The sequence below is a fragment of the Mesorhizobium captivum genome (assembly GCF_033977165.1).
In the GTDB taxonomy this organism is placed as follows: domain Bacteria; phylum Pseudomonadota; class Alphaproteobacteria; order Rhizobiales; family Rhizobiaceae; genus Mesorhizobium; species Mesorhizobium captivum.
Genome location: NZ_JAVIJB010000004.1, coordinates 1 through 54,521 on the forward strand (window position 1 = coordinate 1; position 54,521 = coordinate 54,521).

At 63.7% G+C, this 54,521-nt stretch carries 53 protein-coding genes, 1 tRNA gene and 2 pseudogenes; 23 read left to right on the top strand and 33 right to left on the bottom strand.

Annotated elements, in window-relative coordinates; all coding sequences use genetic code 11:
- Positions 1-74: 74 nt before the first annotated feature.
- From phnN to RFM40_RS05225, 9 genes are all read right to left on the bottom strand, one after another.
- Entirely contained in the window at positions 75-701 is a 627-nt protein-coding gene (gene phnN / locus RFM40_RS05185; RefSeq protein ID WP_320225150.1) for a phosphonate metabolism protein/1,5-bisphosphokinase (PRPP-forming) PhnN, read from the bottom strand.
- Positions 698-1,837, bottom strand: coding sequence for an alpha-D-ribose 1-methylphosphonate 5-triphosphate diphosphatase (locus RFM40_RS05190; protein WP_320277258.1), 1,140 nt, complete (start codon positions 1,835-1,837; stop codon positions 698-700). Before RFM40_RS05190 ends, phnN begins: the two co-directional genes overlap by 4 nt.
- Positions 1,838-1,893: 56 nt before the next feature.
- On the bottom strand, positions 1,894-2,601 hold the full coding sequence (locus RFM40_RS05195) for a DUF1045 domain-containing protein (RefSeq protein WP_320277259.1): 708 nt from the start codon (positions 2,599-2,601) through the stop codon (positions 1,894-1,896).
- Positions 2,602-2,853: 252 nt separating this feature from the next.
- A complete protein-coding gene (iolB, locus tag RFM40_RS05200; RefSeq protein ID WP_320225153.1) occupies positions 2,854-3,666 on the bottom strand; it encodes a 5-deoxy-glucuronate isomerase in 813 nt (270 codons plus the stop codon).
- A gap of 14 nt (positions 3,667-3,680) precedes the next feature.
- Positions 3,681-3,890 (bottom strand): DUF3329 domain-containing protein, encoded by a 210-nt coding sequence (locus RFM40_RS05205; RefSeq protein WP_320225154.1) that lies wholly within the window; start codon positions 3,888-3,890, stop codon positions 3,681-3,683.
- Positions 3,891-3,954: 64 nt separating this feature from the next.
- Positions 3,955-4,872: a myo-inosose-2 dehydratase gene (gene iolE, locus RFM40_RS05210; protein WP_320277260.1), complete on the bottom strand. Its 918-nt coding sequence runs from the start codon at positions 4,870-4,872 to the stop codon at positions 3,955-3,957.
- Between the two features lie 41 nt (positions 4,873-4,913).
- Entirely contained in the window at positions 4,914-6,758 is a 1,845-nt protein-coding gene (gene iolD / locus RFM40_RS05215; protein WP_320225156.1) for a 3D-(3,5/4)-trihydroxycyclohexane-1,2-dione acylhydrolase (decyclizing), read from the bottom strand.
- 51 nt (positions 6,759-6,809) lie between these two features.
- Positions 6,810-8,744 (bottom strand): bifunctional 5-dehydro-2-deoxygluconokinase/5-dehydro-2-deoxyphosphogluconate aldolase, encoded by a 1,935-nt coding sequence (locus RFM40_RS05220; RefSeq protein WP_320225157.1) that lies wholly within the window; start codon positions 8,742-8,744, stop codon positions 6,810-6,812.
- A gap of 156 nt (positions 8,745-8,900) precedes the next feature.
- Positions 8,901-9,746 (bottom strand): MurR/RpiR family transcriptional regulator, encoded by an 846-nt coding sequence (locus tag RFM40_RS05225; protein ID WP_320218884.1) that lies wholly within the window; start codon positions 9,744-9,746, stop codon positions 8,901-8,903.
- Positions 9,747-9,903: 157 nt separating this feature from the next.
- On the opposite strand from RFM40_RS05225, the gene RFM40_RS05230 reads away from it, so the two are divergent.
- Complete coding sequence (locus RFM40_RS05230) at positions 9,904-11,013, top strand: Gfo/Idh/MocA family protein (RefSeq protein WP_320225158.1); 1,110 nt, start codon at positions 9,904-9,906, stop codon at positions 11,011-11,013.
- Positions 11,014-11,069: 56 nt separating this feature from the next.
- Here RFM40_RS05230 and RFM40_RS05235 read toward each other — a convergent pair whose 3' ends face one another.
- Together RFM40_RS05235 and dapE are read right to left on the bottom strand one after the other, a co-directional pair.
- Positions 11,070-11,675, bottom strand: coding sequence for a transporter (locus tag RFM40_RS05235; RefSeq protein WP_320277318.1), 606 nt, complete (start codon positions 11,673-11,675; stop codon positions 11,070-11,072).
- Between the two features lie 2 nt (positions 11,676-11,677).
- Positions 11,678-12,877 (bottom strand): succinyl-diaminopimelate desuccinylase, encoded by a 1,200-nt coding sequence (gene dapE / locus RFM40_RS05240; protein WP_320225159.1) that lies wholly within the window; start codon positions 12,875-12,877, stop codon positions 11,678-11,680.
- A gap of 116 nt (positions 12,878-12,993) precedes the next feature.
- Here dapE and RFM40_RS05245 point away from each other — a divergent pair, with 116 nt between their 5' ends.
- The gene (locus tag RFM40_RS05245; protein ID WP_320277261.1) at positions 12,994-14,007 is read left to right on the top strand and encodes a 2-dehydropantoate 2-reductase; all 1,014 of its coding nucleotides are present in this window, start codon (positions 12,994-12,996) and stop codon (positions 14,005-14,007) included.
- 202 nt (positions 14,008-14,209) lie between these two features.
- Here the strand turns inward: RFM40_RS05245 and RFM40_RS05250 are convergent, their stop codons facing one another.
- From RFM40_RS05250 to dapD, 4 genes are all read right to left on the bottom strand, one after another.
- The gene (locus RFM40_RS05250; protein WP_320225161.1) at positions 14,210-14,908 is read right to left on the bottom strand and encodes a hypothetical protein; all 699 of its coding nucleotides are present in this window, start codon (positions 14,906-14,908) and stop codon (positions 14,210-14,212) included.
- 15 nt (positions 14,909-14,923) lie between these two features.
- Positions 14,924-15,316, bottom strand: a complete 393-nt coding sequence (locus RFM40_RS05255; protein WP_320225162.1) for a DUF805 domain-containing protein — start codon at positions 15,314-15,316, stop codon at positions 14,924-14,926.
- Complete coding sequence (locus RFM40_RS05260) at positions 15,294-15,656, bottom strand: DUF805 domain-containing protein (protein ID WP_320225163.1); 363 nt, start codon at positions 15,654-15,656, stop codon at positions 15,294-15,296. The genes RFM40_RS05255 and RFM40_RS05260 overlap by 23 nt, the downstream gene beginning before the upstream one ends.
- A gap of 72 nt (positions 15,657-15,728) precedes the next feature.
- Complete coding sequence (dapD, locus tag RFM40_RS05265; RefSeq protein WP_320225164.1) at positions 15,729-16,583, bottom strand: 2,3,4,5-tetrahydropyridine-2,6-dicarboxylate N-succinyltransferase; 855 nt, start codon at positions 16,581-16,583, stop codon at positions 15,729-15,731.
- 143 nt (positions 16,584-16,726) lie between these two features.
- Between dapD and RFM40_RS05270 the strand changes: the two genes are divergently transcribed.
- Positions 16,727-17,566, top strand: a complete 840-nt coding sequence (locus tag RFM40_RS05270) for an LOG family protein (protein WP_320218217.1) — start codon at positions 16,727-16,729, stop codon at positions 17,564-17,566.
- Positions 17,567-17,581: 15 nt separating this feature from the next.
- Here the strand turns inward: RFM40_RS05270 and RFM40_RS05275 are convergent, their stop codons facing one another.
- Together RFM40_RS05275 and RFM40_RS05280 are read right to left on the bottom strand one after the other, a co-directional pair.
- A complete protein-coding gene (locus RFM40_RS05275; RefSeq protein ID WP_292302996.1) occupies positions 17,582-18,202 on the bottom strand; it encodes a response regulator in 621 nt (206 codons plus the stop codon).
- 277 nt (positions 18,203-18,479) lie between these two features.
- Positions 18,480-19,178 carry a sensor histidine kinase gene (locus tag RFM40_RS05280; protein ID WP_320277262.1) on the bottom strand — a complete coding sequence of 233 codons (699 nt, stop codon included), beginning with the start codon at positions 19,176-19,178 and terminating at the stop codon, positions 18,480-18,482.
- Positions 19,179-19,451: 273 nt separating this feature from the next.
- Between RFM40_RS05280 and RFM40_RS05285 the strand changes: the two genes are divergently transcribed.
- From RFM40_RS05285 to RFM40_RS05295, 3 genes are all read left to right on the top strand, one after another.
- A complete protein-coding gene (locus RFM40_RS05285; protein ID WP_320225166.1) occupies positions 19,452-19,868 on the top strand; it encodes a hypothetical protein in 417 nt (138 codons plus the stop codon).
- 155 nt (positions 19,869-20,023) lie between these two features.
- Positions 20,024-20,476: a hypothetical protein gene (locus tag RFM40_RS05290; protein ID WP_320225167.1), complete on the top strand. Its 453-nt coding sequence runs from the start codon at positions 20,024-20,026 to the stop codon at positions 20,474-20,476.
- Positions 20,476-20,958, top strand: a complete 483-nt coding sequence (locus RFM40_RS05295; RefSeq protein WP_320225168.1) for a hypothetical protein — start codon at positions 20,476-20,478, stop codon at positions 20,956-20,958. The genes RFM40_RS05290 and RFM40_RS05295 overlap by 1 nt, the downstream gene beginning before the upstream one ends.
- Before the next feature lie 75 nt (positions 20,959-21,033).
- Here the strand turns inward: RFM40_RS05295 and RFM40_RS05300 are convergent, their stop codons facing one another.
- Complete coding sequence (locus RFM40_RS05300; protein ID WP_320218213.1) at positions 21,034-21,741, bottom strand: pyrimidine 5'-nucleotidase; 708 nt, start codon at positions 21,739-21,741, stop codon at positions 21,034-21,036.
- A 150-nt stretch (positions 21,742-21,891) separates the two neighbouring features.
- On the opposite strand from RFM40_RS05300, the gene RFM40_RS05305 reads away from it, so the two are divergent.
- The 3 genes from RFM40_RS05305 (at position 21,892) to RFM40_RS05315 (ending at position 24,428) form a co-directional block, all read left to right on the top strand.
- Complete coding sequence (locus RFM40_RS05305; protein ID WP_320225169.1) at positions 21,892-22,653, top strand: GGDEF domain-containing protein; 762 nt, start codon at positions 21,892-21,894, stop codon at positions 22,651-22,653.
- Between the two features lie 168 nt (positions 22,654-22,821).
- Positions 22,822-22,992: a hypothetical protein gene (locus RFM40_RS05310; RefSeq protein ID WP_320218211.1), complete on the top strand. Its 171-nt coding sequence runs from the start codon at positions 22,822-22,824 to the stop codon at positions 22,990-22,992.
- Entirely contained in the window at positions 22,989-24,428 is a 1,440-nt protein-coding gene (locus RFM40_RS05315) for a GMC family oxidoreductase (protein WP_320277263.1), read from the top strand. The genes RFM40_RS05310 and RFM40_RS05315 overlap by 4 nt, the downstream gene beginning before the upstream one ends.
- A gap of 276 nt (positions 24,429-24,704) precedes the next feature.
- On the opposite strand, the gene phhA is transcribed toward RFM40_RS05315, so the two are convergent.
- A complete protein-coding gene (phhA, locus tag RFM40_RS05320) occupies positions 24,705-25,538 on the bottom strand; it encodes a phenylalanine 4-monooxygenase (protein WP_320271911.1) in 834 nt (277 codons plus the stop codon).
- Between the two features lie 138 nt (positions 25,539-25,676).
- On the opposite strand from phhA, the gene RFM40_RS05325 reads away from it, so the two are divergent.
- Both RFM40_RS05325 and RFM40_RS05330 read left to right on the top strand, forming a co-directional pair.
- A complete protein-coding gene (locus RFM40_RS05325) occupies positions 25,677-26,153 on the top strand; it encodes an Lrp/AsnC family transcriptional regulator (RefSeq protein ID WP_320225172.1) in 477 nt (158 codons plus the stop codon).
- Positions 26,154-26,551: 398 nt separating this feature from the next.
- The gene (locus RFM40_RS05330) at positions 26,552-28,531 is read left to right on the top strand and encodes a putative bifunctional diguanylate cyclase/phosphodiesterase (RefSeq protein ID WP_320277264.1); all 1,980 of its coding nucleotides are present in this window, start codon (positions 26,552-26,554) and stop codon (positions 28,529-28,531) included.
- Positions 28,532-28,777: 246 nt separating this feature from the next.
- On the opposite strand, the gene RFM40_RS05335 is transcribed toward RFM40_RS05330, so the two are convergent.
- Positions 28,778-29,818 carry a class I SAM-dependent methyltransferase gene (locus tag RFM40_RS05335; RefSeq protein ID WP_320277265.1) on the bottom strand — a complete coding sequence of 347 codons (1,041 nt, stop codon included), beginning with the start codon at positions 29,816-29,818 and terminating at the stop codon, positions 28,778-28,780.
- A gap of 356 nt (positions 29,819-30,174) precedes the next feature.
- Between RFM40_RS05335 and RFM40_RS05340 the strand changes: the two genes are divergently transcribed.
- A complete protein-coding gene (locus RFM40_RS05340; protein ID WP_320225174.1) occupies positions 30,175-30,633 on the top strand; it encodes a RidA family protein in 459 nt (152 codons plus the stop codon).
- A 28-nt stretch (positions 30,634-30,661) separates the two neighbouring features.
- Here RFM40_RS05340 and argB read toward each other — a convergent pair whose 3' ends face one another.
- Positions 30,662-31,555 (bottom strand): acetylglutamate kinase, encoded by an 894-nt coding sequence (gene argB / locus RFM40_RS05345; RefSeq protein ID WP_320218204.1) that lies wholly within the window; start codon positions 31,553-31,555, stop codon positions 30,662-30,664.
- A 100-nt stretch (positions 31,556-31,655) separates the two neighbouring features.
- Positions 31,656-33,152, bottom strand: a complete 1,497-nt coding sequence (locus tag RFM40_RS05350; RefSeq protein ID WP_320277266.1) for an amidase — start codon at positions 33,150-33,152, stop codon at positions 31,656-31,658.
- A gap of 144 nt (positions 33,153-33,296) precedes the next feature.
- Here RFM40_RS05350 and RFM40_RS05355 point away from each other — a divergent pair, with 144 nt between their 5' ends.
- The 4 genes from RFM40_RS05355 (at position 33,297) to msrB (ending at position 36,029) form a co-directional block, all read left to right on the top strand.
- Positions 33,297-33,836 carry a sigma-70 family RNA polymerase sigma factor gene (locus tag RFM40_RS05355; protein WP_320225176.1) on the top strand — a complete coding sequence of 180 codons (540 nt, stop codon included), beginning with the start codon at positions 33,297-33,299 and terminating at the stop codon, positions 33,834-33,836.
- Positions 33,833-34,555, top strand: coding sequence for an anti-sigma factor (locus tag RFM40_RS05360; protein ID WP_320225177.1), 723 nt, complete (start codon positions 33,833-33,835; stop codon positions 34,553-34,555). The genes RFM40_RS05355 and RFM40_RS05360 overlap by 4 nt, the downstream gene beginning before the upstream one ends.
- Positions 34,556-34,757: 202 nt before the next feature.
- Positions 34,758-35,315, top strand: a complete 558-nt coding sequence (locus RFM40_RS05365) for a fasciclin domain-containing protein (protein WP_320225178.1) — start codon at positions 34,758-34,760, stop codon at positions 35,313-35,315.
- A 210-nt stretch (positions 35,316-35,525) separates the two neighbouring features.
- The gene (msrB, locus tag RFM40_RS05370) at positions 35,526-36,029 is read left to right on the top strand and encodes a peptide-methionine (R)-S-oxide reductase MsrB (protein WP_320218200.1); all 504 of its coding nucleotides are present in this window, start codon (positions 35,526-35,528) and stop codon (positions 36,027-36,029) included.
- Between the two features lie 99 nt (positions 36,030-36,128).
- Here the strand turns inward: msrB and RFM40_RS05375 are convergent, their stop codons facing one another.
- Entirely contained in the window at positions 36,129-37,733 is a 1,605-nt protein-coding gene (locus RFM40_RS05375; protein ID WP_320225179.1) for a DHA2 family efflux MFS transporter permease subunit, read from the bottom strand.
- A 72-nt stretch (positions 37,734-37,805) separates the two neighbouring features.
- Positions 37,806-38,990, bottom strand: coding sequence for an HlyD family secretion protein (locus tag RFM40_RS05380; RefSeq protein ID WP_320277267.1), 1,185 nt, complete (start codon positions 38,988-38,990; stop codon positions 37,806-37,808).
- A gap of 135 nt (positions 38,991-39,125) precedes the next feature.
- On the opposite strand from RFM40_RS05380, the gene RFM40_RS05385 reads away from it, so the two are divergent.
- Entirely contained in the window at positions 39,126-39,824 is a 699-nt protein-coding gene (locus RFM40_RS05385; RefSeq protein ID WP_320277268.1) for a TetR/AcrR family transcriptional regulator, read from the top strand.
- Positions 39,825-40,088: 264 nt separating this feature from the next.
- Complete coding sequence (locus tag RFM40_RS05390; protein ID WP_320277269.1) at positions 40,089-42,521, top strand: DNA translocase FtsK; 2,433 nt, start codon at positions 40,089-40,091, stop codon at positions 42,519-42,521.
- Positions 42,522-42,605: 84 nt separating this feature from the next.
- Here the strand turns inward: RFM40_RS05390 and yihA are convergent, their stop codons facing one another.
- The 5 genes from yihA to rpmH all read right to left on the bottom strand — a co-directional run bounded on the left by yihA (position 42,606) and on the right by rpmH (position 46,579).
- Positions 42,606-43,277 carry a ribosome biogenesis GTP-binding protein YihA/YsxC gene (yihA, locus tag RFM40_RS05395; RefSeq protein ID WP_320277270.1) on the bottom strand — a complete coding sequence of 224 codons (672 nt, stop codon included), beginning with the start codon at positions 43,275-43,277 and terminating at the stop codon, positions 42,606-42,608.
- Positions 43,274-43,912, bottom strand: coding sequence for a CatB-related O-acetyltransferase (locus tag RFM40_RS05400; protein ID WP_320225184.1), 639 nt, complete (start codon positions 43,910-43,912; stop codon positions 43,274-43,276). Before RFM40_RS05400 ends, yihA begins: the two co-directional genes overlap by 4 nt.
- A 315-nt stretch (positions 43,913-44,227) precedes the next feature.
- Complete coding sequence (yidC, locus tag RFM40_RS05405) at positions 44,228-46,060, bottom strand: membrane protein insertase YidC (protein ID WP_320277271.1); 1,833 nt, start codon at positions 46,058-46,060, stop codon at positions 44,228-44,230.
- Positions 46,061-46,074: 14 nt separating this feature from the next.
- On the bottom strand, positions 46,075-46,428 hold the full coding sequence (gene rnpA, locus RFM40_RS05410; RefSeq protein ID WP_320218192.1) for a ribonuclease P protein component: 354 nt from the start codon (positions 46,426-46,428) through the stop codon (positions 46,075-46,077).
- A gap of 16 nt (positions 46,429-46,444) precedes the next feature.
- Positions 46,445-46,579 (bottom strand): 50S ribosomal protein L34, encoded by a 135-nt coding sequence (gene rpmH / locus RFM40_RS05415; RefSeq protein WP_008833937.1) that lies wholly within the window; start codon positions 46,577-46,579, stop codon positions 46,445-46,447.
- A gap of 255 nt (positions 46,580-46,834) precedes the next feature.
- On the opposite strand from rpmH, the gene RFM40_RS05420 reads away from it, so the two are divergent.
- Together RFM40_RS05420 and RFM40_RS05425 are read left to right on the top strand one after the other, a co-directional pair.
- Complete coding sequence (locus tag RFM40_RS05420) at positions 46,835-48,328, top strand: HAMP domain-containing sensor histidine kinase (RefSeq protein ID WP_320225186.1); 1,494 nt, start codon at positions 46,835-46,837, stop codon at positions 48,326-48,328.
- Between the two features lie 345 nt (positions 48,329-48,673).
- Positions 48,674-48,750 (top strand) — tRNA-Arg (locus tag RFM40_RS05425).
- Positions 48,751-48,845: 95 nt separating this feature from the next.
- On the opposite strand, the gene RFM40_RS05430 is transcribed toward RFM40_RS05425, so the two are convergent.
- Positions 48,846-49,739: a LysR family transcriptional regulator gene (locus RFM40_RS05430; RefSeq protein ID WP_320277272.1), complete on the bottom strand. Its 894-nt coding sequence runs from the start codon at positions 49,737-49,739 to the stop codon at positions 48,846-48,848.
- Between the two features lie 153 nt (positions 49,740-49,892).
- On the opposite strand from RFM40_RS05430, the gene RFM40_RS05435 reads away from it, so the two are divergent.
- Together RFM40_RS05435 and RFM40_RS05440 are read left to right on the top strand one after the other, a co-directional pair.
- Positions 49,893-50,537, top strand: coding sequence for a hydrolase (locus RFM40_RS05435; protein WP_320277273.1), 645 nt, complete (start codon positions 49,893-49,895; stop codon positions 50,535-50,537).
- A gap of 199 nt (positions 50,538-50,736) precedes the next feature.
- Positions 50,737-51,102: an avidin/streptavidin family protein gene (locus RFM40_RS05440; protein WP_320277274.1), complete on the top strand. Its 366-nt coding sequence runs from the start codon at positions 50,737-50,739 to the stop codon at positions 51,100-51,102.
- 144 nt (positions 51,103-51,246) lie between these two features.
- Here RFM40_RS05440 and RFM40_RS05445 read toward each other — a convergent pair.
- The 3 genes and pseudogenes from RFM40_RS05445 to RFM40_RS05450 all read right to left on the bottom strand — a co-directional run.
- Positions 51,247-51,696: pseudogene (locus tag RFM40_RS05445) on the bottom strand (hypothetical protein); the annotation flags it as partial.
- Between the two features lie 49 nt (positions 51,697-51,745).
- Positions 51,746-52,435, bottom strand: a pseudogene (locus RFM40_RS33690) (MFS transporter); the annotation flags it as partial.
- A gap of 29 nt (positions 52,436-52,464) precedes the next feature.
- Positions 52,465-53,463 carry a quinone oxidoreductase family protein gene (locus tag RFM40_RS05450; protein ID WP_320277276.1) on the bottom strand — a complete coding sequence of 333 codons (999 nt, stop codon included), beginning with the start codon at positions 53,461-53,463 and terminating at the stop codon, positions 52,465-52,467.
- 99 nt (positions 53,464-53,562) lie between these two features.
- On the opposite strand from RFM40_RS05450, the gene RFM40_RS05455 reads away from it, so the two are divergent.
- The gene (locus tag RFM40_RS05455; RefSeq protein ID WP_320277277.1) at positions 53,563-54,504 is read left to right on the top strand and encodes a LysR family transcriptional regulator; all 942 of its coding nucleotides are present in this window, start codon (positions 53,563-53,565) and stop codon (positions 54,502-54,504) included.
- The last annotated feature ends 17 nt before the right edge of the window (positions 54,505-54,521 follow it).

The window sequence follows — 54,521 nt, forward strand, 5'->3', positions numbered from 1 at the left end:
ACTGTTCGCGATGTCCTCGCACACCTGTTCGCGATGTCCCCGGTCCAAACACCCTTGTGGGAGAAGGAAAGGCGCTAGATCTGGTCGGACAGATCCGAAAACGCCATAGCCTTGCGCAGCACCTCGGCGAAGCGCTCGCCGGCGATCTCCCTGGCGCCGCTGTTGTCGATGGAGGTGACGTCCGGCCCGGAAAGCGTCACGCTCGTGCTGCGCGCCAGGCGCGCCAATACCTCGCCGCGCGACTCACGGCCGCGCGCCGCCAGCCGCTCGGCGAGGATTTCCGGCGTCGCGGTGATCTCGACCACCGCCAGATTGGCGTAGCGCTCGCGCAACGCCGGGATGACGGCGCGTGAGACGTTGGCCACCGCGACATGGCCGTTGGCGACCGCCCAGTCGACATCGGCCGGCAGGCCGTAGCGCAGGCCATGTGCGTCCCAGCAGATGGCGAAGGCGCCGTCTGCTTCCGCCTCGGCGAAGGCGGCGTCGGCCAGCGTGTCGTGATCCTCGCTGGCGGAATCGCTCGGCCGGGTTATGACGCGGCGCACGAATTCGAGCCGTGTCTCCCCGGCAAAGCGCGCTTTGGCGTAGCCGATCACCGTGTCCTTGCCGGCGCCACTCGGACCGACCACCGCGACGAAGACGCCGTTGCGGATGGGAAGGGTCTCAGTCAGTTCGCGTTCGATCAACGCCGAAACCATCATGCGACACGCCTGCCCTGGCGCCACACGGTGCGCACGACCGGCACATGATCGTCGACTCGCACGCGCACCAGATCGGCGCGGCGGCCTGGCTCGATGATGCCGCGATCGGTGAGGCCGACCGCTTCGGCCGGGTTCTTCGAAACCATGGCGACCGCTTGCGGCAGCGATATGCCTTCGACGACGTCGCCGAGGAAGAAGGCAGACTGGATCAGGCTGAAGGGGATATAGTCGGACGACAGGATGTCGAGCAGGCCGTCGCCGGCGAGCGCCCTGGCCGAGACATTGCCGGAATGCGAGGCGCCGCGCATCAAGTTCGGTGCGCCCATTAGCACGCCGAGGCCTGCCGCCTTCGAGGCCCTTGCCGCCTCTTCGGTGGTCGGAAATTCGGCGACGCGCACGCCCTGCGCAATCGCCTCGTCGACATGGCCGGCCGTCGCGTCGTCATGGCTGGCGAGCACGATGCCGCGCTCCTGGCAGGCGGCGGAGATGAAGATGCGGTTCGGACCGGAATTCCTGGCCGATTCCGCCATCCGCTTCTCGCAGAATTTCTGAAAGTCGCGGTCGGTCAGCTTCAGCTTGCGCTGGTAGTAATAGGCATAGGTCTCGAGGTTGACGAACTGGCGCTGGCCCGGCGCATGGTCCATCAGCGAGGCGAGCTTCACCCGGTCGTCGGTCTCGAAATTGGCGAAGGCCTCGAGGCAATCCGGCGCCGAGACCTCGCAGCGCAGATGGATGAAATGGTCGGCCCTGAGCCGATCCTGCCTGACGCTGTCCTCGATGGCGTCGGCGAGCTTGCGAACGTCGTCGGACTTCAGGTCGGCATCCTCGTCCATGCCGACGCGCAAGGCATCGAGCACCGTGGTAATGCCGGCAGTCGCTACCTGCGCGTCATGGGCAAGCACGGCGGCGATCGGGTTCCAGCGCACTTTCGGGCGCGGCGCGTAGTGGCCTTCGAGATGGTCGGTGTGCAGTTCGACGAGACCCGGGATGACGTAATCGCCGCCCATGTCCTCGCCGGCACGGGTGGCGCCCGGCTCTATCGCGGCAATAAGGCCATCGCGCAGCAGCAGCGAGCCCTCGACGATCTCGTCGGGCAGCACGATGCGGGCATTGTTCAAAACGGTCTCGGCGGTCATTTCAGGCAGTCCTATCTCAAGCGATCCATATCGGGCGGTCGTAGCGAGTGGTCAAATCAGGCGGTTTTTCTGGCCGGGCGGCGTCCAAGCGCATGGTGGGAGAGCACCATGAACGGCGCGCCCGGTTCGGTTTCGACGAACAGAGTCAGCGCATCCACCGGCACCGGACGCTGCAGCACATCCGCGAACAGGCTGTCGATTGCTGCGCGAAGACGCGGGCTTTCCTGTGGCCCGACGCGGCCCGACAACGTCATGTGGAAGCGGAATGTCTCGAAGACGTAAGGATAGCCCCACTGGCATAGATTGCGGAATTCCTGCGGCTTCAGCGAGTCTGGGCTGCGCCGCTCGATCTCGGCCTCGGTCAGTGGCGCGCGGAAGCGGTCGAAGGCGCGCACGACCTCGCCGGCAAAGCCGTTGAGCTCAGCCAACGGCGCCTCCGGCACCAGCGCGAAAAAGCCGTCGATCTGGCCGACGACGAGGCGAGGAATGACGACCGGCGATGTGACTTCGGCGAAATTGTCGAGCGCTTCGCGCAGCGAGGCTTCCGTCTCGTTCGGCGCCAGCCCGAACGGTGCCTTCAGCGTCGCATGGAACCCATAGCGCCGCGCCGAGGCGGTATGGAACGCAACTTCCGCCGCCGACAGCTCAGCCACAGCCTCGACCGGCCGCGCCGCCGCGCCGAAAGGGTCGCGGCCGAGCCAATTGGCGGCGATGCGCGCCAGCGGCTCGTCCTGCCGTGGGGTGAAATAGATGGCGTAGCGCATGAGAAAACCTCATCGAAGCGCGTCGCCCCAGAGGGGGCAATGGTGCGGCGCGCTCCAAGTCTTTATCTGTGCATGTCGTTATCCCAAAACCGCTTCGCACTTTTGGGCGACATGCATCCGTCCGCTGCCATAGGTGATTTCCATGACGGATTGACGAAGCTTTCATGGGTTTTCGAAGGCAACCAGGCCCTGACGGTCCTTAGCCGACGATTTTCCCGAACTGGACCAACAACTTGAGCGCGATAGAAAATCTTAGGCCTTCATCAGCCACTCGTGCTCGGCCGCGTTGTGGAATTTCCACGTCCGCTTCGGGCCGGCCATGACGTTGAGATAATAGAGATCGTAGCCGTGGCAGGCCGCGCATGGGTGGTAGCCCTTCGGCACCAGCACGACATCGCCATCCTCGATCGCCATCGCCTCGTCGAGGTCGCGGTCACCATTCTTGTCGGCGTCGGTATAGACGCGTTGGAAGGCAAAGCCCTGCGGCGGGTTGAGGCGATGGTAATAGGTCTCCTCGAGATAGGATTCCACCGGGAGATTGTCCTGGTCGTGCTTGTGCGGCGGATAGCTCGATGTGTGACCGCCGGGCGTGATGACCTCGACCACCAGAAGCGAGTCGGCCGGCTTGCCCTCCGGCAGGATGTTGGTGACGTAGCGGGTGTTGGTGCCCTTGCCGCGCACTTCCTGGCCGAGATCGTCGGGTGCGATGACACGGGCCGGCAGGCCGCCGCCGAGGCCCGGCGCCGAGCAGACGGCGAGCTCAAGGTCGGTGTCGGCGGTCACCGACCAGTCGGAGTCTTGCGGCACATAGACCGACCAGGGCTTGCCCTCGAAGGGCGACATGCGCTCGCCGAGCAGGCCGAGATCCTTGTCCGCGGCTGAGGCGTTGCCCTTGCCGGTGACGAAGACCAGGCAGACCTCGCGATCGCCCGTTTTGCCGGACGCCGTCTCGCCCGGCCGCAGACGGTGAAGATCGAAACCCACGTAAGTCCAGCCGGCGCTTTGCGGCGTGACGTGAGCGACGCGGCCGTGGCCCTTGTCGGCCTTGACAAGCAGTTTCGACATTTTTGTCTCCTGGGTCATTCCTTCGGCTCGGCCGGAGGTTTGTCCTCGGCCGGCTTGTAGAGATAGAAGAACTGCCACACCGCGTAGCCGGCGAAGCCGAGCGCGATGATGCCCCAGAAGGGGGTGCCGGAGGCGAACTCGATCACCGACCAGACAAGGCAGACGGCGACCACGGCGATGCGCCGCCACAGCGGCCGGAAGAAGGGGTGCTCATAGTCTTTCATCGCGCCAATCCAGGATTTGTTCGACACGCATCAAATAAGCCGCGCGTCGAAACGAATCCGCCGTTCAGGCATTCGGGAAGCCTTGCGTCTCCACCGTGTAGCCGGCTGCCGTCATCACCCGCATCAGCTCCTTGTGGCCGACTTGCGCCATCTTCAGCGGCGGATTCTTCTTCGGGTCTTGCTCGGCCTCGACCACGAACCAGCCTTCGTAACCATAATCGGCGAAACGCTGGACGATGGCGCCGAAATCGAGCGAGCCGTCGCCCGGCACGGTGAAGGCGCCGAGCGCCACTGCATCGAGGAAGGACTGTTTTGAGCGGTCGAGGCCCTCGATCACGCCCATGCGCACGTCCTTCACATGGACGTGGTTGATGCGCTTGTGGTGGTTGTCGATGGCGCGCAGCACGTCGCCGCCGGCAAAGGCGAGATGGCCGGCATCGAGCAGCAGCGGGATGCCTTCGCCGGAATTGCGCATGAAGGCGTCTAGCTCCGGTTCGGTCTCGACCACAGCCGCCATGTGATGGTGGTAGGAGAGCGGCATGCCCTGGTAGGCGCACCACTCGCCGAATTCGGTGAGGCGCCGGCCATAGGCCTTCATCTCGTCATCGGAAAGCTTCGGCTTGGTGGCTAAAGGCTTGGAACGGTCGCCCTGGATGGAGCGGCCGACCTCGCCATAGACGATGCAGGGCGCATTGACCGCCTTGAACAGATCGATCATCGGTTGGATGCGATCCTTGTTCCTGGCCAGATCCTCGTTGACCAGCGTGCCGGAGAACCAGCCGCCGCAAAGCGTGACGTCGGCCTCCTTCAGGATCGGCAGCATCACCTTCGGATCGTTGGGGAAGCGGCGGCCCATCTCCATGCCGGTGAAGCCGGCGGAGCGCGACTGGCGCAGACATTCCTCCAGCGACACGTCATCGCTCAACTCCACCAGATCGTCGTTCCACCACGCGATGGGGGACATGCCCAGTTTGGCTTTCAAGTCGTCACTCCAGCTTCAATCGTTGCAAGGCGGACGCAAGCTCAGCCCCGACGGCTGCTTACGGCTTCCTCATATTTCTTGCGCGCGGCATTCACCTGCGGCCGCGACGAGACCGCCGGCACGGCGACGTCCCACCAATGGCCGCCGGCCTCGGTCGACACAAGCGGATCGGTGTCGATGACGAGCACGGTGGTCTTGCTGTTCTCCTTCGCCTTGGCAAGCGCCGTCTCCAATTCGGCGATCGACGCCACCTTTTCGGCGACGGCACCTAAGCTTGCGGCATGGGCGGCGAAGTCGACGTCGGGCATCACCTCGTGGCGCGCGTCCTTGAGCAGATTGTTGAAGTTGGCGCCGCCGGTCGCCATCTGCAGCCGGTTGATGCAGCCATAGCCGCGGTTGTCGAGCAGCACGATGGTCAGTTTCAAGCCCAGCATCACCGAGGTGGCGATCTCGGAATTGAGCATCAGATAGGAGCCATCGCCGACCATGACGACGACCTCCTGGTCGGGCTTCGCCATCTTGACGCCGAGACCGCCGGCGATCTCGTAGCCCATGGTCGAGAAGCCGTATTCGGCATGGTAGGAGCCCGGCGCGCCCGCCTGCCAGAGCTTATGCAATTCGCCCGGCAGGCCGCCTGCGGCATGCAGCAAGGTGACGCCCGAGCCCATGACGCGCTGCACGGCACCGATCACCTGGGCGTCCGACGGATAGGCGGCATTGGTCGATGCCGTCGCCTTGGCGGCCGCGGCCTGCCAATCCTTCTTGCCCTTCAGCGCATTGTCGGTCCAGGCGCTAGGTGCCTTCCAGCCCTTCAGCGCGGCGGAAAGTTCCGCCAGGCCTTCAGAGGCGTCGGCGACCAGCGGCAGCGCCCAGTGCTTGCCGGCGTCGAAACCTTGCGTATTGAGCCCGATGATGGTGCGGCCGGCATTCTTGAACAGCGCCCAGGAGCCGGTGGTGAAATCCTGCAGCCTGGTGCCGACGGCAAGCACGACGTCAGCCTCTTCCGCCAGGCGATTGGCGGCCGACGTGCCGGTGACCCCGACCGCCGCCATGTTGAGAGGATGGTCGTCCGGCAGCGAGGATTTGCCGCCTTGGGTTTCGCAGACCGGAATGCCGGCGCCCTGCGCCAGCTTGGCCAGTTCTCCGGAAGCCTGCGAATAAAGGACGCCGCCGCCGGCGATCACCAGCGGCTTCCTGGCGCCCTTCAGCGCCGCGACGGCGGCCGCCAGCTCGTTGCGATCCGGGCGCAGCCGGCGCGGCGTCCAGACACGTTCGGCAAACAGGGTCTCGGGATAGTCATAGGCCTCGGCCTGCACGTCCTGGCAGAGCGAGAGCGTGACCGGGCCGCATTCGGCCGGATCGGTCAGCACCTGCATGGCGCGGTTCAGCGCCGGGATGATCTGCTCGGGCCGGGTGATGCGGTCGAAATAGCGCGACACGGCGCGGAAGCAGTCGTTGACGCTCGCCGTGCCGTCGGAGAAGTCCTCCGCCTGCTGCAGCACCGGATCGGGCAGGCGGTTGGCGAAGACATCGCCGGGCAGCAACAGCACCGGCAAGCGGTTGACATGGGCAAGGGCCGCCGCCGTCACCATGTTCAGCGCGCCCGGGCCGATCGAGGTGGTCGCGGCCATGAAGCGGCGGCGGAAATTCGCCTTGGCATAGGCGATCGCGGCATGCGCCATTGCCTGTTCGTTGTGGGCGCGGAAGGTCGGCAGCTCGTCCCGCACCTGGTAGAGCGCCTCGCCGACGCCGGCGACATTGCCGTGGCCGAAGATCGCCCAGACGCCGCCGAAGATCGGCTTTTTTTTGCCGTCGATCTCGGTCATCTGGCGGGACAGAAAGCGGGTCAGCGCCTGCGCCATGGTCAGGCGAACGGTCTTGGTCATTATCGTTTCCTCCGGCTTTCCCTATGCCGCCTTGTTATGCTGCCCGTCTTCTTATGCTGCTTTACGGCCGCGCGCGGCAAGCCATGCCTCGGTCAGCTGCTCGAAGCGCGAGGCCATATCGGCGATAGCCTCGTCATCCGACATCCTGCCGGCCAGCCATTGTTCGGCGGCGTTGATGAAGATGGTACGACCGACGGCGAATCCCTTGACGATGGGCGCATTGCTCGTTGCGGCAAATGCTGCGACCAGCTCGTCCTGCGGTGCTTCCAGGCCGAGCAGCACGACGCCGCGGCACCATGGATCGTTCCTGACGATCACCTGCTCGATCTTCGCCCAGGCGTTCGCCGAAGCCTGCGGCTCGAGCTTCCACCAATCGGGCTTGATACCCAGCGCGTAAAGCTCCTCCAGCGCGCGCGGAATGGTGGTGTCGTCGAGCTTGCCGTGCTTGCCGGCGATGATCTCGACGAGAAGCTCCCTACCGACTTTCCGTGCCGCCTCGAACAAAGCCCGCAGCTTCTGCTGCTGCTCTGTTTTCAGCGCTTCCGGGTCGTCCGGGTGATAAAAGCACAGGCACTTGATGCAGTGGTCGACCGGCCAGTCGATCAGCTGCGAGCCGATGTCCTGCGAGAATTCGAAGCGCAGCGGCCGCGATCCGGGCAGCTCGACCGGGCGGCCGAGCCAGGCAAAGGGATGGCGGGCGAATTCGAACATCGCGTCGCGGCCATATTTCTCGTCGATCAGCATGCCGTAGCCGTCGCGGCCGGCGGCGACCCTGGCCGCCGCCTTGACGGTGAGCACCTTGAAGTCGGGGATGCGCGCAACGTCGGCACCGACCCTGGCGGCAACGTCCTCGAGTTGGACGCGATGATCACAGGCGAGCGCCATCAGCGAGGGGATGTCGCGCCGGCGCGTGGTTGCCCAATGGATATGGTTGATCGCCTCGTCCTTGCGCAGCGCCAGATGCTTGCTGCCATGCTTCAGGAAAAACTGCAGTTCCTCGAAGGTCGGATATTCCGGCGCGCAGAGCAGGCGCGACACGGCGAACGCGCCGCAGGCATTGGCCCAGGTCGCCGCCGTGGCAAAGCTTTCGCCGCCGAGCCAGCCGCGCAGGAAGCCCGACATGAAAGCATCACCGGCACCGAGCACATTGTAGACCTCGATCGGAAAACCCTTGCCGACGACGCCGTCCTCGAGATCGTCGCTGATCGGGCCGTCATAGACGATGCAGCCCTTGGCGCCGCGCTTCAGAACGATGGTGGCGGACGACAAAGAGCGGATCGTCTTCAACGCGCTTAGCTGATCGTCGGCGCCGGAGGCGATCATGATCTCCTCCTCGGTGCCGACGATGAGATCGCAATCGGGCAGAACCGTCTTCAGCTGCGCCGAGACGCGGTCGGATTTGACGTAGCGCTCGAAACCTTCGGCATGGCCGGCAAGCCCCCAAAGGTTCGGGCGGTAGTCGATGTCGAAGACCACCTTGCCACCCTTGGCCTTCATGAGGCGGATCGCCTTACGCTGGGCGGCATCCGAGTTGGGCCGCGAGAAATGCGTGCCGGTGACGACGACCGAGCGGGCCGAAGCGATGAAGGCTTCGTCGATGTCCTCTTCAGCCAGCGCCATGTCGGCGCAGTCGGAGCGGTAGAAGATCATCGGCGAGACACCTTCGTCCTCGACGGAAAGCAGCACAAGCGCCGTCAGCCGCTCCTCATCTGTCTTCAAGCCGTCGACCGAGACACCTTCGCGCCTGAGCTGCTCGCGGATGAAGCCGCCCATCTGCTCGTCGCCGACGCGGGTGAGCAGCGCCGAGCTGAGCCCAAGCCGTGCCGTGCCGACGGCGATGTTGGCCGGGCAGCCGCCGACCGACTTGGCGAAGGAGGTGATGTCCTCCAGCCGCGAGCCGATCTGCTGTCCATAGAGATCGACCGAGGCACGGCCGATCGTGATGACGTCGAGCGGCGGATATTTCGCTTCCACGGCTTCGCCCATTCGAACCTCCCATCGGCCTTGTTGTGCAGAGCAGCGTCGTTTTGGGCAGCGCGCGCGAACGGTGGCGTGGTGCCGTCAATATGAAATAATAATTCCAATCTGTAGTCAATATGGAATGAGCATTCCCAGACGGAAAAACGCGAACAGCGGCGCCGTTCAGGCCTTGCGCTTGCGGCCGGCGTCGCGGCGCTTCTCGCCGACGGCGACGGTCAGCGCCATGGCGAGCGCCATCGTCGCCGAGATCGAGCGGAAGCCGCCGAAATCGGCCTCCGCCACTTCGAACCAGACCTTGGCGAACTGGGCGAGCGGCGAAAACGAGCTGTCGGTGATGGCGACGATCGGCACGCCCTGCTCCGCGATCGAACGCGTCTCCTCGATGGTCGCGGGCGCATATGGCGAGAAGCTGATGGCGATGACGGCGTCGCGCGGCGTGGCGAAGCCGATCATCTCGGCATTCAAGCCCGCGGCCGATTCCACCAATTGATTGCGGATCTTGAGTTTGCCCAGCGCGTAGGCGATGTAGGAGGCGACCGGATAGGACCGGCGCTTGGCAAGCACATAGATGGTCTCGGCCTTCGCCAGAAGCGCGACCGCCTCTTCGAAATGCGCATCGTTCAACGCGCGCGAAATATCGCTGAGCGAGGTGCTGGCAGCGGCGACAAAACCGTCGAAGATCGCCCGGTGCCCGGCGCCTTCCTCAGCCTTGGCGCGCAGCGCCGCAAGCCTTTCGTCGTAGGAGGAATTGCGTTCGCGCAGGCGCTCGCGAAACACAAGCTGCAGGCTGGTGAAGCCGTCGAAACCGAGCTGCTGGGCGAAGCGGATCAGCGTCGAGGGCTGGACGCCGGCCGAGGCGGCGATGCTCGCCGCCGTGCCGAACGCGATATCGTCGGGATTGTCGAGCGCATAGGCGGCTATCTGCGCGATCCGCTTTGGCAGGCTCGCGCGCCGCTCCAGGATCGTTGCGCGCAACGTCTCGAAATCGCGCGGCACCCGTTCGTCCATCGTCGCTCCGCCCACGGCCATATCGAAAGTTCCCTCTCCTGCCTCATCATAACGAGTTCGCGCAAGAACACCATAAAAAATGATTTGGACGTTCCATTCTTGATAAAAATGGATTAACTCATCCATACGAACTTTTTCCCCTATCGGAGACATCGACATGGTCGGAGTGGGCCTCATCGGCACGGGCTTCATGGGCAAGTGCCACGCCATAGCCTGGAACGCGGTCGGCACCGTCTTTCCCGATGTCGACAAGCCGAGACTGGTGCATCTGGGCGAGGTCAACGACGAGCTGGCCAGGCGCAAGGCGGCCGAGTTCGGCTTCGCCAAGGGGTCAGGCGACTGGCGCGCCGTGGTCAACGACCCGGAAGTCGACGTCGTCTCGCTGACCACGCCCAACCAGTTCCATCCCGAAATGGCGATCGCGATTTTGGAAGCCGGCAAGCATCTGTGGTGCGAGAAGCCGATGGCGCCGAGCTTCGCCGAGGCCGAAGCCATGGCGAAGGCGGCGAAGACATCCGGCAAGGTGGCTGCGCTCGGCTACAACTACATCCAGAACCCCGCCATCCGCCACATCGGCGCGCTGCTTGAGGAAAAGATCATCGGCGACGTCAATCTCGTCCGCATCGAGATGGACGAGGATTTCATGGCCGACCCCGACGCGCTGTTCTTCTGGAAGCACGAGGCTGCCTCCGGCTATGGCGCGCTCGACGATTTCGCCGTGCATCCGCTGTCGCTGATCAAGGTGCTGTTCGGCCGCGTCGCCCGCGTGATGTGCGACATGGCCAAGCCCTATGCCGACCGCAAGGTCGCTTCCGGCGGCCGCCGCGCGGTCGAGACCTACGACATCGCCAGCGTGCTGATGCATCTCGAAAACGGCGTCGCCGGCACGCTCTTGGTCAACCGTTCGGCCTGGGGCCGCAAGGGCCGCATCGCCATCCAGATTTTCGGCTCGAAGGGCTCGATCCTCTACGACCAGGAGCGGATGAACGAGTTCCAGCTCTATCTCACCGCCGACCGGCCGACCGAGCAGGGCTACCGCACCATCCTGGTGGCGCCGCACCATAAGCCCTACGATTCCTTCCTGCCGGCGCCCGGCCATGGCCTCGGCTTCAACGACCTCAAGATGATCGAATGCCGCGAACTGTTGACGCGGATCGCCGGCAAGCCGGCGCGGATCATCGATTTCGACGAGGGGCTGGAGATCGAACGCACGGTGCATGCGATGGCGCGCTCGTTCCAGGAACAGCGCTGGATGGATGTGCGATAGTCCAGCGGCCGGCGCCTGACGATGAAATTGAAAGACCGCCTTCGGCTCGGAAGGGATCAGCCTCTCGCGCCGTCCGGTATGTCGATGCCGAGCAGCGCCTGCAGCCCGAACAGGACAAGCAGCGAGGCCACGAACATGCCGGCAAACACCGCGGTGCCGACCGCGGCGCCCTTACCGATCGTCGCATTGGTCATGCGCCAGGTCAGCACCATCGACAGCGCAAACAGAAGCAGCGAGACCAGTCCGCTGATCTCGTCGGGCGAAGGCACGAACAACCTCAGCAGCGCCGACGGCAGCATCAGCCAGGCGATGATCGCGGAGGCCCAGTTGGAGGCGACGACATAGTGGACGAAGCGGCCGCCGATGCCGACGCGCGGCGCGACCAGCGCAAGCGCCACCAGCGGCAGCACCCAGGAACCGATATCGACCGTCGCCAGCTTGAGCAGCATGCCTAGGCGGCCGGCGAAGGCGTTCGGATCGCCGAGCTCGTTGGCGATGCCGACCCAGCCGACGATCAGTGCCGGCGCCGCCACGACGATGGCGAAGAAGGAGTTCCAGAAACCGTCCGCCGACAGGTCGAGCATGCGCAGACCGTCGGCCTTGCCGAACATCAGCCGCCAGGCGCCGGCCAGCGAAGCATAGGTTTCGTCCGCCGAAAGCATGGTCACGCGAGGCCTTGTCCGAACCAGTCTTCGATGAAACGTTCGTAGATTTGGGTCAGCGTCTCGAGATCGGCAAGCGCCACGCGCTCGTCGACCATGTGCATGGTCTTGCCGACCAGCCCGAACTCGACCACCGGGCAGTAATCCTTGATGAAACGCGCATCCGACGTGCCGCCGGAGGTGGAGAGCGCCGGCGTCTTGCCGACCACCGCCGCAACCGATGCGCTCAGCGTGTCGATCAGCTTGTCGTCGCGGGTGAGGAAGACATGGCTCGGCCGGTCACGCCAGACGAGCTCGTAATCGACCGGCGTCTTCTTGCCCGGCCGGTATTTCTTGCGGCCCGCCGCCTGGTCGAGCCGGTTGTGGATCTCGGCCTGGATGGTCTCGGCATCCCAAGTGTCGTTGAAGCGGATGTTGAAGGTGGCGGTGGCCTTGGCCGGGATGACGTTGGTCGCCGCATTGCCGACATCGATCGACGTCACTTCCAGATTGGTCGGCTGGAAATCCTTGGTTCCCTTGTCGAACACCGGATGGAGCAGCGCATCGACCAGGCTCATCAGCCCTCTCACCGGGTTGTCGGCAAGCTGCGGATAGGCGGCGTGGCCCTGGCGGCCGTTGACGATGACGCTGCCGGAGAGCGAGCCGCGCCGGCCGATCTTGATCATGTCGCCGAGCGTATCCGGATTGGTCGGCTCGCCGACGATCGAGGCATCCCATTTCTCGCCCTTGGCGGCCGCCCAGTCCAGCAGCTTGGTCGTGCCGTTGATGGCCGGCCCCTCCTCGTCGCCAGTGATCAGCAGCGAGACCGAGCCTTTCGGGCCGCCGTTCTTGTCGATATGGCGCGCCACGGCGGCGATGAAGCAGGCAATGCCGCCCTTCATGTCGACGGCGCCGCGCCCGTACATCTCGCCATTGGCGACGTCGGCGGCAAAGGGCGGATGAGTCCAGGCCGCCTCGTCGCCGACCGGCACGACGTCGGTATGGCCGGCAAACATCAGATGCGGGCCGTTGCCCGAGCGGCGCGCATAGAGGTTTTCGATATCCGGCGTGCCGCTTTCGGCGAATACCGGCCGCTCGACCGAGAAGCCGAGCGGCTTCAGCATGACTTCCAGCGTCCGCAGCGCGCCGCCCTCGGCGGGCGTCACGGAGGGACAGCGGATCAGGGCGGCGAGGTTCTGGGCGGGGTCGGTCGGCAATTTCATGGGCAAAGCGATAGTCGAAAGCAACGGACCTGTCACGGTCGGACATAGTGGGCGATCACGTCGCCGACAATATGGTTGTCATGTCGTATAGTTGCGAGCCAAGTCGGGACGATTGCATGGCCAGGCAAGAAAAAACCATCGCCGTCGCCGGCGCCGGCAGCATCGGCTGCTATGTCGGCGGCTGCCTGGCGCTCGCCGGGCGCAAGGTGAATTTCCTGGGACGCGGCCGCATCGTCGAGGCCATGCGCAGGGACGGGCTTCGGGTCAGCGATCTCGACGGCCGCGACCGCCGCATCGATCCGGAGGCGCTTGCGGTCACCGACGATCCCGCGATGGCGCTGCGCAACGCGGATATCGTTCTCGTCACGGTAAAGAGCGGCGCGACCGAGGAGATGGCTGCGCTTCTTGCGGCCCATGCCCGCCCCGACACCATCGTGGTCAGCCTGCAGAACGGCGTCGGCAACGCGGACAAGTTGCGCGCCAAGCTTCCTGCGCAGCGCGTGCTCGCCGGCATGGTGCCGTTCAATGTCGTGCAGTCGCCGGATGGCGAGGCGCCGTTCCGGGTTCATCGCGCGAGCGAGGGCAAAATTATGGTCGAGGAGGGGGTGGACGGCCTCGCTGGACTGCTCGGTGTCGAAGGGCTTGGGGTCGAAGCCCGTTCCGACATGAAGGCGGTGCAGTGGAGCAAGCTCTTGATGAACCTCAACAACGCGCTTGTGGCGCTCTCCGGTCTGCCGTTGGCGCGCGAGCTGGCCGACCGGCGCTGGCGCCGGATCCTGGCCGGCCAGATCGACGAGGCGCTCGCCGCCATGAAGGCCGCCGGCATGGAACCGGCGCGGATCACCGGCCTGCCGCCGTCGCTGCTGCCGAAATTGCTGAGGCTTCCCGACTGGCTGTTCGGACTGCTGGCCCGGCGCATGCTGGCGATAGATCCGGAGGCTCGCTCCTCCATGTGGGACGATCTCGAGCGCCGCCGCCCGACCGAGATCGACGACTTGCAGGGCGCGGTGCTCAGCCTGGCGAAGCAGACGGGCACGCCGGCGCCGACGATCGAGCGCGTCGCGGCGCTGGTGCGTCAGGCGGAATCGGAAAAGCGCGGCCCGCCTGGATTGACGCCGGAGAAGGTCTAGAGAGCAATTCCAGGAAAGTGTGTAACGGTTTTCCGTCCGGAATTGCGTAAAAACAAAGAGAAGGAATGGTTCGCCGTTTCCGTGAAACGGTGAACCGCCCTAAAGCAGGTCGCGTGAAAAAGGATTCAGGCAACCTGCTTTAGGTTTTTGATTTTAAGCATGTCTTCGTCCCGAAACCGGGCCCACTTTCGGGAGACATGCTTTAGCGGCCCTCGATCAGCGTGATCTTCTGCCAGATCTTGCGCGACAGGTTGGAGGCCAGGTTCTCGATGTCGTTGACGCCGTCGACGACCACGTCGTCATTGACCGATTGGGCAAACAGCGCCGCGATCTTGCCGGTGATCGACAGCATTTCCGAGCAATAGTCGAGATAGCGCGCGAGGTCGGCGGCGTTGGTGATGCGCGCCGGCGAATGCGCGGTCGGCTTGAAGTTGGCTGACAGTGTTGCTGGATCCTTGGTGAGCTGGTGCATGTCGATGACATGGATCAACGACCGAAGGCCATGCAGCTCGCGGAACACCTTCCTGCGCTTGATGCGCTCTTCGCTGCGGCCCAGCGCCAGGAAGCCGAGCACGGCGAGAATGATCATGTTGACCGAGGCTTCGATACCCTGCACCGACTGCACGGCATCGTCGGGCCCGGCGATGCGGTCGAGCGGCAGGACGGTGCCGACGAACAGGAAGACCAGCGCGCCGGCGACGACAGCGGCGATGATCACGCCGCGCAGCCACCAGATCGGCGCCTCCAGGGCCTTGGCGGCTTTTGCCAGGTCGCGCGACAGCGACACCAGTTCTCCGGCGACGCCACGCAGGCCTGCGTCCGGAAAGCGCTCGGCGACGCGCTCTTCCAGCCTCTCGGCGGTTTCGATGATCAGCTTGGGATCAAGCGTGCGGTAGCGCATGGCGACCCGAGGCGCTCAGCGGTCGGCCGGCGCATTCGTGCGGCTGCCGTAGCGATTGGACCCGGCTTGCCCCGGAAACAGGCAAAGCACCAGGAAAGCGACGATCGACACGACGGGCACGAACAGCACCAGCGCCGCGATACCCGGCTTGTCGAAATCATGCAGCCGCTTCACCGCCAGCACGATGTTCGACCACAGCGAGGCGAGGAAGGTGAGGAAGAAGACGAACGACCACATGTTGCTCTCAGCCGAGCCTTCCGGCACCAGCGTGAAGCGGTAGAGCGGGAAAGCCTGGACGAGGGCCACCAGCAATCCGCCGAGAAAATAGGCCGCGCGGCTGACGCGGCCGGAGGTCTTGAAGAACAGCCAGATAAAGTCTGCTTTTTCAGGCAAGCGGGTCCGGTCCATATTGATTGGCGCCCCTGGTGCCTTCGAGGATGCCCAGTTCGATGAGCAGCCAGACGCCGCCGATGAGGGGTATAAGGCCGATCAGTGTCCACCAGCCCGACTTGTTACGGTCGTGCCAGCGTTTGGCATAGAGAGCAATCGCGAAATAGATCGATGCCAGCATGACGAGGATGCCGATGACGCCGATCTGATCGCCGCTGTCGGTGGTGAAACGCGTGCCGAGGATCGAATCGAGAATGAAGGCAACAATGGCGATGACGATGAATATACCGATGCCGGCCCAGAACTTGGCGCGGTTGATGCGGCCGTCGAAACTCGTCAGCAGGTACTTCCAGTCCATGACGCCCCTCCGTGTTGAACCAGCGCGACGGAATGTCGCGCCGGCGGAAGGTGCGTCGGTTTCCGGAAAAGATCAATCGCGCAGCAATTCGTTGATCGATGTCTTGGAGCGGGTCTTGGCGTCGACGCGCTTGACGATGACGGCGCAGTAGAGGCTGGGCCCCGGCTCGCCATTGGGCAGCGGCTTGCCCGGCAGCGAGCCGGCAACAACAACCGAATTCGGCGGCACTTCGCCGTAAAAGACCTCGCCGGTGGCGCGGTCGACGATCTTGGTCGACTGTCCGATGAACACGCCCATGCCGAGCACCGAGCCTTCGCGCACGATGCAGCCTTCGACCACTTCGGAGCGCGCGCCGATGAAGCAATTGTCCTCGATGATGGTCGGGCCGGCCTGCATCGGCTCCAGCACGCCGCCGATGCCGACGCCGCCGGAGAGATGCACGTTCTTGCCGATCTGGGCGCAGGAGCCGACCGAGGCCCAGGTGTCGACCATTGTGCCTGTATCGACATAGGCGCCGACATTGACGAAGGACGGCATCAGCACGGCGCCGGGCGCCACATAGGCCGAGCGGCGCACGACCGAGGACGGCACGGCGCGGAAGCCGGCCTTCTCGAAATCGATGGCGCTCCAGCCGTCGAACTTCGACGGCACCTTGTCCCACCACACCGCCTGGCCCGGACCACCCTTGATGATCTCCATCGGGTTCAGCCTGAAGGAGAGCAGCACCGCCTTCTTCAGCCACTGGTTGACATGCCATTTGCCGTCGTCCTGCCGCTCGGCGACGCGGGCCACGCCGCGGTCGAGCAGGTCGAGCGCCGACTGGATGGCGTCGCGCGTTTCGCCGCGCGTCGCGGTCGAAATCGTATCGCGCTCCTCGAAGGCCTTTTCGATGGTCTTTTCGAGGCTCGCCAGATCAGGCGTGGACATGAATTTGCTCCATTACAAAGCTGTTAAGGGCTGCGCCTTAACCTGTTTTGAAATCGCGCGGACCCTATGTGAAGCCTTGATGAGGGTCAATCGCGGCTGCGTCACGGGACGGCGCAAGTAAAGGAATTAGGACGGTGGACTCAATGACACCCATGGAAAAGGCGGGATGGACGCCGCTGCCGCATTCGGACGAGGATCTGGAGCGCTCGAAAAGCGTGCCGGACACGCCGCAGACGCGGGCCGAAACCTATCGCCTGGCCTGGAACGATCCCGACTTCATGACGCGGCGCGAACTGCGCCCGGTGCGCCTGCAGCTCGAGCTGCTGAAGCCCGAGATGATCCTCGCCGAGCGCGGCATCCGCTCGACCGTCATCCTGTTCGGCGGCGCAAGGCTGCCGGAGCCGGGCGGCGAGGCCTGGGCAGCGAAGAACGAGACGCAGAAGAAGAACCTCGAGCTGAACAGCAAATACTACGAAGAGGCGCGCAAGTTCGCCCGGTTGTGCTCGCAGCAGTCGGCCACATCCTACTACCGCGAATTCGTCGTCGTCACCGGCGGCGGACCCGGTGTCATGGAGGCTGGAAACCGCGGCGCCGACGATGTCGGCGCGCCGTCGATCGGCCTCAATATCGTGCTGCCGCACGAGCAGGCGCCGAACGCCTATGTGACGCCTGAGCTCTGCTTCAATTTTCACTATTTCGCGATCCGCAAGATGCATTTCGTCATGCGCGCCAAGGCGGTGGCCGTGTTTCCGGGCGGCTTCGGCACGATGGACGAGTTCTTCGAGACGCTGACCTTGATCCAGACCGGGCGCATGGAGCGCGTGCCGGTGATCCTGTTCGGCAAGGCATTCTGGCAAAGGGCGATCGACCTCGACTTCCTCGCCGAGCAAGGCACGATCTCGCCCGGCGACCAGGACATCATCGATTTCGTCGACACCGCCGACGAAGCCTGGGACATCGTCCGCCGCTTCTATAATCTTTGAGCAAGCCGGCGGCCGTTACTGCAACTCGGCCAGCCAGCCATTCGAATGCGCGAAGCGCACGATCGCCGCGCGGGAGTGGAGCTCAAGCTTGTCCGTTGCCCTGGTCCGGTAGGTCTCGATAGTCTTTATGCTGAGGTTGAGGCGCGAGGATATCTCCTTGTTGCTGTAGCCAAGCGCTACCAGCTGGATCACCGACCGCTCGCGCTCGCTGAGATTGCCGGCATCGCCCTGAGCGCCGTGGCGTGGGCTTAAGATTCGCGCCGCAAGCGCCGGGTCGACATAATTGTCGCCGGCCAGCACGCAGCGGATGGCCTGCAGCAGGTCCGTCGCGGTCGAGCGTTTGACCACGAAACCGCGTGCTCCGGCAGCCAGCACCTGGCGCAGGCAGCCGGGGTCCTCATGCGCGGTCAGCGCGATGCAACCGAGTTCGGGAAAGCGTTCGACGAGCCGTTCGATGAGCGTGACCCCGTTGACGCCTGGGAGCGAGATATCGACCACGGCGACGTCCGGAAGGGCCTTGCCGATACCCTCGAAGGCCTCATCGGCATTCGCCGCCAGTCCGACGATCGTCAGATCGTCCTGGCTGTTGATCATCGCGCCGACGCCGGACAGGATGATCGGATGGTCATCGACCACGAAAATGCGCCTGCAGCACACCTTTAACCTCCATCAGTCTGTCAAAGGGCCCGTCACTCAAAGCGGGTCCCCTCGTGCTTGATGGTCTAGGCAACTGCCCCGCCTGGCGCGGGACGCCCGTCTGTTTCAGCAAAGCCGCAAAACGGCCGCAACGGGTAAGCCATCCCCCGCCTGACCCATGATCCAGGATTGTAAGCCACGGCCGACGATTTCGGATGTGGAACGCTTCACGTAGGCGCTCGCAGCGCTGCCGCGCGCCCAATTGTTCCCCCAGCGCTCAACCGGGCAAAGGCACATCGGCGTAGATGGCGGTCCCCTTGGCCTTGGCGGTTTCGACCGTGAGCTCGCCTCCGATCAAGGCGAGGCGCTCCTTCATCCCCGCAAGTCCCAGGTGGCGAGAGCCAGGCGCGATATTGGCATCGAACCCATGGCCATTGTCCTCGACGGTCAGCCGCAGCCTGTTGTCCCAAATGTGGGCCGTCACGCTGACCCGGCTCGGCTGAGCATGCTTGCCGATGTTGGTGAGGGCCTCCTGTACGATGCGATAGAGCGTCAGCGCGACTTCGGGCTCGAGCGGCCTCGACAGGGCTTCGAGATCGACGTCGCAGGGTATGCAGAGCTGAGCGCACAGCATGCTGGTCAGATCCTCGACCGAGGCGCGGAGGCCCAGGCGATCGATATCCGCGGGGCGCAGGCTCCAGGCGGCATCGTGCACCCTGGTGCTCAGTTGGTCGACAAGCTGAGCCGCACGCGCGAGGCGGGCATCGAGTTCGGCGGAGTCCGCGCGGATAGAGTGCAGCTCCAGCGCCACGCTTGCCAGCATCTGGCCGAGATCGTCGTGCAGCTCGCGTGACAGGCGCAGGCGCTGTTCTTCCTGCACGGCTATCAACCGCCGCGTCAATCTCCGGCGCTGGGCCTTCGCAGTTTCGTCCTCGCCTGGCTGGATAGCCGCCCGCATCAGCGTTCTCTTCTCCATGCCGTTCCCGAGGAGCGCAAGCTGTTCACGGATCGGCGAGAAAAGGCATGAAAGTCTGTTCCTCCTCACAGTATACACCCGTCATAAGCCTTTATGCCTGTCAGTTTTTTCCCGATGCCTTCAACTTTTCCTGACGAGCACATCAGCTGAAAAACCGACAGGCCATGCCGATCAGCCCGAATGTCTCGGCATCTTTTCTGCAGGCATCCTTGTTGCGTGGTTCCGGTCATCTTGTGCTGGCCGGGATGTTCAACGCAAACCAAGGAGAACGTCATGAGGAAGATCATTCTGGCCGCGGCTGTCCTGTCGGCTCTGACTGGTACGGCATCCGCCGTTTCGATCGGCAGCGGCAATGGCAACGGCAATGGCAATGTCGGGGTCGGCAACGGCAACGGAAACGGCAACGCCAATACCGGCGCCTTCAACGGCAACTTCAACGGCAACGGCAATTTCGGTTTCGGCAACGGCAATGGCAACGGCAATGCCAACATGGGCGCCTTCAACGGCAACTACAACGGCAACCTCAATGCCGGCGTCGCCAATGGCAACGGCAACGGCAATGGCAACTTCGGCCTCGGCAACGGCAACGTGAACGGCAACGGCAACTGGGGCTTCGGCAACGGCAATGCCAACGGCAACGCCAACGCGGGCATTGGCAACGGCAACGGCAACGGCAACGCCAACCACTAGCGTCGCCACTAGCGTCGAAAGACGCTGACGCTTCTGGGATCGCCGAGCCACGCGCCGTCCCCCCGCGCAAGGCTATCGCGACATGTCGCCGGCGGTCCCAGTCCTTTCCAAGCAGAGAGTCCGTTTTCCAAGCAAGCCATGGAAGGAGTTCGCAGATGAAACGGTGTGTCATCCCGGCGCTTTGCCTGGGGCTGTTGAGCGCAACCGCGGCGAAGGCCGACACCACGACGGGCCGCCAGGCCTTCAGCATGTCACGCGTCCAGCAAACCGCCGGCCAATACGGCCAGCATATCGGTTCGAACGTCAGGGGCATGGACCCACTCAGCAGCCTGGGCGGCAATGTCGGCTACAAGAACACCGGCAGCGGCAATATCGGCGCCTTCAACAGCGGGAGCGGCAATGTCGGGGCATTCAACGGCAACGACAACACGTCCGCGACGAGCGGGAACCACAATATCGGGGCCTTCAACGGCAACGGCAACACCGGCGAATATGACGGCAACACCAATGTCGGCGCCTTCAACGGCAACTACAATGGCGGCTCTTTCAACGGCAACGGCAACGCCGGCGCGTTCAACGGCAATTTCAACGGCCGGGGAAACCGCTGATGGCCGGGCCCAGACCATCCGCCTCCGTCCGGCGCGGCGCGAAGCCGGCACCGGCGAGGCTGTTTGACGGAAGCGGCATCGCGGTTTGCACGCTGATTGCCGCGATCATGGTTGCCGACGCCTCGACGGTGGTCAGGATAGCCGATCTTCCCATCGGCCGCGCCGAAGTCGCGATTGCCGGTCTCGGCGTCGGCCTGGACAACGCCGACGTGTCAAACGGCAATTGGAATTCGGGCAATTTCAACGGCAATGGCAACCGCGGCAGCTTCAACGGCAATGGCAACACCGGCAATTTCAACGGCAACGGAAATGCCGGCAGCTTCAACGGCAACGCCAATTGCGGCGGCGGCTTCGGCAATGGGTTTTCGTCCGACGGCAACGGCAACGGAAAGCGCCAGGATACGCCTGAATGGTGCCGGTTCCTGAAAAATTTGAACGGCCAACTGGGGCTGCCGCCCGGCACGATCCCGGACTTCGACTAGTTCACGTCCATCGACGAATGCGGCCGAAGGACAGCCGCTCTTCATGACGGAGCGGCCGACAATCTGGAGTTGGGTTCAGGCCGGGACTTCGACGATTGCCGTCAGGAAGCCGGCGAGATCGTCGGTGACGAAATCCACGTCGTCCTCATTCGCCGGATCACGCTCCCAGATCTCCGAAAAGGTCGGCTCGAAATTGCGCGGCACAACCAGCACAGTCGTCATGCCGAGCGATTTCGGCACCGAGAGGTTGCGCGCCAGATCCTCGAACATCACCGCATTATGGCCGGTGACGGAATGCAGCTCGGCGAACCTTTCATAGGTCTGGCGCGCCGGCTTGGGGTTAAGCCCTGCCGCGACGATGTCGAAGATGTCGTCGAAATGTTCCAACACGCCGAGCTGGCGCGCGGCGCGCTCGGCATGCCTGCGGTCGCCATTGGTGAAGATGAACTTGCGGCCCGGCAACTGCCGGATCGCCGCGCCCAGCACCGGATCCGGCACCAGCCAGGAATAGTCGATGTCGTGCACCTTCTCGAGGAAATCGTCGGGGTCGATGCCGTGGCGCGCCATCAGCCCGTTCAGCGTCGTGCCATATTGCTGGTAGAGCTCTTTCTGCAGCTTGCGCGCCTCTTCCCGCGACAGGGTCAGCAGCTCGCTGACATAGGCGGTCATCTTCACGTCGATCTGCGCGAACAGATTCGAATGATGTGGATAGAGCGTGTTATCGAGGTCGAACACCCAATCCGTGACATGGGCAAATCGCGAGGGGTCGGGTGTCGTCGTCATGGCTTCCTTATGGCATGCGGACGCGGCCTTTATCCACAACTTCTGCGCGTCGCGCATGGTGAAAATAGCCTCTCGCTTCAAATTTTAACCGTCCCGGAAAGGTCGCCTTCAGCGCTTGCTGGCACAGAGGCATTCCGTCGGGAGTGAGCGATGAGTCGCATAATTTTGAAGTCCGCAGTCGTCGCCTTCGCTTCGGTCGCCGTCTCGCTTTTGTTGACGCTGGTTGTGGTCCCGGCCATGGGCTTTCCGGTCAGTCGCGCCGTCTGGCTGACGGCCACGGTTTGCCCCTTGATGCTCGCCTGGATCGCCAGCGCGGGCACCTTCTGGCAAAGCGACCGCCTGAAGAACGCGCATCGCGAGCTTGCCCGCGCGCATGCGCAGCTCGCCGCCGCCCACAGACGCCTGTCGGAGAAGGCTAGCCGCGACGACATGACCGGCATGCTCAACCGCGAGACCTTCTTCGCCGCGCTCGACGGCTCCCGTCGCAAGGCCGATCGCGGCGCGCTGCTGATCATCGACGCCGATCACTTCAAGACCATCAACGACAACTACGGTCACCTGACCGGCGACGATGCGCTGCTTCTGATCGCGAGCGCCATCGAGCGGGGCGTACGCAGCGGCGACGTGCTCGGCCGCATCGGCGGCGAGGAATTCGCCGCCTTCCTTGTCGGCGCCACCGGGCCGGAGGCGAGGCATGTGGCCGAGCGCATCCGCCGCGAGGTCGAACTGATCCGCTTCCGCCCCGTCGATGAGCGGACCGTGCCGCTGACCGTCTCGATCGGCGGCATCACCTGCGGCGAGAGCGCCACCGTGTCGGAACTGATGCGCGCTGCCGACCGCAGGCTCTACGAGGCAAAGCACCGCGGCCGCAACCTTTCCATTCTCGACCGCGACATTTCGGAAGCCGCCTGAGGCTCGGGTGGGCGTTAGCAAATTCCTAACCCTTTCCAAATTCAACCGCGGCGATTGCGCGGTTGTAACGGCGTCTTCATCTAGACTTGGCACGGAATTGGCCTCTCCGGCGGCATGTGTGCCGTCCGGGAACGGCATGCGTGTATCGAGCCCATCGAAAGACGTGTCATGACCCATTTCATCAAGATGTCACGCCGCACGATCGTGCAGGCGCTGATCGCGCTGCCCGCGCTGTCGCTGTTCCGCAGCCAGCCGGCCGTCCCCGGCCCCGACGAGACCACCCCCGATGAGATCATCGAGGTCAACGGGTGGATCCTGAAGCGGAGCGATCTCGCATGATCTTCGACAGCTACGAGGCCTATAGGCAGGCAAGCTTCAAGCCCAGGGTCTGCATCCTCGGCTCCGGCCCGGCCGGCACCACGATCGCCAGGAAACTGGGCGCCGCCGGCATTCCGGTGGTCGTTCTGGAGGCAGGCTCGCGCGAATTCAGCGACGAGTCGCAGGATTTCTATCGCGGCGCCACGGTCGGCGATTTCTATTTCGATCTCGACATCACCAGGCTGCGCTTCATGGGTGGCTCTTCGAACCACTGGGCCGGCTGGTGCCGCGTGCTCGACAGCCAGGATTTCGAGCCCAAGGTATGGGCGCCGGACACCGGCTGGCCGATCAGCCGCGCCGATATCGACCCTTATCTGCCCGAAGTCCGCGATATTCTCGAGCTTCCCGACTTCCGGCCCGATGTCCCAATCTCGGACGACATCCGCTGGGTGCAGCTGATCAAGAGCGGCGCCGTGCGCTTTGCCGAGAAATTCGCCGACGAGCTCGACCGGAGCAAGAACGTCGCCGTCGTGCTCAACACCTACGCAACGGAGCTCGCCGGCGACGGCAAGCGCGTGACCGGCGCCAAATTGTGGTCGAATGGCCAGGACGCCGGCACCTTCACGGCGGATTACTTCATCACCTGCACCGGCGGGTTGGAGAACTCCAAGCTGCTGCTTTGGTCGAATCGGCGCTCGAATGGCGGTGTCGTGCCGAACGCCGCAGCGCTCGGCCGCTATTGGATGGAGCACCCGACCTTCGAGGGCGGCAATGCCATCCTCGCCAGCTACGGCCAGTTCGAGGTCGACGCCTCGAACGAAGCCTTCTTCTCGCCGACGCTCGCCGCGATGGAGCGGCTGCAGATCCTGAATTTCGGCATCAGGCTGATCGAGATGCCCTACCCGAATGTCAAACGGCTGATCGCCGACCTCGCCTGCACCGCGCCCAATATGGCGGAATGGATGTCGGACCAGCTCAGCCAGCGCCTGCGTTGCGCCGCCCAGCTCTACGTCGCCTGGGAACAGGCGCCGCTCGCCTCGAACCAGATCGAGCTGTCGAAGACCGATGTCGACCACGCCGGCGTGCCGCGCATCGAGCTCCACTGGAAGAAGTCGCCGCTCGAGCGCCGCACCTTGCTGGAGGGCTTGCGGCTCTTCGGCACCGCCATGGCGCAGAACAATCTCGGCCGCGTGCGCATCGCCGACTGGATCAGCATTGGCAGCGACTACCCGACGAACCAGGAAACGGCGGGCCACCACCATATGGGCGGCACCCGCATGGGCACCGATGTCTTGAAGAGTGTCGTCGATGCCAACTGCAAGGTGCACGGCATGGACAACCTCTATGTCGGCGGCTCCTCGGTGTTCTGCACGTCCGGGCAGTGCAACCCGACGACCACCATCACCGCGCTCGCCTGCCGGCTGGGCGATCATCTGAGCAAGGTGATCACAGTCTGAAGCATTCCCGGAGGCCGAACCGGCGGATGCCGGCTAACGCCGCGGCGGCTTGCTCCCGAAAAACCAGAGCGGTTCAGCCGCATGTTGGTGACTGAACCGCCCTGACGCCCGGCTGGGCGAAAGCCGGACCTCGAAGCGCGCGCGCCGAAACGGATTCTGGCGCCGCGCTGTTGTTCCAACGGTCCAAAGCGCATCGCGATTCGCTCTGCTCTTTAGGCCTTTGATTTTACGCATGTCTTTGTCCCGAAACCGGTTCCCGCTTTCGGGAGACATGCTCTAAACCGTGGCCGGATCGAGCGCCGGCTGGCCCTTGAACCGCGCGACGATGCCGGCAAGGTCGCCGCCGGCGAATGCATCGCGCAACGCGTCGAAGGACGGCAGCACGAAATAGGCGCGCTGGAACTTGTCGATCTCGTAACCGGTGCGCATCACCGTCTCGAGGTCGAACGGCACATGGTGCGCGTCCTTGCTTTCGACCGCGAACTGCAGCTCGGTGAAGGACGACATCAGCCCGGCGCCGAATGCCTTCAGCGGCTGGCCGGCTTCCTGGATGAGGCCGTATTCGGCGCTGTACCAGTAGAGCCGGGTGATCATCTCGTCGCCGCCGAGCGCGATCATGTCCTCGGCCTTTTCGCCGTACATCTGCATGAAGTCGGCAAACACCGGCTGCGTCAGGATCGGCACATGGCCGAAGAAGTCGTGGAACATGTCCGGCTCGACGATGTAGTCGAGCTCCTGCCTCGTCCGCAGCCAGTTGGTGACCGGGAAGCGCCGGTTGGCCAGATGATCGAAGAAGGGGCCGGCGGGGATCAAGCCGGGCACCGCCACGATCTCCCAGCCGGTCAGCTTGCGCAGTTTTTCGCTGACGGCGTCGAAATCCGGAATTTTGTCGAGCAGGCCGAGCGTTGCGACACCGTCGAGATAGGAATGATGCGCGAGCCTCTGCGTCAGCTTCGTCTGGCGGTCGCAGAGCGTGCGCCACACCGCCTGCTCTTCGGCCGAATAGTCGTACCCTTGAGCCACCGTGAAATCGGCGCGGCAAACCGAATAATCGCCGCGAAGGCCCTGCGCGGCGCATTCGCGGGCATAGTCGGCAACGCTGATCGTCATTTTTTCCTCCTCAAGATCGTGATCCGCGAATCGTGGATACATCATAGCCGCGGCTGGCGAGGCAAATCAGCCTTGTTTGTAGCCAGATGACCAGTTTTGAGGTAAGCTTCGCTCGAAACCATGGATCGAGGAGTGAAAATGCCTCAGTTAGATGAGTTCGAGATAAAAATGCTCGACATCCTGCAGCGCGATGGACGAATGCCCGTGTCGGAGCTGGCGCAGGAGATCGGCCTGTCGACCACGCCCTGCGCTCGCCGCTTCGAGGCGCTGCAGGGCGCCGGCATCATCAAGGGCTTTGCCGCCATGCTCAGCCGCCGGGCGCTCGGCCTGATGGTCGAGGTATTCATCCAGGTCCGCCTGGTGAGCCACAGCGACGGCTCGCCGGAAAGTTTCATCGCCGCCGTGCAGCGCATGGACGAGATCTCGTCCTGCTGGACGATGACAGGCGACCACGATTTTCTGCTGCATGTGATGGTGCCGTCGGTGGACGATCTCAACGGCTTCGTTATGCACCGGCTTATGCGGCTGCCCGGTGTGCGTGACGTCCACACCCAGCTCGTGCTGCAGAACATCAAGGGGCCTGGTCATGTGCCGCTCACCCATCTGCGACGCTAGGTTATGTCCGCAACCGGGTTCCCCTGTGGAAAGGAACCCGACAAGACACTGGATCAAAAGTCAAATCTGAAGGATCTGTCCAGCGTCAAACGGAATTAAGACTGTGCAATGTTAAGCAAAGACATGCCTGGAGATTTCCGGTAGCATCAACGTTACGCGTGTCTTCTCTCGCGCGCCGGAGGAAAGTATGGTCCCTGCATTGTCCCGGCAACTCCAGACTGTTGCATGGAATCCTTGACCGGTCGCGGTGCCGAGGCGGTCGCGCAATCCGTTTACCGCCGGTTAGCAACATTAGTGTCTTATAATGGATCAGGCTTGCCTTCGTCCTTCCGTTGGGACTTGACGGACTTCGTTTGCTCGAGCCGTTGATACGGAGGATGATCGCCAAGGAGCGTTGCATGCAATTGACGCAGGATGTGGCTCAGAGGGTCACCGAAGCGATTTCACGCCCGTCGTGGAAATCGGCCGATCCGACGCTTTTCGCGATGCTTCTGCAGAAGAATGCGGACCAGAACCGCAAGGTCGTCCGTTGGGGCATAGCGGCGGCCGTGTTGAGCTACATATGCTACGGCGCGTTCGACTGGTTTCTTTTCCCGGACCTTGCGGACCGTCTGATCCTGACGCGCCTGACGTTGGGACTGACCTTCCTGGTGCTTGTCGAACTCGTCGCTCGACGCGGTTTTGCCGTCACCACTCTGCACTATGTTGCCGCCCTGGCGATCGTGGCGGGCGCAATCGGGTGGCTGCTGTCGGCGCTCGGCACGACGCATCAGGAAGCGCTGTCCCATTTCATCATCTTCGGCACGGTGTTCATTCTCGGCGCCAATCTTTTCTTCAATTTCCGGCTATGGCTCTCGGCGCTGTCATCGGCGACCGTGACGGTCGCCTTCGCGAGCGCCACGCTGTTCGTCCTTGAAGCCGACTTTGCCATCCGCCTGGTGCTTGCAACCTATTTCGCGAATTGCCTTGTTTTGTCGCTATATCTCTCATGGCGCCTCAGCATGGAGCGCTACCAGACCTTCCTGCATGCGCTTCAGGCGCAGATCCAGGAGCAGGTCGCCATCGAGAACGGTCAAAAGCTCATCGAGATCGCGGATACGGATCCGCTTACCGGACTTAAGAACCGCAGGGCGATCACGCGGGAATTCGCGGATTTGTGCAGGGAATGGGCCACGGACAATGACGAAATCGGCGTCATTCTCATGGATGTGGACTACTTCAAGCGGTTCAACGACCGGCTCGGCCATCAGGCCGGCGACGACTGCCTGATCGAGCTCGCCCGTGCCTTCGACGAAACGGCGGCTTCCAACCATGCAATCGCGGGACGCTACGGCGGCGAGGAATTCGTCGTGCTCTGCAAGGTCGCCGGACATGATCATCTGCGCGAGGTGACGCATCAATTCTGCCGGGCCGTCGAGGATCTGAAAATCTCCCATCCCGACCGGGACGACAAGCTCGACATCGTCACCATCAGCGCCGGCGCCTCGTTGACGCGCGCCGATCAAAGCATAGAGCTTCGGATCCTGCTGCAGGAGGCCGACCGCGCGCTCTATGCGTCGAAATTCTCGGGGCGCGCGACCTTCACGATCTATGACGCCCAGGCCATCGACCAGAAGCGCGCCAGCCAGAATCTCTCGGAACTGCTCAAGCATGCCGTTTCGGAGGGACTTGTCTCCGTTGTTTATCAACCGATCTGCGATGCGACATCCGGCCAGGTGCTTGGTCATGAGTCGCTGATGCGGCTGCGCGACTTCGACGGCAGTGTGATCAGCCCGTCGGTGTTCATACCGGTCGCCGAGCAGACTGGCGGCATCGAGGAACTTGGGCTGTGGCTGATCGATCGGGCCTGCGGCGACATGGTCGAGCATGGATTGGGGGCGGTCGTGTCCGCGAACGTGTCGGTCGTCCAGCTCAAGGCGCCGAATTTCCCGCTGCACATCACCGAGATTCTTGGCCGGCATGGCATGGCGCCTCATAAACTGGCGCTCGAGGTCACCGAGGGCAGCGACATTTCCCTGGAGGCGCAGGCCGCCAGAAGCATCGAGCAGCTTCGAGCCCTGGGCGTTCAAATTTGGCTGGATGATTTCGGAACCGGATTTGCGGGTCTGGCATGGCTACGTCGTTTCAAGTTCGACGTCGTCAAGATCGACCGAAGTTTCCTGCACGATTGTCAGACGGTTCGCGGCCTGAGCCTGTTGCAGGACATGGTCAGGCTTCTGCGCAATCTGGGCCACACGGTCCTTGTCGAGGGCGTCGAGACGAAAGAGCAGCAGAATCTGCTCCAGCACATGGGGATTCAGTCGATCCAGGGCTTCCTCACCGGGCGCCCGGTTCCGATCGAAGAGATCAAGCAGGCCAGGCGGGAACTCGTCGCTTAGAGCGCGTCGCGCTGAAACGGATTCAGGCGGCGCGCTTTAAGCCTTTGTTTTGATGCATGTCGTTGTCCCAGAACCGCTGCACACTTCTGGGCGACATGCATAGAGCAATTCCAGGAAAAGCGTGGAACGGTTTTCCTGGAACTGCGTCATACGTAGGGCTGGAGCGCTCCATGAAAAAGGTCGGGCCGCTTCACGGCCCGACCTGGAAAGCAGCTCCACCGTCGCCTGTGCCGGCGCTGCGAAATCTCAGCGCCTGCGGATCTTGCCGTAAACGATGTTCCGGTTCGTTCCGTAATAGACCTCGGCGTCGACGCGGTTCTTGTCGACCGCGGCATTGATGATGTCCCACATGTCGCCGGCCGAGCGCAGGATGAGCGGCCAATCCATGAAGGTCTCCATGTAGCCGTCGGTGGTGATCTCGTCGCTGAAGTTGGCGAAGAGGAATTCGCCGTCCGGCTTGACCAGTTCCATGGCTCGCTGCAGCAGGCGTGCGCCGACAGGGAGCGGCAGGTAGTCGTACAGGCCGGACGCGTAGACAAGATCGAACGTGCCAAGCGGGTAGGCGCGCCGCAAGAGGCCGCGCACGGAGCCGTCTATGGCTTCCACTGCGGTGCCGGCGAGGTCGCGGTTGACGGTGCCGACGCTCACCGGGTCCTGGTCGAGACCCACCCAGCGCTTCAATCTTTTTTCGGCGAGCGCCTTGGAGAGCTCGGCTTCCCGCAAATGGCCGCAGGCGATTGCCAGCACCTCGGCATCCTCAACCCGCGCAGCCGTTTCGTCGACCGTCCTTGCCAGTATCTCGCGGCGCTCGCGCCCCGCCACCGAACTTGCCGCCTCGCTCGTATAGGCAAAGATCGCACGGCCGAGTTCGCTCGATGATGCCACGATCTCGTCGGCGCTCGGGTGCTTGTAGTAGATGTCCAGCAGCGTCGCGTCGCCCGAATAGCCGCGCGGCTTTTCGAAGGACCAGCGCGTGAACGGATCCTGTTCCAGGTATGCCGCCACGCGATGCTGCTGAGCCAGCGGGATCAGCTCCTGCCAGACGACCGGGGCGGCATCGTGGCGCAATTCGTGCAATCGACCGGCCAGTCTTTCGACGATTTGCCCCGCGGGCTCCTGGCGCGCGAAAGCCTGGTGGGCAAGGTCCAACACAAGCGAGAGCTGGGCCGCCCGCGCCTTGAGCTCGACCGCGTCGACCGTCTCCGCGGACGCCGCCTTGTGCTTCTTGATCAACGTCGATGTGATGAGGCTTGCTTCATCAATTTTCAAGTCCGGATTCAGCGCCATATGGGCATTCCTTGTGGTCCCCCACCGGCGATTATAAATGCTTAGAGTTTTAATAAAAGTTTAGGACGGGCTGCATTAGCAAAGCTTAAAATAATGACTCTCCAAGGTTTGACCGCTGAAAGCCTGCGGCCGCCGCGTGAACCGACGCGTGCCGAATTGCGGGGACGTGCTGCGAAACGCCGAAGAGGAATCGATGGGCGGCAAGCGCACGGCGCGCAGGTCTTGCGCCTCTGCCGGTTAGCCACGCCTGCCGCGCATTCGAGTGCCATGAAGGGCAGCCATGCCGGAAAGGTGCTGGCCGCCGGCAAGCGCTGCGCTAGCTCCTTTGGAGTTGGCGGTGTGGCAGGAGCAGCAAGATGGAGCTTGTTACACACAAGAAGATGAAGGCTGGCCGCCAGATGCCGTGGGGGAAAGGTACTGTCGTTACCGGCGCCAAGGGTTATGTCTTTCTTGCCGGCAATACCGGCACAGCCGGAAATTATGATCCGTCGACCGGCAAGGGCGGCTCCGTCGGCGATGCCGCGGCGCAATGGCGCTCGATCCTGATGAACATCAAATCGGATCTGGAGGAACTCGGCAGTTCGCTCGAGCACCTCATCAAGATCACCCAGTACGTCAAGGGACCGTTTCCGGATGGCGGAGCTCTCAGCTCGCCCAATTTTCGGCTGGACGTGATGGATGAATTCTTCGCCGAGCACTGTCCGAAGCACTGCAGCTACAACAACCCGCCGCCATCGGAAGTGATCGGCGTTGCCGCACTCGCGCATCCCGACCTCGTTATCGAGATCGTGGCGGTCGCAGCCTTGCCGGATTAGCGGATGGCGCGGCTTCCGGCAGAAAATATCAAGGCACGATCAGCGTGCCGGCGCCGTGCTCGGTGAACAGCTCGAGCAGCACCGAATGCGGCGTCTTGCCGTTGAGGATGACGACGCCTTCGACGCCGCGCTCGATCGCTTCGATGCAGGTCTCGACCTTCGGGATCATGCCGCCCGATACCGTGCCGTCCTTGATCAGCGCCTTGGCCTCGGCGACCGTCAGCTCGTCGATCAGCTTCTTGTTCTTGTCGAGCACGCCGGGCACGTCGGTGAGGAAGAGCAGGCGCGAGGCGCGGCAGGCGCCGGCAATGGCGCCGGCAAAGGTGTCGGCATTGATGTTGTAGGTGTGGCCGTCGCGGCCGGGCGCCACCGGCGCCAGCACGGGGATCATCTCCGAGCGCGCCAAAAGGTCGAGCAGCGTGCGGTCGACCTCGACCGGCTCGCCGACGAAGCCGAGATCCAGCACCCGCTCGATGTTGGAATCCGGGTCGATCATCGTCTTGCGCGCCTTTTCGGCGAACACCATGTTGCCGTCCTTGCCGCACAGGCCGATCGCCCATTCGCCCTCGGCATTGATCAGCGCCACGATCTCCTTGTTGATCGAGCCGGCCAGCACCATCTCGACGATCTCGACCGTCTTCTGGTCGGTGACGCGCAAGCCGCCCTCGAACTTGGATTCGATGCCCATCTTGTTGAGCATGGCGCCGATCTGCGGCCCGCCGCCATGGACGACGATCGGGTTGACGCCGGACTGTTTCAGGAGCGCGACGTCGCGGGCAAAGGCCTTGCCGAGTTCCGTATCGCCCATGGCGTGGCCGCCATATTTCACGACCACGGTCTTATTCTCGTAGCGTTGCATGTAGGGCAGCGCCCTGGAAAGCAGCGCGGCCTGCATTTCGGCGGTGGCGGCGATGTCCGTCATCGGTATCGATCCCAGCTGGCGTGAATGGCGGCGTCTTAGCGGGAATTGCCCCAGGCCGCAAACGGCTTTGCGGTCACAATGATGAAATCATGCGTGGGCGCTAGCCCGGCACCTTGAGCGGCGCGCGGCGCTGGAGCCATCCGGAGAGCTTCTCCATCTGTGCGGCGAGCGACAAAAGCGTCTCTTCGTCGCCGGGCCGCCCCGCGGCCTGGATGCCGAGCGGCAGGCCGCCCGCCGTGACATGCACAGGCAGCGCGATCGAAGGCTGGCCGCTGACATTGTGGATCGCCGGCCAATGGGTGAACCACAGGCTCTTGTCCATCAGCTGGCCGAAAATTGATTTGATCCTGAGCAGTCCGGTGAGATGCAGCTTGTCGAGCGTGTTTTCGATGAGCTCGTCGGCGCCCTTCGGATCCATCGAACCGCAGGCAAGCGGCGGATGGGCGATGATCGGCATCAGCACGGCATCGAAGCGCGCGGTCTCTTCGATCATCCGCCGCGCGGTGGCGTTGAGCCGCTGCACCGCGTCATAGACTTCGCCGGCGGACAGCATTTCGCCGAGGCGGCCGAGCACGCGCGTCGCGCGCTCGACCTCGCCGGAGACGGGACGGCCGACACGCAGCGCCTCGGCCCGCATCATGCCCGCGACCGCCGAGGCGACGCTCTTGCAGAAATCGGCCATGAAGTCGCGGCCGATACAGGGCAGGGCGATTTCTTCCACCGTGTGCCCGCCCTCGCGCGCCAGCGCCACCGCCGTGTCCAAAGCTTCAAGCGTCTCGGCCGAGATCGGCAGGCCGAGCGGCGACTTGCGGTAGACGGCGAGGCTGAGCTTGCCGGGATCGCGCGCCGCGGCGGCCGCAAAGGAGCCCTTCGGCGCCGGCGCCGCGTAGGGCGACAGCGCGTCGGCGCCATGGGTCAGGTCGAGCAGGAGCGCTGTGTCGCGCACCGAGCGGCTGACGGCGTGGTCGACGACCATGCCGTACCAGCTCTCGCTTACCAGCGGCGTCAACGGCACCCGGCCGCGCGAGGTCTTCAATCCGACGAGCCCGCTGCAGGCCGAGGGCACGCGGATCGAGCCGCCGCCGTCGGAAGCGTGCGCCGCCGGCACCACGCCCGCCGCCACGAGCGCCGCAGACCCTCCCGATGAGCCGCCTGTGGTGTGGCCGGTGTTCCATGGATTGCGGGTGATGCCGAAGCGGGCCGATTCCGTCATTAGCCGCAGCCCGTGCTCGGGCGAGGTGCTGGTGGCGATCGGGATCAAGCCCGCAGCCAGATAGCGCTCGACCATCACCGAGTTGAAATCCGCGGTGAAGGCCGGAATGCGGCTGCCGCCATGGATCGGCACGCCCTTGATGCCGATGCCGAGATCCTTCAGCGCGAAAGGCACGCCGGCGAGCGGCAGCTTGCGGTCGATCGCTTTCGCCCGCGCCCTGGCGGCATCGTAGAGCGGCGTGGCTATGGCATTGATGTCGGGCCTTGTCGCCTCGGCGCGCGCGATCGCCGCGTCGACCAGCTCCTGCGGCGAGACGTCTCCCTTGTGCACGAGCTCGGCAAGTCCTGTCGCATCCTGTTCCCAAAGCACGCGTTCGATCGACATCGCCGCCCCCTCTTTTGCGCAAGGCTATCGCATGAAGCTGCAAATCGGAATCGGGATTCGACAGACTAGCGGCACGACAATCTTTGGCGGACCACGCGCCCGGCGCCCCGTTGCAAATAAATCGCAATCTTCTAATTTGCCTGCATGGGGCCTCAGGACATCAGCAAGCTGATCGTTCGGACTTCGATGAAGGACCGGGCTGCGTTCGATCTGCTCTACAAGCAGACCAGCGGGAAACTTTTCGGCGTCTGTCTTCGTGTCTTGAGGGACAGGGGCGACGCGGAAGAAGCGCTTCAGGAGATCTTCGTCAAGATCTGGACGAAGGCGGACCGCTTCGCGGTTTCCGATCTGAGCCCGATTTCCTGGCTGGTGGCGATTGCGCGCAACCATGCGATCGATCGCATCCGGGCGCGGCGCAGTCCTTCCGCCAACATCGACGCAGCCCTCGACGTCGCCGATCCGACGCCGGGACCTGAGGCCATGGCTGTCGCGGGCGGCGAGACCGAACGCATCTACCATTGTCTCGACGAATTGGAGAAAGACCGGGCCGCGGCGGTCCGGGGCGCCTATCTCAACGGCGAAAGCTATGCCGAGCTGGCGGAGCGCCACAACGTTCCGCTGAACACGATGCGGACTTGGCTGCGGCGAAGCCTGCTCAAACTTAGAGAATGCCTGGAAAGATGACGCTGGCGGAAAACAACGGACCGGAACGCGGAGGCGACGACCTGCTCGCCGCCGAATACGTTCTCGGCGTTCTGGCGGCCGACGAACGCCAGATCGTTTCCCGCCGCATCGACACCGAGACGGCCTTCGCCCGCCTGGTCGATGCCTGGGAGGTCCACTTCGCGCCGATGGCGGCCGCCTATGCGGCGGTCGAGCCTCCGGCATCGGTCAAGGCGGCGATCGACCGCCGGCTCTTTGCCTCCTCGGCCGCCACGTCCGCCGCGCCTAGCACCGGCCTGCTCGGGAGCCTTGCCTTCTGGCGCGGGCTCGCCGCCGCCGCGCTTGCCGCTTTGGCCGTCTTTGTCGCCCTGCCTTTCGTCAATCCGTCATTGCCGCCCCCTGAGACCAGGCTGGTTGCATCGCTCGCCGCCGACAACAGCAACGTCAAATACCTCGCCGTCTATGATGCCGCCCGCCACGAAGTCGGCCTCTCGCTCGTTTCCGGTGAGCGCGGCTCCGGCAAGGACTTCGAGCTGTGGATGATCGAGGGCAAGAACGCGCCGGTCTCGATGGGCGTGATCCCTGCCGGTCAGACCGCGCGCATGGCGGTCACGCCGGCCGTCCAGCAGAAGCTGGCGCAGGGCGCTGTGCTCGCCGTCAGCCTCGAGCCGACCGGCGGTTCGCCGACCGGCCAGCCGACGGGCCCCGTCGTCGCCGCCGGCGACCTGAAGGGCATCTGATCGTCGGAAAATTTCAAGCTTAACTGAAGTCTATCTGCCTATCATGCCTGGGCAGCAGCGACTCCGCGTGCTTAGGATGCAGCGCATCAGAAATCAGATCGGCGAATAAAAAATCTTCGAGGTTCGCGAAACTAAGTTTTTGATGCCTCGTATCTCCTCGCGTTCCCAAGGACGGGAAAAACAACCCGAGGAGACTTATATCATGCGTAAATTCGCCACCCTTTTGCTTGCCTCGACGATCGGCCTTTCCGCGCTCGGCGCCGTTGCCTATGCCGCCAATCCGATGGTCGGCGGCGCGCCGATGTATGCCAAGAAGAACATCATCGAGAATGCCGTCAATTCGAAGGACCACACCACGCTGGTCGCCGCCGTCAAGGCCGCGGGCCTTGTCGACACGCTGCAGAGCGCCGGCCCGTTCACCGTCTTCGCCCCGACCAACGAGGCTTTTGCCGCGCTGCCTGCCGGCACGGTCGAGACGCTGCTCAAGCCCGAGAACAAGGACAAGCTGACCAAGATCCTCACCTGCCACGTCATCGCCGCCAAGGCGCTGGCCGCCGACGTCGCCAAGATGGCCAAGGCCGACGGCGGCGCCCACAAGGTCAAGACCGCGGGTGGCTGCGAGCTGACGCTGAAGTCGGAGAAGGGCAAGGTCAGCGTGACCGACGAGAACGGCAACGTCGCCCATGTCACGATCGCCGACGTGCGCCAGTCGAACGGCGTCATCCACGTCATCGACAAAGTTCTCTTGCCGAAGATGTAACGAAAGGCTTGCTGTCGACGAACAGGCAGTAGTTCCTTCTGACCGGTCGCGTGGTTTTGTCTATGTGTTCCGCGATCGGTAAGCGTCCGCTCCGCGCCGTGGCTTCGTCATCGGAGCCCCTGTGCGGAGCGCCCGTCAAAGGGGCATCAACGGCCTTTTGATTTCCCGTAGGCCGCTGAATCTGGCAAATAGACAGCAGGAGAAATGGTGATGAACCGTCGCGACTTTCTTTGGAGCGGCGCGGCCGCGACCGCCTTGATGATCGGCACTGGAGTGGCGTTGCGCACCGGCGGACCGAAGCCCGCGCTTGCCGCCGAGACCTTCGAGGTCACCAAGACCGACGCCGAATGGCATGCCATCCTTTCCGATGCCGCCTTCGACGTGCTGCGCAAAGAAGGCACCGAATATCCGGGCACCAGCCCGCTGCTCAACGAGCACCGCAAGGGCATCTTCGCCTGCGCCGGCTGCGACCTGCCGGTCTATCCGTCGGAGACCAAATTCGATTCCGGCACCGGCTGGCCAAGCTTCTGGCAGGAAATTCCCAACGCCATCGGCAAGACCGAGGACCGCTCGCTCGGCATGACCCGCACCGAGGTGCATTGCCGGCGCTGCGGCGGCCATCTCGGCCATGTCTTCGACGACGGTCCGCCGCCCACCGGCCTGCGTCACTGCATCAACGGCGTGGCGCTGAGCTTCAAGCCGGCAGCGGCCTGAGGCAGCACTTCGATCTCTTTTGGAAAAGACATGACCCCGGAAATCGTCGCCGACTTCCGGGGTCACTCGTTGAGGATGCCAGGCGGGGGTTCCGGCTCCTCAATGGCCTCCGCCGCCACCGCCGCCCTGCTGGGCCGGCTTGTTGATGAACAGCACGAAAAATCCGAGCGAGGCGAACAGCACGGTCAGCATCATGAACACGTCCATGAAGGACAGCAGCGCCGCCTGCTGCTGGACCATACCCGACAGCTTAGAGATCGCGGCGCTCGTGGCGTCGAGGCCGGCGGTCTGCTCGAAATTCAGCGTCATGTTCTGCAGCTTGGTCTGGGCCGCCTGGCTGCCCCACTCAACATGCTCGGAGAGCCGTGCATAGTGGAAGGCGTTGCGGTCGATCAGCACCGTGTTGATGACGGCCAGGCCGACGGCGCCGCCGAGGTTGCGGGTCAGGTTGAACAGGCCCGACGCATTCTTCAGCCGTTCCGGCGGCAGCGTGCCGAGCGCGATGTTGTTGATCGGGACCATGCACAGCATCATCGAGCAGCCGCGCAGGATCTGCGGAACGAGCAGCTCATAAAAATCCCAGTCGGCGGTCAGATGCGTCATCCACCAGGTGCCGGTGGCGAAGCCGATGAAGCCGATCATCATCATCAGCCTGAGATCGATCTTGTTCGACAGGATGCCGGCAACGGGCGCGGTGAAGAACATCGCCAGGCCGCTGACGAACAGCGCCTCGCCGATCATCATCGAATCGTAACCGCGGATACGGCCGAGGAAAACCGGATAGAGGTAGGTCAACCCGTAAAGGCCGATGCCGACGACGAAGGAGAACAGCGAGCCGAAGGCGAAGTTGACATTGGTGAAGGCCCTGAGATCGACGATCGGTTCCTCGGCGGTGAAGACACGCCAGAAGAAGATGATGCCGCCGATGGTCATGATGACGGCGCAGGCGAAGACCGCCGGCTCCTGCAGCCAGTCATGGTTCGGGCCCTCTTCCAGCACATATTCCATGCAGCCGAGGAAGGCGGCCATGCCGGCCAGGCCCCACCAGTCGAACTTGCTGAACAGCTTGAGGTTGGGCTTGTCGAAATCGATCAGTGCCCAGGCCGCCGTCGCCACCAGTATGCCCGGCACGACATTGATCAGGAACAGCCAGTGCCAGGACATGGCGTGGCTGATATAGCCGCCCACCGTCGGGCCAATGGTCGGCGCCAGCGTCGCCACCAGGCCGATCATCGGCGAGACGACGGCGCGCCGCGACGGCGGGAAGATGGTGAAGGCGGCCGCAAAGACGCTCGGGATCATGCCGCCGCCGATGAAACCCTGGATGGCGCGGTAGACGATCATCTGGTCGATGTTGGTGGCGGTCGCGGCAAGTGCGCTGGCCGCGGTGAAGCCGGCGGCGGCGATCGTGAACAGGACGCGCGTCGACAGCATCCGGCTGAGGAAGCCGGACAGCGGGATCATCACCACTTCGGCGATCAGGTAGGCGGTCTGCACCCACGGGATCTCGTCGGAGCTGGCGCTCAGGCCCGCCTGGATCTCGGCGAGCGATGCCGAGACGATCTGGATGTCGAGGATCGCCATGAACATGCCGAATACCATCGCCAGGAAGGCGATGACACGGCGCACCGGCATATGGTCGGCGGGCGCGGCCGCTGCCGGCCGTGCCGGCATTGATCCTGCGGTGATGGTTGCGGTTGCCATTTGATGGCCTTTCCCTGAAACAGGCTGGGCGGCTCAGCGCTCAATTGGCCGCTGAACCGCCCCCCAAAGTTCCTAGTTCGTCGTCGAGGCCGGCGCGGTGCGGCTGTCGGCGGCGACGACGACGCTCAAACCGGCGCGCAGCTTGCCGGTCTTCAGCACATCGGCCGGCACGTCGATGCGGACCGGCACGCGCTGCACGACCTTGGTGAAGTTGCCGGTGGCGTTTTCCGGCGGCAGCAGCGAGAACACCGCGCCAGAGGCCGGCGCCAGCGACGAAACCGTGCCTTCGAAGGTCTGGCCGTCGATGGCGTCGACGGTGATGCGGACCTTCTCGCCGGGCACCAGCCGGCCAAGCTGCGTCTCCTTGAAGTTGCCGACGATGTAGAGCTTGTTCATCGGCACGACGACGGCGAGCTTCTGGCCGGGGCTGACGAGGTCGCCCTGCTCGACCGAGCGGTTGCCGACGACGCCGTCATAGGGCGCCTTGAGCACGGTGAAGGAAAGGTCTCGCTGGGCCTTGTCGCGGGTGAGCTGCAGCGAGGCGAGTGTGCTCGCCTGCTCCGCGCGCTGGGCTTCGAGCACGCCGATATTGGCTTGGGCCGCGGTGATCTGCGCGTCGGCGCCGGCAAGAGCGGCCTTCGCCTGGTCGAGCGCCGTCTGGGCGTCGTCGAGCTGCGCCTGCGTGCCGACATGGGTTTTGAGCAGCTGCGCCGCGCGGGTCTGGGCGCGTGCCGCATTGTCGGCGGCAGCCTGGTCGGCGATCTTCTGCGCCTCGGCCTGCGCCAGCGAGGCCTGGGCCGCCTTGGTCTGGGCGTCGATGCGGTCGAGCGTCTTGCTCAAGGTCGCGATCTGCGCCTCGGCCTGGGCAACGGCGATTTTGTAGTCGCCGTCGTCGATGACGAACAGCGGATCGCCGGCCTTCACCTGCTGATTCTCGCTCACCAGCACCTTATCCACATAGCCGGAGATTTTCGGCGACACGAACGACATGTCGGCCTGGACATAGGCATCGTCGGTGGAGATCATGAACCGGCCGTCGGTCCAATAGTTGTAGCCGTACCACGAACCGGCGCCGAGGAGGGCAAGCCCGATGATCGGTAAGAGGAACGAACGGACAGAGCGCTTCTTCTTGACCGGCGCTTCGACAGGCGCGACGGGAGCGGGCTGCAGAGGCACTTCCGGAGCTTCGGTCGACGGCTGGACCTTGGCGTTGGGAAACGTACGGACTTCGGCGGTAGCGGGCGCGTTGGAGGACATGGTAAACTCTCTGGAGTAGGTCAGTCAGACTGAACCGTTCGGTTCGAATTGGTGATTGACATAGCGTGTAAAGAGGCCCATATCAAGTGCAAATCGAACCGATTGGTTCGAAATATTTCGTGAGGTGTGACTTTAATGGTCGAAACGACAGCGGACAGCGATCTGCTCGACCTGCGCAAAGGCCGTCCGGCGGCCGGGCAGGATCCGGTCAAGCGGGCCCAGATTATCGAAGGCGCGCGCCGCGTCTTCATCGACAAGGGCTTCGAGGCCGCCTCGATGAACGACATCACGCGCGAGGCCGGCGTCTCCAAGGGCACGATCTACGTCTATTTCGCCAACAAGGAAGAGCTGTTCGAGGCCCTCATCGAGGAAGAGCGCGGCACCATCTTCAAAAACATGTATGAGGTGCTCGACCATTTCGAGGACCTGCGCAAGACGCTGGTGAAGTTCGGCATGGTGCTCTCGGCAAAGATCACCTCAGCCAAGGTCATCCAGGCGCAGCGCACGGTGGTCGGGGCCTCCGACCGGATTCCCGAGCTTGGCGCCCGCTTCTACGAGCGTGGGCCGAAGCGCGGCCATGACAAGGTGATGGTCTTCCTCAATGAAGCCGTCGAGCGCGGCCTGCTTGCGATCGACGATGTCGACCTCGCCGCCTATCAGTTCACCGAGCTCTGCCTGGCCGGCCTCTTCCGCCAGTGCATCTTCTCCTATCGCACCAAGGCGCCGAGCCCGGCCGAGATCGAGCATGTCGTCCGCTCCGGCGTGAACGTCTTCCTGAAGGCCTACGGCACCGAAAAGCTCGCCGCCGAAGAGAAGGCGTCGGAATCGGTCTGAGCGAGCTGCCTGTCGGTTCGTCGTCCTTCGGCGGAGAACGCCGCTGCAGTGTAGAAATCCGAAACGCTGGCGGGACAGCACCCCCGTCTGTCCGGCAGGACAGAGGGGTGTGAAGGAACGCGGCGGCAGGATCGCGACACGCCCCTTCGTCCTTTCCAACTCTCCCATCAATCAGTCTTCTTAGAGCCTGTCGGAAGGTCTTGTTAACCATCAGTTCCTATGTCTCGGGATAGCTTCATTCGACGAGTCTCGAGTATGACATCCATGCGTTTTTCCCGTGCCAATCCTTCCGGTGCATCCGTCTACGGCAACGACGGTTCCAGCCGTCCGGAGGACCCACGGGACCATGGCGACGCCGCGCCGCCGCAACAGCGAACGGCGCAGGTCGTCACGCTGCGAGCCCTGGCTGAAGGCGAATCAAAAGCGGCCTCGTTAGATTCGGCCGGCGCCGGCGAATTCAGCCAACCGGCATGGCAGCAATATTTCTTCCTCGCGCCCAATGTGCGGTTCACCCGCACGCCGGATTCCGACAAGCGGCCTGCACCGCAACCGGATGATGAAGCGCCGGCCAAGGCGGCGGCCGCCTCGCGTGATTCTATCCGCCTCGCGCCATCGGCCCCTCAGGCGGCCAATCCGGTCCGGACAATTCCGGCCGCAACCTCCACCGCTTCGGTTAGGCCGCCTCAGGCCGTCGCCAGGCCGCAGTCCGTCACCGCGCAGGCGCCGAAGCTACAACCGCAATCGCCGAAATTTCGCTGGTCTTATCTTTCCGACGATGCGTTTTTCGAGTTCAGCATGCCCTTGCTTGCCGAGCGCCTGGCGCGGGCTCGCCTGAACGATCCGTTGCCATCGCCCGGCGCTCCCGCGCCGGCAAATCCTGCAGCGCGGCCAAGCCCATCCCGCCCTGCCGCCATCAGTGAGGCCACGTCGTTCTACCGGGTCATCGAATGGCGCGCGAATGGGCCGGCCGCAAATCCTGCCTCGGCGCCGGCCGGCGCGCCCGCCGCCCAGCCCGCTCCGGTAGAGATCGAACCGCGCGCGCCCGTACCGGCGGCGGCGGCATCGGTTTCCGTTGCAAGCAGCGCCCGGACCGCGAGGCCCGCGCCCTCCCTGCCTGTCGCCGGCAAGGTAGTGCCCCCGACCGCCGCGGCCGGCTACGAGCTTCCTTCCGAGGACCTGCTGCAGATGCCGCCGGAGGGCCAGGGCTTCTACATGTCGCAGGAGCGGATGGAACAGAACGCCGACCTGCTCGAAAGCGTGCTGGAGGATTTCGGCGTCAAGGGCGAGATCATTCATGTCCGGCCGGGTCCGGTCGTCACGCTCTATGAGTTCGAGCCGGCTCCGGGCGTGAAATCCAGCCGCGTCATTGGGCTCGCCGACGACATCGCCCGCTCCATGTCGGCCGTCTCGGCACGCGTCGCCGTGGTGCCGGGCCGCAATGTCATCGGCATCGAGCTGCCCAACGAAACACGCGAGACGGTCTATTTCCGCGAGCTGATCGAATCGGCCGGCTTCCGCAACACGGCCTGCAAGCTGGCGCTCGGCCTCGGCAAGACGATCGGCGGCGAGCCGGTCATCGCCGACCTGGCCAAGATGCCCCATTTGCTGGTCGCGGGCACCACCGGCTCGGGCAAGTCGGTCGCCATCAACACCATGATCCTGTCGCTGCTCTACCGGATGAAGCCGGAGGAATGCCGCCTCATAATGGTCGACCCCAAAATGCTGGAACTGTCCGTCTATGACGGCATCCCGCATCTGCTCACGCCCGTCGTCACCGATTCCAAGAAAGCGGTCACGGCGCTCAAATGGGCGGTGCGCGAGATGGAGGAGCGCTACCGCAAGATGGCGCGCCTTAGCGTGCGCAACATCGACGGCTACAACCAGCGCGCCGCCACCGCCCGCGACAAGGGTGAGGTCGTGGTCATGCAAGTGCAGGTCGGCTTCGAGAAGGGTACCGGCGAGCCGCTGTTCGAGGAGCGCGAAATCGACCTCGCGCCGATGCCCTACATCGTCATCATCGTCGACGAGATGGCCGACCTGATGATGGTGGCCGGCAAGGAGATCGAAGGCGCCATCCAGCGGCTGGCGCAGATGGCCCGTGCCGCCGGCATCCATTTGATCATGGCCACGCAGCGCCCGTCGGTCGACGTCATCACCGGCACGATCAAGGCCAATTTCCCCACCCGCATCTCCTTCCAGGTGACGTCGAAGATCGACAGCCGCACGATCCTCGGCGAGCAAGGCGCCGAGCAGCTGCTCGGCCAGGGCGACATGCTGCATATGGCCGGCGGCGGCCGCATCGCGCGCGTGCACGGCCCCTTCGTGTCCGATCTCGAGGTCGAGCACGTCGTGGCGCATCTGAAGGCGCAAGGACGCCCGGAATATCTCGATACGGTCACCGCCGACGAGGAAGCGGAGGAAGAGGCCGCCGACACCGGTCCGGTCTTCGACAAGGGCCAGGTCGACGCCGAGGATGGCGACGCCCTCTACGAGGAGGCCGTCAAAGTGGTCAAGCGCGACAAGAAATGCTCGACCTCCTATATCCAGCGCCGCCTCGGGATCGGCTACAACCGCGCCGCCTCGCTGGTCGAGCGCATGGAGAAGGAAGGCCTGGTCGGTGCCCCCAACCATGTCGGCAAGCGCGAAATCCTTGCCGGCCGGCGGGACCATGCGCCGGAACGCGACGAGACGGATTGAGAGGTGTTCGGGCGGGGCTGAGCCGAACGATACGGCTCTGGTCCTGTCACCTTACTCAATCAGGCCGCTTTCGGCTCAGGTGTTTCAGCCGCCGTTTGCCACCAGCGCGATCGCCGCGCGCAGCTCGTCGAGCCCCGCGGCCTTTTCCGACGACGTCGCCAGAACCACAGGAAAGGCCGCCGGCCGCTTCTTGATCTTGGCCAACGTTTCCTCGATCAGCTTCGGCACGCCGGCCGCCTTGATCTTGTCGGTCTTGGTCAGCACGACCTGGTAGGAGACCGCCGCCTTGTCGAGCAACGACAGCACCTCCTCGTCCTTGGCCTTGATGCCGTGTCGGGCATCGATCAGCACATAGACGCGCTTCAGCGTGACGCGTCCCTGCAGATATTCGAAGATCAGCTTCGTCCAGGCGTCGACCTTGTCCTTCGGCGCGCTGGCATAGCCGTAGCCGGGCATGTCGACCAGCGCCATCGGCGGCAGGTCGGCACCCTCGCCGGAGAACCCGTCCGGCACGAAATAGTTTAGCTCCTGTGTGCGCCCCGGCGTGTTCGAGGTGCGCGCCAGGCCCTTGTGGCCGACCAGCGCATTGATCAGCGAGGATTTGCCGACATTGGAGCGCCCGGCAAAGGCGATCTCCGGCGGCCCTTCCGGCGGCAGGAACTTCATCGACGGCACGCCACGGATGAAGATCCAGGCGCGGGTGAACAGGTCGGTGCCGATCGTCGTTTTATCGGATGTCGTGTTTGGCGCGTTCAAACCGCGGCCTCCAGCTTGGAAATGTCGGCGCCACGGATGGCGTTGAGGTTGCGGCTGATCTTGTCGACCGGCCAGTCCCACCAGGCCGCCTTCAAAAGCCGCCGCACCGTGAACTCGTCGAAGCGCATCTTCACCACCTTGGCCGCGTTGCCGGCGACGATCGCATAGGGCGGCACGTCGTGCGTGACAACCGATTTCGCCGCCACGATGGCGCCATGGCCGATGTTCACGCCGGGCATGATCACCGCATCCATGCCGATCCAGACATCATTGCCGACGATGGTGTCGCCACGGATTTCCTTGGACCATGTCTGCGGGTCGAACCCTTCCTCCCAGCCATGGCCGAAAATGTTGAACGGATAGCTCGAGAAGCCGGACATGGCATGGTTGGCGCCGTTCATGATGAAGCGCGCGCCCTCGGCGATAGCGCAGAACTTGCCGATGATCAGCCTGTCGCCGATGAAGGGATAATGGTGCAGCACGCATTTCTCGGCGAATTTATCGGGACCGTCGGGGTCGTCGTAATAGGTGAAGTCGCCGATCTCGATATTCGGCGCGTTGACCAGTCCCTTCAGGAAGCCGACGCGCGGATGCATCGCGATGGGATGCTTGATGTTGGGATTGGGTCCGGTCATCGGGATGGCTCCGTCCACCCTTGCAGCGAGACGGCACTTATATGGACATGCGCTGGCGCGGTCTACCCGCGTAACCGGGGTCCCGCCGCGAGACCCCGGCCTGCCGGACGGCCTCCCAAACACCGGCGTCGTCGCGCCGGAAGCCATCCGGCTCGTTGGGGAGGACCGGGCAGCTACGAGACAAGGCGCGCTGGAGTTTCGCGAGGCGAAGCGAGTTCCGGAAGAAAAGTTCGCGAGTTTCTGCGCGCAGGGCATTGGACGATAACAAAAACCCCGGTCATGCCGGGGTTTTTGTAACTCATGGCCGGGCGCCGGCTATTCCGCCGGCGATGGTTTCTTGCGGAACAGCGCCGCCAGATTGTCCCACAATTCGATCTTGGCGCCTTGGCGCTTCATAATCACGCCCTGCTGCAGGATCGAGAGCAGGTTGTTCCAGGCCCAGTAGATGACGAGACCGGCAGGGAAACTGCCCATCATGAAGGTGAAGATCACCGGCATCCAGGTGAAGACCGCGGCCTGGGTCGGGTCCGGCGGCGCCGGGTTCATGCGCATCTGCAGGAACATGGTGATGCCCATCACCACCGCCCAGGCGCCCATATGCGGCAGGAAAGCCGGCGGAGCGAAGGGCAGCAGGCCGAACAGGTTGAACAGCGAGGTCGGATCGGGCGCGGCAAGGTCGTGGACCCACCCGAAGAACGGCGCATGCCGCATCTCGATGGTGATGTAGAGCACCTTGTAGAGCGAGAAGAAGACCGGGATCTGCAGCGCCACCGGCCAGCAGCCGGCCAGCGGATTGATCTTCTCGGTCTTGTAGAGCTCCATCATCGCCTGCTGCTGCTTCATCTTGTCGTCCGCGTATTTCTCGCGGATCTCGAGCATCTTCGGCTGCACCTTCTTCATGTTCGCCATCGACGCGTAGGACTTGTTGGCTAAAGGGAAGAAGATGGCCTTGACGATGACGGTGGTGGCCAGAATCGCCAGCCCGAAATTGCCGAAGAATTTGTACAGCGTGTCGATCAGCCAGAACATCGGCTTGGTGATGAAGTGGAACCAACCCCAGTCGATCAGGAGGTCGAAGCGCTTGATGTGGCGGTCTTCCTCATAGGCGTTGATCTTGGCGACTTCCTTGGCGCCGGCGAAAACCTCGGTCTCGACGGTCGCCGACTGGCCGGCCTCGACATTGATCGCATCGGTCAGGAAATCGGACTGGTAGCTATGGCTGTGCGGGCCGGCGTTGAAGTCGAAATAGGAATAGGTGGGCTGGAACGGCTGCTTCTCGGTCGGCACCAGCGTCACCGCCCAATATTTGTCGGTGATGCCGAGCCAGCCGTCGGTCGACTTGCCGGGCTTGACCTGCTTGTCCTTCTCGATCGCCGCGTATTTGTGCTCCTGCAGCCCTTCGGTGCCGGTAAAGCCGATCAGGCCTTCATGCAGCACATAGGTGCTGGCCACCGCCGGCTTGTCGAAGCGGGTGACGCGGCCGTAGTTGAACAGCGAGACGGCGGCGCTGCCCGAATTCTGCACGGTGTCGGAGACCGTGAACATGTAGTCGTTGTCGACCGAAATGGTGCGCTTGAACGTCAGGCCCTTGTCGTTGGTGTAGGTCAGCGTCACCGGCGTCGCCGGCGTCAGCGTCGGATTGCCGTCGACGCTCCACACCGTATCCGCGCCGGGCACCGTTCCGGTCTTGTCGTTGCCGACGAAGCCGATCTCGGCGAAATAGCCGTTGGGCAGCGATGACGGATTGAGCAGCTCGATCTCGGGCGAGTTCTTGTCGACCGTCTCGGTGTAGTGCTTGAGCTTCAGGTCGTCGAGACGCGCGCCGGTCAGGTTGATCGAACCTTCGAGGCTCGGCGTGTCGATCTTGACGCGCTTCGTCGCGGCAATGGCCTGGTCGCGGCTGGCCGCGGTGACGGCTTCGCTGCCGGGCGCGGTTGGAATGGCGCCCGGAGCCGGAGCCGGCGTTCCGGCCGTGCCGGAATTGGCGCCGCCGCCCGCTTCCTTCTTCTGCGCCTCGGCGCGCTGCTGTTCGATGCGTGCCGTCTCGCGCTGCTGCTCCATGCGCGGGTTCATGTAGAACACCTGCCACAGCGTCAGGATCAGCACCGACAGCGCGATGGTGATGAAGAAATTGCGGTTGTTTTCCATCGAAAGCCTTTGGCCTATCGTGTTCCGCGCAGCCGGCGGGAAAGCTCGGCCTTCAACTGGCCGAACGGAATGGCAAGCACGTCTTCGCGCCCGACGATGACATAGTCATTGCCGGGCGCCATGTCATCGGCGGCATGCGTGCGCACGGCTTCTCTCAGCCGCCGCCGGACGCGGTTGCGCACCACGGCGTTGCCGACCTTCTTGGTGACGGTGTAGCCGACGCGTGGCGCAGAAACGTCGCCACGGTCGAGAACCTCGACGAGAAAAAGCCGCCCGCGGCGCTTTTCGCCGCCGCGCACAGCCAGGAAATCCGCGCGTTTCAGAAGCCGCCCGGGAGTTTGTCCCTTTGGCTTGCCGGTTGCGGGCAACGATCTCGTCTTTCGTTCAGGCGCTGAGCCGCTTGCGGCCGCGGTTGCGGCGGGCGGCAACGACGCCGCGACCACCCTTGGTGGCCATGCGGGCACGGAACCCATGCCGGCGCTTGCGGACGAGTTTGGACGGTTGGTAGGTACGCTTCATTTGTTTTAATACCGCGGCGTGCGGCCCTTCTTGATTCTGTCACTGTGTAACAGGAGCTTAGCCGGGCCGGTTTAGGCGCGATCGAAACCGCGCCGGGACGAATGGCCCGAGCGTGAGCGGGCTTATAGAAAGAAGGTTTTTGGAAGTCAATCCGGCCCGTCCAGGAGCATTTTTTCACGGGGCCAGAGGCGAAATTGGCAAAAAAGCCGCAAATCGCATAATCTTGACCGATCAAGCCTTCGTGAAGACCGCGTCATGACGAGTGAAGTCCTGTCCACGGATGAAAAGGCACGCCCGGAGACGGTGAGTTCGCCGCGCCGGGTGCCGCTGTCGCGCGGCCTGTCGACGAAGCTTCTTTTGCTCACCATCGTCTTCGTGCTGCTCGCCGAAATCCTGATCTTCCTGCCCTGGATCGCCAGCTACCGGGTGAACTGGCTGAAGGAGCGGCTGAGCACTGCCGCCGCGGTGTCGATCGTCTTGTTGCAGGGCGAGCCCAACTCGCTGTCGCACACCGCCCAGAACGACGTGCTGATGGCGATCGGCGCCAAGGCGATCGCGGTGCGCGACGGCGGCGTCTCGCGGCTGCTGGTCGTGGCCGACATGCCGCCGAAGGTCGACGAGCATGTCGACATCGCCAATGTCGGCCTGGTCAACGGCATGACCGGCGCGCTGGAGACGCTGTTCGCCGGCGGCAACCGCATGCTGCGCGTCTTCGGGCCGGTCGGCGACAGCGACAAGGAATTCGAGCTGATCATGCCGGACTACAGTTTGCGCAACGCGATGCTGCGCTATTCGCGCAACGTCGCCGTCGTCTCGCTGCTTATCTCGCTGTTCACCGCCATGCTCGTCTATGCGGCGATCGACCTGATCATGATCGGCCCGATCCGCACCATGACGCGCTCGATCCTGTCCTTCTCCGAAGCGCCCGACGATCCCGGGCGCATAATCTGCCCGACGGAGCGCTCCGACGAGATCGGCGTCGCCGAGCGCGAGCTGGCGCAGATGCAGGATCGGCTGCAAAAAATGCTGTCCGAGCAGAAGCACCTCGCCGATCTCGGCCTCGCCGTCTCCAAGATCAACCACGACATGCGCAACATCCTCGCCTCCGCGCAGCTGATGTCCGATCGCCTGCGCCAGGTGAAGGACCCGACCGTGCAGTCCTTCGCGCCGAAGCTCCTTCGCGCGCTCGACCGCGCCGTCGCCTATTCGGAAGGCGTGCTCGCCTATGGCCGCACGCAGGAACCGGCGCCGTCGCGCCGCCGCCTCAGGCTGCGCCAGCTGGTCGACGACGTGCACGGCCTGCTCGACATCGAGGAAGGCATCGAGTTCATCAACGCCGTCGAGCTCACCTTCGAGGTCGATGCCGATTCCGACCAGCTGTTCCGTGTGCTCACCAATCTCTGCCGCAACGCCGTGCAGGCGATGGCCGCCGACACCGAGAGCGCGGTGGTGCGCCGGCTCGCCGTCTCGGCCGAGCGGCTTGGCAGCGTCAGCCGCATCACCGTCACCGACACCGGGCCTGGCCTGCCGCCAAAGGCGCGCGAGAACCTGTTCGCGGCCTTCCGCGGCTCGGCGCGCAGCGGCGGCACCGGCCTGGGCCTTGCAATCGCCTATGAGCTGATCCGCGCCCATGGCGGCACGGTCGAGCTCGTCGAATCGATCGGCGGCCGCACGGTCTTCGCCGTCACCATCCCCGACCAGCCGGTGCGGCTCGACCAGGCGCGCGGAAGTTTGCGCCGGCCTGCCTGAGGTGTGGCGAGATTCAGGTGAGGCCGAGGCGAAAATGGCGGCTTCCTGCGCTTCCGGTGCTCACATACTTCAAGTACGCTCCGCTCCGGCCTTCGCCGGCCGAAGCCCTCATAAATGTCTCCGTCCTATGAAGGCTACGGCAGGCGTAGGCCGGTTCTCGGAATCCACCATTTTCGCCTCGGCCTGACCTGAATCTCGCCACACCCCCACATTGGCAAAACGCCTGCGACAAAACTTTTGCCGGATCGGCTTGCTTTTCGCAAATTCAGTCGTTAGGGAACACTCCACATCGCGGCCGGCCGTCTCGACCGGATCGCGGGGCTTGTGTCATGCACGGCCTGTTGCGCGCCCGTAGCTCAGCTGGATAGAGCACCAGACTACGAATCTGGGGGTCAGGAGTTCGAATCTCTTCGGGCGCGCCAACTTCACCGAATCTATTATTTCACGCGATCAGCGGCTCGCAGCAGAGCGATCGTCGAACGCAATTCTTTGATAAGGCTTTCGCCCCGTTCGTGTTTTAACGGTCGAGACCCCAAACGTCCGGATTTCGTGCGAAGTACTCGATCAGCATCTCGGTGAGGACCCGTACTTTCCGCGGGGGATGCTGACCGGGCGGGCGGATGACATACGCGCCGGCCGAAGGTGGTGGATAGCGTGTCATAATCGGAACGAGCGCTCCGGAGGCCACATAGTCATACGTGATGCAATCGGGGAGCCAGGCGATGCCGAGCCCCGCCACTGCGGCGGCGGCAAGCGCCGTAGCGTTGTCGGCCTTGAATCTGCCCTGAGGCTGAACCGTGACGATTTTGTCGCCATCCATGAACTGCCAGGCTTCCGTCCCCTGCATGAGGGCCTGATGGGTGACGAGCTGTTCTACCGTCTCAGGTGAACCGTGCGCTTTAATATAATCCGGGCTTGCGACAAGCTTTCCATTGATCGGCCCGACGCGCTTCGCGATCAGGTTGGAGTCCTGAAGGTAACCAACCCGGACCGCGCAATCGAAACCCTCTGCGATCAGATCGACGAAGCGATCGCTGTAGGAGGTGTGGATGTGGAGCTGCGGGTGGTGTTGCGCCATTTCCGCAAGCACGGGAGCGAAGTGGGTCGGGCCGAAAGAAAGCGGCATGGCAACCCTCAGGCGGCCGCGCAGCTCACCGGTTGGGAGCATCGTTTCCCTGGCCGTGTCGATCTCGGCGCTGGCTCGGGCCGCATGGTCTCTGAAGGTGATCCCCGCTTCCGTAAGCGCTGCCCCGCGGGTCGTTCGCGCAAGAAGCTGAACGCCGAGTTCCGCTTCGATCCGGAAAAGCCGCCGACTGACTATTGACTTGGAGACGCCGAGCCGGCGAGCGGCGGCCGATACGCCCCCTGCATCGGCCACTGCGACGAATGTCTGTAGATCTTCGATGTCCATTCCGGCGTTCCTCGTTTCGCGACACAGCTTGCCTGATTATGGCACTACCGCATCACCAATAGGAACAGCATATTGCGTCCAGGCAACGTCGCCCGCTGGCGCATGTCTCCCGTGAACCCATTGCCGTCATAGCGGCAGAGAAAGGAAGTCTTGATGACCCCTCGCAACGGCCTCGATTCGCTTCTTCGTCCCGAAGATTCGGTCCTCGTTCTGATCGATCACCAGCCTTATCAACTCGCAAATCTCAACAGCCACGATCCGCACATGGTGGTCAACAACACGACCGCGCTGGCGAAGCTAGCAAAAGCCTTCAATGTTCCGACCATTCTCACCAGCGTGATCGCGGCGCGCGGTGGACTTCTCTTTAAGCAGATCACCGACGTATTTCCGGACCAGGAAGTCATCGATCGCACCTGGGTGAACACCTGGCAGGACGAGAATGTGGCGAACGTCGTCAAGGCGACCGGCCGCAAGCAGCTGATCATCGCCGGCCTGTGGACCGAGGTCTGCGTCGCAATGCCTGTGATCCAGACCGCCGGCGAAGGCTGGGACGTGACCGTGATCACCGACGCGTCGGGCGGGATTTCGAAGGAGTCTCACGAAGTTGCCATCCAGCGAATGATCGCGGCCGGCGCGAACGTGATGACCGTGATGGCGCTCGCTGGCGAATGGCAACGCGATTGGGCGCGCACCGAGCATGTCGAGGAGCTGACCGAGATTCTCATCCAGCACTTCGGCGGCAGCGGCATCGCGTATCTTTGGGAGCAGCAACTTCTCAACACGCCAGTAGCTGGCTGATCCCGGCCGGGATGGCGAGCATTCGGTGAGGGTCGGGATCGATCCGTTTGCCGGCCCTCGCCATCCTCGCCCTTCTGGCGTTAACCTGAGTTCGGAGCCCTGACCACGTTTGGCGGTCACTTGACCGCTCGGGACGGCGCATTAGATGCAGGCCCGAATCCGCTGAAAGACAAAGACAGGTGACAGTCGGAGGAGCGGGATGCTTTGGCTTGGCAGATGGCGTAATCAGTATGGGTCCGTCCTCGACATCACCGGCGAGGACGGCGGCCGGATTGAAGGCACGTTTCGTACGGCGCTCGACGACAGCAGCTTTTATGGACAGACCGTGCCGATATTCGGCATCGCGCATGGCGATGTGATTGGAGTAACGGCCGCCGGCGAGGGTACGGCCGGTCCCGCCGCGGTGAGCTACACCGGCATATTGCGGGACGGCAAGCTGGAGACGATGTGGCTGACCGTGGCAGGCAGCACCATCACCGGCCAGGAGGGCGAAACCGCTTCCCGCAAGCAGGTAGGAACCTGGCGTGCCTTTGGCACCAGCCTCGACACCTTCGTCCGAGAATAGCCAAGCTGGCATCACCGGCATTGCCGTTCGATGCGATACCTGTAGGCCGACTACATCCGCAATGTGTTCGCGACGACCAACGACGACGTCACGAACGCGATGTCCATACAAGTCATCCATACACGAGGAGTTGCTCGACCCCATTCATGAGGCGGCCGCTTCAGATGGCGATTGACGCATGCTTGCACCGAATGCGGCAAGCGCGGTCAGGAGCAGGGTTGCGGTGGTCCAGTGCAATGCGCTTGCCGGCAGGCCCTTGGCGATCAGCAAGCCGCCGAGCGCCGCACCTAGAGCGGAGCCGAGATAGATAGTGGAGTTGTTGAGCGCGATCACCAAGGGTCCGTTCTCCGGCTCGATGCTCAGCAGACGACTTTGCTGGGGGGCAAAGGTCGCCCATCCCGTGAATGACCAGACGATCAGAGCGGTGCTGATCGTGATCATGTTTGAAGCCGCCCATCCGAGTAGGGCCTGGTTGACGACCGCGGTGGCGAGGCAGACATTTATGGGAAGGCTCGAGCCGAAGCGATCTGTGAGACGTCCGCCAGCCTGGCTGCCCATCAATCCGCCGAGGCCGTAGACAAGGAACAGCGCGACTACTTGGCTCGAGGCGTGGCGCTCGGCGAGCGCCGCCTAGGTAAGTATAGCTCGTAAAGTTTGCCGTGCACCAAAGCAGGCTCGGGAGGAGCGCAAGCAGTACCCGCGGCTTGGCCAGCGGGGCGAAGCGTGCGCCAAGCCCAACCGGCGCTGCAGTACCTTGACCCTCGCGAAGTGGGCTGGAGATCAATATGGCGACGGCGGCCGCCGACAGGAGCGCCACAAACCAGAAGGTGGCGTGCCAACCTAGACGCTGGCCAAAGAAGACACCGAACGGCACGCCGACCGCTGCGGATGCCGTCAAGCCAAAGGCGACGGCAGCGAGCGCCGACCCCCTGCGTTCCGGCCTCGCCAGCCCGGCAGCGAGCGCGTAGGCGGTCGGCGTGTATAGAGCGGCGGCAATACCGGCCAGCACGCGCGCGGCGATCAGAAAAACGTAAAGCGGAGCCAGAGCGCAGAGGGCGTTCGAGAGCGCGAACAGGCCAAGCGCTGCCGTAACGGTTTGCTCCCGGGGCAGCTTCACAGTGAGGGCCGCCAGTAACGGGGCGCCGAGTGCGTAGGTCAGCGCGTAGGCCGTGGCTACCTGACCGGCCGCGTCCAGTCCAACCCGAAGGTCCGCCGCGATAGCTGGCAGGATGCCCGAGACCACGAAGGCGTCGGTGCCGATGGCAAAGGTTCCCACCGTCAGCAACCAGACACGTCGATCGAAAGCCCGAGCGCCCGTGGCGGATGTAGGCATGATACAGGCGACGCAGTTTACAGGGGTGCTTATCGCGGCGGCTTGATCTTGATGACGATCTTGCCGACATTGCTCCGGTCAATGAGCTGGTCCTGCGCCGCAGCGGCGTCCCCAAGCGAATAAACGCCCGAGATCTGCGGCGTAAGCCAACCTTCGCGGATTGCCTGCCAGACGGCCGCAGCACGCATACGCCGCTCTTTTGGATCGACGATGTAGTCGAAGAGATCGCACCCGTGGATCGCGCGCGACTTATGGATCAGGTGGTGTACGTTGACCGGATCGGCCTCGCCGCTGACAAGTCCATAGGTGACTATGTTCCCGCGCGTCGCGACGAGTTCGAGATCGCCGGCCAACGTCGTTTTGCCGATGCCATCGATGATGAGATCGACGCCTCTGCCGTTGGTGAAGTCACGGCCGGCCGCGACAAAATCGTCCCTGGTGTAGTCAATGACGCAATCGGCGCCGAGCCTCTTGACCACGTCGACCTTGCTGGTGCTGCACGTACCGATCACGGTGGCGCCAAGGTGCTTCGCCCACTGCACGAGGTTGCGTCCCATCCCGCCGGCGGCAGCGTGAACCAGCACCGTCATGTCCGGCTGCACGGGCCTGATCTCATTGAGCATGTAGTGCGTCGTCATGCCCTGCGCAGTCATTGCAGCCGCTGTCTCGAACGAGATGTCGTCCGGGAGCGGCACTACTTTGTCGGCCTCGATTGCGATAAGCTCGCTATAGGCGCGCTCAAGACCGGCGCTCTCGTTTTGCATATAGGCGACGCGATCGCCGACCTTGAAGTCCCCGACTGACGAACCGATCGCCAAAACCATGCCCGCGCCCTCGGTGCCGGGCACAAAAGGGGTGGGCACGGCCGGAAAGGGATACCAGCCGCGCCGCATGGCAATGTCGATGAAATTCACGCCGGCATAGTGGTTGGCGATGATGACTTGGTCGGAAGCCGGAGTCGGTTCGGGTCTGTCGACCAGAGCCAGCACGTCCGATTCGCCGTAGGCGGTCACCTCAATCACTTTCATGATCTGATCCTCGTCTCGAACGGTAGGGCAAGACTTGCGCGCTCCATATCCGCTGAGATACACACGGATCGGTCATTTGCCCAATCGATGGCACCCCTGATGGGAATCGATCACGCTAATCTCGCTCGGCTCGACCTCAACCTCCTTGTGGCGCTTGATGCGTTGCTGGCGGAGAGGAGCGTGACGCGCGCCGCGGCGCGGGTGGGCCTGGGACAGTCGGCGATGAGTTACAACCTTTCGCGCCTGCGGGAGTTGTTCCGTGACGAACTGCTGGTGCGTAGTGCCGGTGGAATGCGTCCGACCCCGAAGGCGCTGGCACTGGCCACACCGGTACGCGCGGTGCTGACCGGCGTGGCGACGATCGCCCTCGAACAACGGGGCTTCGAGCCGGCTACGGCGGAGCGCCGCTTCCGTATTGCCATCCCCGACAGCCTAGAAAGCACGCTGCTACCGCGGCTGTTAGGCGCGCTTGCTGCGGAGGCGCCCAGCATCGCAGTGCAGGTGCGTTCCACAGACCGCTTTGCGGTGCTCGACTTGCTGGACCGAGGCGAACTCGACCTCGGTATCGGCGTGTTTACGGAAGGAGATACGACCCACAAGCGGCGCGTCTTATACCCTGAAGGCTACCTGTGCCTTTATCCACCCGACTTGGTTCAGGTGTCCGCACCGATCACCCTGAACGAATACGTATCGCTGCCGCATGTGCTGGCGTCGTCGCGGGAGGATCCGCGCGGCGTCGTCGACGATGCGCTAGCACTGCTTGGGCAAGGCCGACGTGTGTTACTGTCCACGCCGCATTTCCTTGCCATTCCGCACCTTCTGCGGCCGGTAGGCGCGATTGCGACCCTGCCGGCAGCGCTGGCTCAGAGCTTCGTGCAGCAGTTCCAATTGGCGACCAGCAAACTGCCGTTTGACCTGCCGAGCTTCCAGGTGTCGATGCTCTGGCATGCCTCGTACGACCGCGATCCTGCGCATCGATGGCTGCGGGAAAAGATCGCTGGTGTCGTCCCCAGCATCAATTCCATGGATAGGCTCGTGTGACGCAACGACAGTGGAGC

Bases quoted from the DNA above. Each gene is read 5' to 3' on its own strand.
- dapE (WP_320225159.1), bottom strand. From the start codon at position 12,877: ATGAAATTGCCGACCGACCCCGCCCAGAACCTCGCCGCCCTGATCCGC.
- RFM40_RS05380 (WP_320277267.1), bottom strand. From the start codon at position 38,990: ATGTCCTCCAACGCGCCCGCTACCGCCGAAGTCCGTACGTTTCCCAAC.
- RFM40_RS05270 (WP_320218217.1), top strand. From the start codon at position 16,727: ATGACACCCATGGAAAAGGCGGGATGGACGCCGCTGCCGCATTCGGAC.
- phnN (WP_320225150.1), bottom strand. From the start codon at position 701: ATGATGGTTTCGGCGTTGATCGAACGCGAACTGACTGAGACCCTTCCC.
- RFM40_RS05295 (WP_320225168.1), top strand. From the start codon at position 20,476: ATGGCCGGGCCCAGACCATCCGCCTCCGTCCGGCGCGGCGCGAAGCCG.
- RFM40_RS05245 (WP_320277261.1), top strand. From the start codon at position 12,994: ATGGCCAGGCAAGAAAAAACCATCGCCGTCGCCGGCGCCGGCAGCATC.
- RFM40_RS05235 (WP_320277318.1), bottom strand. From the start codon at position 11,675: ATGCTTTCGGCGGACGAAACCTATGCTTCGCTGGCCGGCGCCTGGCGG.
- RFM40_RS05225 (WP_320218884.1), bottom strand. From the start codon at position 9,746: ATGGACGAACGGGTGCCGCGCGATTTCGAGACGTTGCGCGCAACGATC.
- RFM40_RS05440 (WP_320277274.1), top strand. From the start codon at position 50,737: ATGCTTTGGCTTGGCAGATGGCGTAATCAGTATGGGTCCGTCCTCGAC.
- RFM40_RS05355 (WP_320225176.1), top strand. From the start codon at position 33,297: ATGGGGCCTCAGGACATCAGCAAGCTGATCGTTCGGACTTCGATGAAG.
- RFM40_RS05250 (WP_320225161.1), bottom strand. From the start codon at position 14,908: ATGCGCTACCGCACGCTTGATCCCAAGCTGATCATCGAAACCGCCGAG.
- RFM40_RS05310 (WP_320218211.1), top strand. From the start codon at position 22,822: ATGACCCATTTCATCAAGATGTCACGCCGCACGATCGTGCAGGCGCTG.
- RFM40_RS05305 (WP_320225169.1), top strand. From the start codon at position 21,892: ATGAGTCGCATAATTTTGAAGTCCGCAGTCGTCGCCTTCGCTTCGGTC.
- RFM40_RS05360 (WP_320225177.1), top strand. From the start codon at position 33,833: ATGACGCTGGCGGAAAACAACGGACCGGAACGCGGAGGCGACGACCTG.
- RFM40_RS05230 (WP_320225158.1), top strand. From the start codon at position 9,904: ATGGTCGGAGTGGGCCTCATCGGCACGGGCTTCATGGGCAAGTGCCAC.
- argB (WP_320218204.1), bottom strand. From the start codon at position 31,555: ATGACGGACATCGCCGCCACCGCCGAAATGCAGGCCGCGCTGCTTTCC.
- msrB (WP_320218200.1), top strand. From the start codon at position 35,526: ATGAACCGTCGCGACTTTCTTTGGAGCGGCGCGGCCGCGACCGCCTTG.
- RFM40_RS05205 (WP_320225154.1), bottom strand. From the start codon at position 3,890: ATGAAAGACTATGAGCACCCCTTCTTCCGGCCGCTGTGGCGGCGCATC.
- yidC (WP_320277271.1), bottom strand. From the start codon at position 46,060: ATGGAAAACAACCGCAATTTCTTCATCACCATCGCGCTGTCGGTGCTG.
- RFM40_RS05315 (WP_320277263.1), top strand. From the start codon at position 22,989: ATGATCTTCGACAGCTACGAGGCCTATAGGCAGGCAAGCTTCAAGCCC.
- RFM40_RS05300 (WP_320218213.1), bottom strand. From the start codon at position 21,741: ATGACGACGACACCCGACCCCTCGCGATTTGCCCATGTCACGGATTGG.
- RFM40_RS05325 (WP_320225172.1), top strand. From the start codon at position 25,677: ATGCCTCAGTTAGATGAGTTCGAGATAAAAATGCTCGACATCCTGCAG.
- phhA (WP_320271911.1), bottom strand. From the start codon at position 25,538: ATGACGATCAGCGTTGCCGACTATGCCCGCGAATGCGCCGCGCAGGGC.
- RFM40_RS05290 (WP_320225167.1), top strand. From the start codon at position 20,024: ATGAAACGGTGTGTCATCCCGGCGCTTTGCCTGGGGCTGTTGAGCGCA.
- RFM40_RS05390 (WP_320277269.1), top strand. From the start codon at position 40,089: ATGCGTTTTTCCCGTGCCAATCCTTCCGGTGCATCCGTCTACGGCAAC.
- RFM40_RS05220 (WP_320225157.1), bottom strand. From the start codon at position 8,744: ATGGGCGAAGCCGTGGAAGCGAAATATCCGCCGCTCGACGTCATCACG.
- RFM40_RS05385 (WP_320277268.1), top strand. From the start codon at position 39,126: ATGGTCGAAACGACAGCGGACAGCGATCTGCTCGACCTGCGCAAAGGC.
- RFM40_RS05335 (WP_320277265.1), bottom strand. From the start codon at position 29,818: ATGGCGCTGAATCCGGACTTGAAAATTGATGAAGCAAGCCTCATCACA.
- RFM40_RS05195 (WP_320277259.1), bottom strand. From the start codon at position 2,601: ATGCGCTACGCCATCTATTTCACCCCACGGCAGGACGAGCCGCTGGCG.
- RFM40_RS05450 (WP_320277276.1), bottom strand. From the start codon at position 53,463: ATGAAAGTGATTGAGGTGACCGCCTACGGCGAATCGGACGTGCTGGCT.
- RFM40_RS05455 (WP_320277277.1), top strand. From the start codon at position 53,563: ATGGGAATCGATCACGCTAATCTCGCTCGGCTCGACCTCAACCTCCTT.
- iolD (WP_320225156.1), bottom strand. From the start codon at position 6,758: ATGACCAAGACCGTTCGCCTGACCATGGCGCAGGCGCTGACCCGCTTT.
- RFM40_RS05400 (WP_320225184.1), bottom strand. From the start codon at position 43,912: ATGACCGGACCCAATCCCAACATCAAGCATCCCATCGCGATGCATCCG.
- RFM40_RS05260 (WP_320225163.1), bottom strand. From the start codon at position 15,656: ATGGACTGGAAGTACCTGCTGACGAGTTTCGACGGCCGCATCAACCGC.
- RFM40_RS05280 (WP_320277262.1), bottom strand. From the start codon at position 19,178: ATGGAGAAGAGAACGCTGATGCGGGCGGCTATCCAGCCAGGCGAGGAC.
- RFM40_RS05285 (WP_320225166.1), top strand. From the start codon at position 19,452: ATGAGGAAGATCATTCTGGCCGCGGCTGTCCTGTCGGCTCTGACTGGT.
- iolB (WP_320225153.1), bottom strand. From the start codon at position 3,666: ATGTCGAAACTGCTTGTCAAGGCCGACAAGGGCCACGGCCGCGTCGCT.
- RFM40_RS05330 (WP_320277264.1), top strand. From the start codon at position 26,552: ATGCAATTGACGCAGGATGTGGCTCAGAGGGTCACCGAAGCGATTTCA.
- RFM40_RS05430 (WP_320277272.1), bottom strand. From the start codon at position 49,739: ATGGACATCGAAGATCTACAGACATTCGTCGCAGTGGCCGATGCAGGG.
- rpmH (WP_008833937.1), bottom strand. From the start codon at position 46,579: ATGAAGCGTACCTACCAACCGTCCAAACTCGTCCGCAAGCGCCGGCAT.
- RFM40_RS05340 (WP_320225174.1), top strand. From the start codon at position 30,175: ATGGAGCTTGTTACACACAAGAAGATGAAGGCTGGCCGCCAGATGCCG.
- dapD (WP_320225164.1), bottom strand. From the start codon at position 16,583: ATGTCCACGCCTGATCTGGCGAGCCTCGAAAAGACCATCGAAAAGGCC.
- RFM40_RS05435 (WP_320277273.1), top strand. From the start codon at position 49,893: ATGACCCCTCGCAACGGCCTCGATTCGCTTCTTCGTCCCGAAGATTCG.
- RFM40_RS05350 (WP_320277266.1), bottom strand. From the start codon at position 33,152: ATGTCGATCGAACGCGTGCTTTGGGAACAGGATGCGACAGGACTTGCC.
- RFM40_RS05365 (WP_320225178.1), top strand. From the start codon at position 34,758: ATGCGTAAATTCGCCACCCTTTTGCTTGCCTCGACGATCGGCCTTTCC.
- RFM40_RS05255 (WP_320225162.1), bottom strand. From the start codon at position 15,316: ATGGACCGGACCCGCTTGCCTGAAAAAGCAGACTTTATCTGGCTGTTC.
- RFM40_RS05375 (WP_320225179.1), bottom strand. From the start codon at position 37,733: ATGGCAACCGCAACCATCACCGCAGGATCAATGCCGGCACGGCCGGCA.
- RFM40_RS05420 (WP_320225186.1), top strand. From the start codon at position 46,835: ATGACGAGTGAAGTCCTGTCCACGGATGAAAAGGCACGCCCGGAGACG.
- RFM40_RS05190 (WP_320277258.1), bottom strand. From the start codon at position 1,837: ATGACCGCCGAGACCGTTTTGAACAATGCCCGCATCGTGCTGCCCGAC.